Consider the following 57,671-nt stretch of genomic DNA (forward strand, 5'->3'; position numbering starts at 1 on the left):
CGCGGGCAGGACCGCGGCCTGGAACGGCGTCGCCGCGAAGTGGTCGCCCCGCACCCGGCGGTAGACCGCCGAGGACACGCAGCGCCAGCGCTCGGACGCCGTGCCGATCCGGCGCCCGTCGCGGAAGCACTCGAAGTCCAGCCGCATGCCGCTGACGTTCTTGCCCCGGAACTCGACCTCGTGCGCGGTGACCCGCAGGACCACGTCGACCGGCCGCCCCAGGGTGGCCAGCCCCGTGTGCTCGACCGTGTACTCCTTGTGGTCCGACAGGAAGCTGTGGCTGAGCGGAACGCCGTACGCCCGGTGCGCGATCAGCAGCGCGGCCTGACGGACGGTCTCCGCGTAGAGCATCGGATCGTGGAACACGGGCGTCCGCGGCCCGAAGAAGCTGTGCCGGCGCGGCCACTGCGCGCCGACTTCGAACCGGCCCTCGCCGAGGATGTGCAGGTCGGTGACGAAAACTTCCGAGACGGCCGCGCGGTGCACGAGGCTCCGCGGGATCGTCTGCTGGAAGTCGACCGAGCTCACCGACGGGATCGTGTCGATCTTGGTCTTCGGAATTTCACGCACGGACTCCTGAAACATGGTGCCGACCATGACGGTCCTCCTAGAATGTCCAACCCCAGTACCCCAGTAGTGCCCCCCACATCAGTTTTAGCGGAATCGGACACGTAAAACCATACCAACCGAGCGGTTTTTTTTAGTGGCTTTCCCGGCCGCCGGGACGTAGACTGTCCCTCTGACGCCGAAGGTACCGCCGAATGGTCTACTGTGGACTGAACGGCCAGAGTGAGAGGGGCTGCTGTGGCTCGCCAAGAGCGTGCGGAGCAGACACGGAACGCGATCCTCGAGGCGGCCGCCTCGCGGTTCGACGCCGTCGGCTTCCTCGGCGCGAGCCTATCGGACATCCTGACCGAAGCGGGTGTCACGAAGGGTGCGCTGTACTTCCACTTCAAGTCGAAGGAAGACCTGGCCGACGCACTGATCGACGAGCAGTTCACGGTCTGGGACCCGCTCGCGGAGATCGAGAACCCCGGGCTGCAGACGGTCATCGACCTGACCCAGGGGATGGCGGCCAGCCTGCAGTCCGACGTGCGCGTCCGGGCGAGCATCCGGCTGGTCATCGAGCAGGGTTCGTTCATAGCGCCGGCGGGCAACGCGTACAAGCGGTGGATCGACACGATCCACGGCTGCCTGCTCGCGGCGAAGGCCGCGGGCGACCTGCGCAAGGAGGTCAACGCCTACGACCTGGCGGTGTTCGTGCAGGCGTCGTTCACCGGGATCCAGCTGAGCTCCCAGGTGCTGACCGGCCGGCTGGACCTGCTCGACCGGGTGACGTTCATGTGGACCACGATCTTGAGCTCGGTGGTCCCGCCGCGGCGGTTGCACCGGTTCGTCCCGGAGGGGACGGCGCAGGTGACGGCCGCGGTCTGAGGGTTTCGGGGAACGGGCGACCGGGCTGGTGCCGGTCGCCCTTTTTCACGCCCGCACGCAGCGCCCCAAGGCCACATTGGTTGCGTCTGACGCACCCAAGGCGGCCTTCGGTGCTCCATCCATGCCCCCACCGCCACCCTCAACGGAGGCGCTCCGCGCCGCAGTGCCACCCCAACGCACCGAAGGCCACCTTGGGGCGCATCACCGGACCGCCGGCGCAAGCCAGATCGGTCGCGCGGGGACCGCACGTGCTTCCACACCCTCCTGCGGTCTCCCGATACCGGCGGCCAGCTCGGTGGGCGTCCTGAAGGAGTCATTCAGGGCTTGGGAAGTCCGGAATGACTCATTCAAGGCCTTGGCGACGTCGGCGACGCCGGCCCGAGCAGCGGCCGGGTCGAGGAGTCCGGCCGGCGAGGGCCGGTCGGCCGGGCCGTGACCTTCGCGCCGTGCGGGCCGCCGCCGGTCAGCAGCACACGCGTGGCCGGAAGCCGCCGTCGCGTCCGCGAACCGGCTGTGCCGGACCTCAGGTCCGTGCCGAGCGAGCCGCCGCCGGGTGGCGGGACAGCTCCAGCAGCCGCCACAACTTGCCCAGCGTCGCCGCCAGATCGCTGTCCGGGACCACGATCCGGCTCGACACCACCGACTCCAGGCCCACGCACGTCACCACCACCAGCAGCTCCGCGGTCTCGATCGGCACGTCCGCGCCCAGCTCGCCGCCGGCCAGTGCCTCCGCCACGTACTCGTGGACCTGCGCCAGCCACGCCCGGGAGAACACCACGAACCGCTCGTCCGCCGAGCCCATCTCGCGCGCCATGCGGAAGCTCGCGCCCACCTTGGGATCCTTGTCGAGCCAGCGCATCAACGCCCGGCTCAGATCCGCCAGCCGCGGCAGCGCCGACCGCGGCCCCGCCGGCTGGCGGGTCACGTGCTCGCGCAGCACCGCCGTCGCCGCGGCCTGGACCTCGTCGCAGATCTCGTCCTTGGACGAGAAGTGGAAGTACAGGCCGCCCTTGGTGACCCCCGCGGCCTGGGCGATGCCCACCATGCTGGTGGCCGCGTACCCGTCCCGGTGCAGCAGCTCGGCCGCGGCTTCCAGCAACAGGCGCCGCGTGTGTTCCGAGCGTGCCTGCTTGGTCACCGTCGGTCCCCTCGTCCCGGCGCAGGGGTCTGCGCGTCTCGATCATGATTACATACCAACCGCCCGGTTTACAACCAGGGGAACCCCTGAAATCGGCCCCTGACAACGAGATTGTCGACCGCTCACAGAACAAACCGACCGACCTCCCGGTTTTGTCTTGAAAACCGGGAGGTCGGTTTAGTACGCTGCCGGAGTGGGACCGGGCAGTTGGGCGCTGGAGGACAACACTGGGGGCGCCGGGCCGGGCAGATCCGATCGACGCGGACACCGGAGGGCACTGGAAATGGACTACGGAATACTGGGGCAGATCAGAGTCGAAGGGCGGCCCGGCGTGAGCGCCCCGCGGGCACGCAAGATCGAGACGCTGCTCGCGGTGCTGCTGGTCAAGCGCAACCAGGTCGCGACCACCGAGCACCTGATCGGCGAGCTCTGGGGAGAGCACCCGCCGGCCCGGGCGAGCGCCGCGCTGTACGTCTACGTCTCGCAGCTGCGGAAGCTGCTGCGGGGCACGGGCGACGACGCCGACGACAGCCCCGTCGTCACCAGCCCGCGCGGCTACTCGCTGCACGTGAAGGACGGCGAGCTCGACGCCGACCGCTTCACCCGCCGCTACGAGCGCGGCCGGGCCCTGTACTGGGACCGCAACTACAAGGAGGCCGCGGCCGTCCTGCGCGAAGCCGCGAATCTGTGGCGCGGTGAGGCGTTCGGCGGCTTCACCGACTCCCCCGACGTCCAGGCCTACGCCACGCTGCTGGAGGAAAGCCGGCTGGAGTGCCTGGAACTGCTGATGGAAACCGAGCTGCTGATCGGGCGCCACCGCGAGGTGGTCGGTCAGCTGTCCGCGCTGGCGAAGGAACACACGCTGCGCGAGACGTTCTACGAGTACCTGATGACCGCCCTGCTGCGCTCGAACCGCCGTGCCGAGGCCCTCGAGACCTTCGCCTCCGCCCGGCAGCACCTCGTCCAGCAACTGGGCATCGAACCCGGCAGTTCGCTGCGGAAGCTGCACCACAGCATCCTCGTCGGCGAGATGTCGGACGCGGTCTGACCCGGCCCGCGTCCGGCTCCCAGAAGCCCGGTCTCCGCCACCAGCGGAGACCGGGCTTCTTCAGGTTCAGCTTCGGTAGAGCGAGACGACCGGCGATCCGCACGCGGCGGCCTCGCCGTACCAGCCGCCCCAACGGCTGTCGAGCGCCAGCTCGGCCAGCTCGGCCATGAGGTCCAGCTCCGACGGCCACACGTAGCGCACCGGCACCCGGGCGTCGGCCAGGAACAGCGTCTGACGCGCGCAGTCGTGCCCGGTCACCAGCGGGTGCGCGGCCCAGCGGGCCGGGTCCGGGTGGTGGCCCTGCACGACGAAAGCACCGCCAGGCCGCAGCAGCGCCGCCACCCTGCGGACCGCGCGCACCTGCTCCCGCTGCACGAGCAGCCGGGAAAGAACGTCCGAACCGGCGTACACGACGTCGAAACGCTGCACGGGCAGGCTGTCGAAGCCCGCTTCCGTGACGGCGTACCCCAGTTCCCCGAGCTCGGCCGCCACCGGACCCGCGCCCAGGACGAGCACCCGCGGGCGGCTGGCGACGCGATCGGCGACCTCGGCGAGGAACGCCGCCGCGCCGGCCGGGTCGGCCGCCAGCGGGGCGGACCACGCGTCGAGGGTCACGGCCGGGTTCTCGGCGATGCGGGTCGGCATCGGAGCCACCTCACTTCACGGACTGGTCGGATGCTCTCTACGCAGAGTGCCCGACCGACCTAAAGTCGACCTTGCGCGCGCGAAGGCGGCCCGTGCGCGGGGCACGGGCCGCCTTCGGCAACGCGGGAGGAATCAGCCGCGGGAGCGCTGGTGGAACTTCCGGATCGCGAGGTACGCGGCACCGGCGGTGATGACGCCCCACCAGGCCAGCGCGAGCCAGCCGGTCGAGCCCAGGTCCGTGCCGTTCATCAGGCCGCGGACGGCGTCGATCAGCACCGTCACCGGCTGGTTGTCGACGACGGCCCGCAGCACCGACGGCATCGACGCCGTGGGCACCAGCGCGCTGGTGGCGTAGGGGACGAACACGAGGATCATGCCCAGGCCACCCGCGCCCTCGACGGTCTTGGCGATCGACCCCAGCAGCGTGGCGAGCCAGAAGACGCCGGAGGCGAACAGCACCAGCAGCCCGATCGCGCCGAGCCAGCCGAGCACGCCGCCCGCCGGGCGGAAGCCGATGGCCAGGCCCACGGCGACCATCACCACGAACGAAAGCATGCTGCGCAGCACGCCGGAGACGACGTGGCCGACCAGCACGGCCGGGCCGGCCATCGGCATCGAGCGGAACCGCTCGACCAGGCCCTGCGTGAGGTCCGCGGCCACGCCGACCACCGTGGTCGTCGAGTTGAACGCGATACTGATGGCCAGCAGGCCCGGCACCAGGTAGTCGATGTAGGCCAGGCCGCCGGACATGTTGATGGCGCCGCCGAACATGAAGCGGAACAGCAGCAGGAGCACGATCGGCAGCGAGACCGCCTGGAACAGCATCTCCGTGTTGCGGAGGATGTGCTTGACGTTGCGGCCGATCAGCACGCGGCAGTCCGACACCACCAGCGCGAACGACGAACGGCTCGGGGTGCCGGGGATCTGCGTCCCTTCGACCTCCCTGGACAGGGTCTGGGTCATCGCTTCTCTCCCGCGGTTCCGGTAAGGGTGTGGAAAACGTCGTCCAGGGTCGGCTCGGAGAGCTCCAGCCCGGTGGTCTCGAGGCCCGCGTCGGCGACCTGGTTGAGCACCCGCCGGACCTGGGCGGGCTGGTCGATCGCGACGCTGACCGTGTCGTCGGTGAGCACGCCGCCGGTGACGCCGTGCGCGCGCGCCGCCTCGGTGGCGGTGGCGAAGGTGAGCTTCAGCCGCTCGGTCCCGACCTTGCGCTTCAGCTCGGCCGCCGTGCCCTCGGCGACCACGCGGCCCTTGTCGATGACCGCGATCCGGTCGGCGAGCTGGTCGGCCTCCTCGAGGTACTGCGTGGTGAGCAGGATCGTGGTGCCGCCGTCGAGCAGCTCGCGGATCGCGTCCCACATCGCCGAGCGGCTGCGCGGGTCGAGACCGGTGGTCGGCTCGTCGAGGAACAGCACCGGCGGCGAGGTGATCAGGCTGATCGCCAGGTCGAGCCGGCGGCGCATGCCGCCGGAGTAGGTTTTGACCGGGCGGTCGCCGGCTTCGGTCAGGTCGAACTGCGCGAGCAGCTCGGTGGCCCGGGTCTTCGCCGCCGGGGTGGCCAGGTGGAACAGCCGGGCCATCATCTCCAGGTTCTCGCGGCCGGTGAGCAGCTCGTCGACCGCGGTGTTCTGGCCGGTGAGGCCGATCTGCTCGCGCACCTTGCGCTTGGGCCCGGCGAGGTCGTGGCCGTTGATCGTCACGGTGCCGCCGTCGGCGTCCAGGAGGGTGCTGAGGATCCGCACCGTCGTGGTCTTCCCCGCGCCGTTCGGGCCGAGCAGCGCGAACATCGTGCCGCGCCGCACGCTCAGGTCGACGCTTTCCAGGACGTCCACGTCGCCATAGGACTTGCGCAGCCCCCGTGCTTCGATTGCGTAGCCGGTGACCATGGGTTACCTCTCCTCGTTCGGGTCAAGATCGTGGTGAAGCACGGGAAACTCTCCCCACCAGTGGGCCATAGCCGCGTCCACGGCGGCAATAATGGCCGGGGCGGGCCGGAATAGGGGTCGACTAGTCGTCGTCACCACCGCCGATCGCCATGCTGATCAGCGCGTCGGTGTCGAGGTCGTCGATCGTGGCCTCTTCGACGGCGTCCGGCTCCGCGGTGTCGTCCTCCGGCAGGCGGACGCCCGCCAGCTCCAGCAGCCCGTCCAGGAGCCCGGCGGCCCGCAGCTTCTCCAGCGGGATGCCCGCCAGCGCCTCGCGAACCCCTTGTTCCGTAACGGCTTCCTCGACGACCTCGACCTCGGCCGGGGCCAGTTCGCCGACCAGGTGCTCGGCGAGGACCCGCGGGGTCGGGTAGTCGAAGATCAGGCTCACCGGCAGCTTGAGGCCGGTGACGAGGCTGAGCTTGTTGCGGAACCCGGTGGCGGACAGCGAATCGAAGCCGACCTCGTTGAACGAGCGGTCCGGTTCCACCGCCTCCGGCTCGGCGTGGCCCAGCAGCGTCGCCGCGTGGGTGCGCACCAGGGTCAGCACGGTCGGGACGCGCTTGGCCACCGGCAGCCCGGCCAGCTTCTTCGCCAGGGACTCGGTGTCCTCGGCCGCGTCCTGCGCCGCACGGCGGCCGGGAGTGCCGGCCAGGCCGCGCAGGACGGCGGGCAGGTCGTCGTCGCCCGACGACGCCAGCACGCGGGTGTCCAGCGCGATCGGCACCAGCAGCGCCTCCGCGCCGCCGGCGGCCGAGTCCAGCAGCGCCAACCCGTCCTCAGTGGACAGTGCGGTGATGCCGGTCTCGCCGATGCGGTGCGCGTCCGCGTCGTCCAGTGCCTCGCCCATGCCGCCGGCCCACAGGCCCCACGCCAGCGACGTGCCGGCGAGGCCGTCCGCCCGGCGCCGGGCGGCGAGGGCGTCGAGGAACGCGTTGGCCGCGGCGTAGCTGCCCTGGCCCGGGGCGCCGAGGACGCCGGCGGCCGAGGAGAACAGCACGAACGCGCCGAGGTCGAGGTCGCGGGTCAGTTCGTCGAGCACCGAAGCCGCGTCGGCCTTCGGCCGCAGCACCGTGTCCAGGCGATCCGGGGTCAGCGACGTCAGGACGCCGTCGTCGAGGACGCCGGCCGCGTGCACGACGGCCCGCAGCGGCGCCTCCGCCGGGATCGCGGCCAGCAGTGCCGACACGGCGTCGCGGTCGGCGACGTCGCAGGCGGCGATGGTGACGTCGGCGTCGAGTGCGGCCAGTTCGGCCGCTCCCGGTGCGTCGGCGCCCCGGCGGCTGACCAGCAGCAGGTGGCGCACGCCGTGCTCGGCGACCAGGTGCCGGGCGACGGCCGAGCCCAGCGCGCCGGTCGCGCCGGTGACGAGGACCGTGCCTTCCGGGTCCCACACCGGGGCCGCGACCGCGTCGGCCGCCTTGGCCAGCCGCGGCACCAGCACCGCGCCGGCCCGCAACGCGACCTGCGGCTCGTCGGACGCCGCCACCGCGGCGAGCGTCCGGCCCGCCGGGGTGCCCGCGCCGAGGTCGACGAGGGTGATCCGGCCCGGGTGCTCGGCCTGCGCCGAGCGGACCAGGCCGGCCACCGCGGCGCCGACCGGGTCGGGGTTCTCCTCCGCCTCGGTCGCCACCGCGCCGCGGGTCACGACGATCAGCGACTCCCCCGGTCCGGCCAGCCAGGACTGCAGCAGGCCGAGCACGCGGTGCAGTTCGGCGTGCAGGTCGTCGCCGGCCACCGGCAGCACGGCCGGGCCGGTCGCCTCCGCCTCAGCACCCAGCGCTTCGGTGAGGCCGAAGGCGTCGGTACCCAGCACGGACCAGTCGGTGACCTCGGCGACCGCGTCGAGCTCGGCGGGTTCCCAGGCGACGCGGAAGAGCGTGTCGCCGCCACCGGCCGGGGCGGCCTGCGGAACGGCGGACATCGGGCGCAGCAGCAGGGACTCCACCGACGCGACCGGAGCCCCGGCACCGTCGGCGACGTCCAGCGCGACCGCGCCGGTGCCCGCCGGGCGGACGTGGACCCGCAGCGTCGTCGCGCCGACGGCGTGCAGGCGCACGCCTTCCCACGCGAACGGCAGGGCGGGCTCGCTGCCCGCCGCGCCGGAGACGCCGATGGTGTGCAGCGCCGCATCGAGGACGGCCGGGTGGACGCCGTAACGGTCCACGTCGGACACGGAGGCCGGGAGCCGGATCTCGGCGAACGCCTCGCCGTCGCGCTTCCAGGCCGCGACGAGCCCGCGGAACGCGGGACCGTAGGCCAGCCCGTCGCCCGCCAACTCCTCGTACGTGCCATCGAGGTTGACCTGCTCGGCGCCGGCCGGCGGCCAGGCCGTCAGGTCGAAGTTCGCCTTTTGGGCCGCCTTGGCGAGCTTGCCGGTGGCGTGCCGCGTCCACGCGCCGCTCGCACCCTCGGGTCGCGAGTGGACGCTGAACGCGCGGGTGCCGTCGGCCCCGGGGGCGTCGAGGGCGAACTGGACGCGAACACCGGTCCGCTCCGGCACGACCAGCGGGTACTCCAGGGTCAGCTCGTCCAGCCGCGGACAGCCCGCCTCGTCGCCCGCGCGGATCGCCATCTCGACGAACCCGGTGCCGGGGAACAGGATCGAGCCGCCGACGACGTGGTCGGCCAGCCACGGGTGGGTGCCCACGGAAAGCCGTCCGGAGAACAGCAGCCCGTCGGCGCCGGCCAGTTCCAGGGCCGACCCGAGCAGCGGGTGGTCCTCCTGGCTCACCGAGCCGGTGGTGCTCTCGAGCCAGAAGCGCTGCCGCTGGAACGGGTAGGTCGGCACCGCGACCGGCCGGGCGCCGGTGGGCTCGTACACCGCGGCCCAGTCGACGTCGGCGCCGCTGACGTGCAGCTGCGCGACGCCGGTCAGGGCGGCGACGGCTTCGTCGTTTTCCTTGTGCAGCAGCGAAGCCACGACCTCCGGCCGTTCGTCGAAGCACGCGGCCGTCATCGCGGCGAGCGTCGTGTCCGGGCCCAGCTCCAGGAACCGGTTGACGCCCTCGGCCGCGGCGCGGGTGACCGCGTCGGCGAACCGGACGCCTTCGCGCACCTGCTGGACCCAGTACTCCGACGAGGTCAGGTCGGCGCCCTCGGCGACGGTCGAGACGACCGGGATCCGCGGCGACGCGTAGGTCAGCTCCGCGGCGATCGCGCGGAACTCCTCGAGCATCGGCTCCATCAGGCGGGAGTGGAACGCGTGCGACACCTTGAGCTGCTTGGTGCGCTCGAACTTCGCCGCCACCGCGGCTACGGCGTCGGCCGCTCCCGAGATCACGACGGAGTTCGGCCCGTTGACCGCGGCGATGTCGACGCTGTCGTCGCGAACTTCCTCCGGCGTCGCTTCGATCGCCACCATCGCGCCGCCGGTCGGCAGCGCCTGCATCAGCGCACCCCGGGCGACGACCAGCTTGGCCGCGTCCGCCAGGGAGAACACGCCCGCGCAGTGGGCCGCGGCGATCTCGCCGATCGAGTGGCCGATGAGGACGTCCGGCTTGACGCCCCACGACCGCACCAGGCGGAACAGCGCGACTTCCAGCGCGAACAGCGCGGGCTGGGTGTAGCGGGTCTCGTCCAGTTCCTCGGCGACCGAACGGATCGGGCGGTCGAGGTGCCGGTCGAGTTCCGTGCAGACCTCGTCGTACGCGGCGGCGAACGCCGGGAACTGCTCGGCCAGCCGCGAACCCATGCCAGCGCGCTGCGCACCCTGACCGGCGAACAGGAACGCCGTGCGCCCACCGGCGGTCGCGATCCCGCTGACGACGCCGCGTGCCTCCTCTTCGTCGACGAGAGCGGCGAGACCGCGCACGAACTGCGGCGACCGCTGACCGATGAGCACCGCACGGCGGTCGAACGCACCGCGGGTGGTGGCCAGCGAGAAACCGATGTCGGCGAGGCTGCCTTCCGGATCCTCGTCCACATAGGACATGAGCTGCTCGGCCTGGGCGCGCAACGCCGCCGCACCGCGACCGGACACCGGCCACGCGACCGGACCTTCGTAGTCCTGCCCGCCGGTGACCTCGCGGCGATCGCCCTCCTCCAGGATGACGTGCGCGTTGGTGCCGCTCACCCCGAACGACGAGACGCCGGCCCGGCGAGTGTGCCCATTGGGCAGCCACTTCACCGGCTCGACGAGCGGCCGGACGCCACCGGACGACCAGTCGATCTCACTCGACGGGCGGCCGACGTGCAGCGTCGCGGGCAGCTCGCCCTGGCGCATGGCCATCACCATCTTGATGACGCCCGCCGCGCCGGCCGCGGCCTGCGTGTGGCCGAGGTTCGACTTGACCGAGCCGATCCACAGTGGGCGGTCGGCCGAGGTCTCCTTGCCGTAGGTGGCCAGCAGCGCCTGGACCTCGATCGGGTCGCCCAGCTTCGTGCCGGTGCCGTGCGCCTCGACGGCGTCGACGTCGGCCGCGGTGATGCCCGCGTCGGCCAGCGCGGCGCGGATCACGCGCTGCTGCGCGGGGCCGTTGGGGGCGGTGAGGCCGTTGGACGTGCCGTCCTGGTTGACCGCGCTGCCCTTGAGCACCGCGAGCACCGGGTGGCCGAGGCGGCGGGCCTCGGACAGCCGCTCCAGCACCAGCACGCCGACGCCTTCGGACCAGGTGGTGCCGTCGGCGTCGTCGGAGAACACCTTGCAGCGGCCGTCGGCGGCCAGCCCCTTCTGGCGGCTGAACTCGACGAACGTCTCCGGCGTCGCCATCACGGTGACACCGCCGGCCAGGGCGAGGGAGCAGTCGCCGCCGCGCAGGGCCTGGGCCGCCATGTGCATCGCGACCAGCGACGACGAGCAGGCCGTGTCGACGCTGACCGCCGGGCCCTCCAGGCCGAGGGTGTAGGACACCCGGCCGGTGACGATCGAGCCGGCGCTGTTTGCGCCCACGTAGTCGTGGTACTGGACGCCCGCGTAGACGCCGGTCGGGCTGCCCTTGAGCGACGTCGGGTCGATGCCCGCGCGCTCCAGCGCCTCCCAGCAGGCCTCCAGCAGGAGCCGCTGCTGCGGGTCGATCGCCGGGGCTTCCTTCGGCGAGACGCCGAAGAAGGTGGCGTCGAAGTCGCCGGCGTCGTGGACGAACCCGCCGCGGGCCACATAAGTGGTCCCGGGGCGGCGGCCGGTCGGGTCGAGCAGGCCGTCGACGTCCCAGCCGCGGTCGGCCGGGAAGTCGCCGATGGCGTCGCGGCCGCCGGCGACGAGGTCCCACAGCTGCTCGGGCGAGGTGACCCCGCCCGGCAGGCGGCAGGCCATGCCGACGATCGCGATGGGCTCGTCGGACGCGGTTGAAGCGAACGTGACGGCTTGGTCGGTCCCGCCGGTCAGCTCGGCGAGCAGGTGCGCGGCCAGCGCGGACGGCGTCGGGTGGTCGAAGATCAGCGTCGCGGGCAGCCGCTGCCCGGTCGCCGCGGTGAGGCCGTTGCGCAGCTCGATCGCGGTGAGCGAGTCGAAGCCGAGCGACTGGAACTGCGCGGCGGGCTCGATCTCGTGCGCGCCGCCGTAGCCGAGGACGGTGGCCGCGTGCCCGCGGACCAGGTCCAGCACGGCGTCGGCCCGGTCGGCCTCCGGCAGGGCGCGGAGGCGGGCGGCGAAGGAGTCTTCGGCGGCCGCGGACGCGCTCGCCGCGACGCGCCGGGTGGGCCGTCCGGTCAGCCCCTCCAGGGTCTTCGGGATCCGGTCCAGCTTCCGCAACGCCGGCAGGTCGAGCTTGACCGGCACCACGGCGGCCTGGCGGGACGCCAGCGCGCGGTCGAAGAGCTCGAGGGCGTCCGAAGTGGACAGGGGCACGATGCCGCCCGACGCCAGGCGCGCGACCTCGGCCTCGGTCAGGGTGCCGCCCATGCCGCCGACTTCACCCCACAGGCCCCAGCCCAGCGACAGCGCGGGCAGGCCGTGCGCGACGCGGTGGGCGGCGAGGCCGTCGAGGAACGCGTTCGCGGCGGCGTACCCGCCCTGGCCCGGCGCGCCGAGCACGCCGGATACGGACGAGAACAGCACGAACGCCGAGAGCGCGGTGTCGCGGGTGAGCTCGTGCAGGTTCAGCGCGCCGTCGACCTTGGGCCGCAGCACCGTGTCGATGCGCTCGGGCGTCAGCGCGGTGACGACGCCGTCGTCGAGGACGCCGGCGGCGTGCACCACCGACGTGAGCGGGTGCTCGGCCGGGATTGCGGCCAGGACCTGGGCCAGCGCGGCGCGGTCGGCGACGTCGCAGAGCGCGATGTCGACGTGCACGCCCAGTTCGGCGCCCAGGCTTTCCAGCGCGGGCGTGCTGCGGCGGCTGACCAGCAGGAACCGCCGGACGTCGTGCTGTCCGGCCAGATGCCGGACGAGCGCGCCGCCGATCGCGCCGGACGCGCCGGTGACCAGGACGGTGCCGCCCGGGTGGAAGTACGCCGGTTCGGCGGCCGCCGCGGTGCGCACCAGCCGCGGGACGAGGACCGCGCCGAAGCGGACCGCGGCCTGGGCTTCGCCGGTGGCGAGGACCTGCGGGAGGACCTCGGCCGCGGTGCTTTCCGCGTCCAGGTCCAGGAGCACGAACGTGTCCGGGTTCTCCTCCTGCGCCGAGCGCACGAGTCCCCAGGCCGCGGCCGCGGCGAGGTCGGTGACGCCCCCGGCCGCCGCGACGGCACCCCGGGTGACGACGACCAGGCGCGCGTCCTCCGGGTGGTCGGTGGCGAGCCAGTTCTGCAGTGCGCCGAGCACGCGGTGGGTCAGCTCATGGGTGTCGGAACCCGAGGCGTCGAAGACCTCGGTGGCCGACGTGTCCACAGTGGACTCCGCGCCGATGCGCTGCCACTCGACCCGGTAGAGCGGGGCCTCCGTCGCGACCGGCGCGGTGAACGCGCGGAACACGGTCTCGGCGACGGTGGCGACCGGCGCCCCGGTGGAGTCGGCGAGCGCGACCGCGAAGCCGTCCTCGGTGGTCGGCGTGAACTTCACCCGCAGCGCCGAAGCGCCGGTGGCGTGCAGCTCGACGCCCGTCCAGCAGAACGGGACGCGGCCGACTCCGCCGTCTCCCCCGCCCGCGACGCGCAGGGCGTGCGTGCAGGCGTCGAGCGCGGCCGGGTGGAGGCCGAAGCGCTCGGCGTCGCTGTCCTCGGGCAGGGCGACCTCGGCGAAGACCTCGCGACCGCGGCTCCAGACCGCGCGCAGCGAGCGGAACAGCGGGCCGTAGGTGAGGCCGGTGCCGGCGAAGTCGTCGTAGAGGCCGTCGATCGCGACGGGCTCGGCGCCGGCCGGCGGCCATTCGGTCAGTTCGGTCCCGCGGTGCGCCTGCGGGGCGACGGTGCCGTCGGCGTGCGCCGTCCACGGGTCGTCGGAATCCTCGAGCCGTGAGTGGACGCTGACGGCGCGGACGCCGTTCTCCCCCGCGGCCCCGACCGTGACCTGCACCTGGACGCCACCGCGGTCCGGGACGACCAGGGGGCTGCCGAGCGTCAGTTCCTCGATGCGGCCGCAGCCGACCTGGTCGCCGGCGCGGATCGCCAGCTCCAGGAAGGCCGTGCCGGGCACGGTGGCGACGTCGCCGAGACGGTGCTCGTCGAGCCACGCGTGGGTTTCCAGCGAGAGGCGGCCGGTGAGGACGACGCCGTCGGTGTCGGCGAGCGCGACGGCCGCGCCGAGCAGCGGGTGCCCGGCGGAGGTGAGGCCGGCGGCGGACACCTCGTCGCGGTTGGCGCGGGCGTCGATCCAGTAGCGCTTGCGCTGGAACGCGTACGTCGGCAGCTCGACGCGCCGGACGCCGCGGCCTTCGAAGACCGCGGCCCAGTCCGGGTTCAGGCCGCTGACGTACAGCTCGGCCAGCGCGGTGAGCGCGGTGGCGGGCTCGGGCCGGTCCTTGCGCAGGACCGGCACGACGACCGCGTCCGTCGCTTGCCGGGTCAACGCGGACAGGACGCCGTCCGGCCCGACCTCGACGAACCGCGAGACGCCCTGGGTGCTGAGCGTGGTGAGGCCGTCGTGGAACCGGACAGCCGCGCGGACGTGCGAGACCCAGTACTCCGGCGTGGCGACCTCTCCCCCGGCCAGTGCCCCGGAGACGTTGGAGACCAGCGGGATCTCGGGCTGGGCGAAGGTGAGGGTGCCGGCGAGCGCGGCGAACTCGGCCAGCATCGGCTCCATCAGGGGCGAGTGGAAAGCGTGCGACACCTTGAGCTTCGACGACTTGCGGTCCTCGAACCGCGCGACCACGGCCGTGACGGCGTCCTCGGTGCCGGACAGCACGACGGAGTCCGGGCCGTTGATCGCGGCGATGCTGACGCCGTCGGTCAGATGCGGCGTGACCTCGTCCTCGGTCGCCTGCAGCGCGACCATCGCCCCGCCGGCCGGGAGCGCCTGCATCAGCTTTGCCCGGGCGGCGACGAGCTTGGCCGCGTCGGCCAGGGACAGGACCCCGGCGACGTGCGCGGCGGCCAGCTCGCCGACCGAGTGGCCGAGCAGGAAGTCGGGCTTGATGCCCCACGAGGACAGCAGCCGGAACAGCGCGACCTCGATCGCGAACAGCGCGGGCTGGGTGTAGCCGGTCTGGTTGATCAGGCGCGGCTTGTCGAAGACGACCGTCTTCAGTGGACGGTCGAGGTGCCGGTCCAGCTCCGCGCAGACCTCGTCCAGCGCGGCGGCGAACACCGGGAACGCGGCGGCCAGCTCGGCCCCCATGCCCGCGCGCTGGGCGCCCTGGCCGGAGAACAGGAAGGCGGTGAGCCCTTCGACGGACGTGCCGGTGACCAGCTCCCCGGCCGCCAGGGCGGTCAGCCCGGCCTTGCCGTCGAGCACCACCGCGCGGTGGCTCAGCGGCGACCGGGACGTCGCCAGCGAGAACCCGAGGTCGAGCGGCGACACATCGTCCACAACGGACAGCAGCCGACCGGCCTGTGCCTTGAGCGCGGTGGCGCCGTGCCCGGACAGGGGCCACGGGACCGGCACTTCCGAAGGCCAGCTCGGTGTGACTTCTTCGGTCTCGATGGCGGGCGCTTCTTCGACGATCACGTGGGCGTTGGTGCCGCTGACGCCGAACGAGGAAACACCGGCGCGGCGCGGCTTCTCCCCCGCCGGCCACGGACGCTCCTCGGTCAGCAGCGAGACGTTCCCGGCGGTCCAGTCGACCTCGGTGCTCGGCTCGGTGACGTGCAGGGTCTTCGGCAGCAGGCCGTTGCGCAGGGCCTGCACCATCTTGATCACGCCGCCGACGCCTGCCGCGCCCTGGGCGTGGCCGATGTTCGACTTGATCGACCCGAGCCACAGCGGGCGGTCGCGGTCCTGGCCGTAGGTGGCGAGCAGGGCCTGGGCCTCGATCGGGTCGCCGAGCGTGGTGCCGGTGCCGTGGCCCTCGACGGCGTCCACATCGGACGCCGACAGCTGCGCGTTGGCCAGTGCCTGGCGGATGACGCGCTGCTGGGACGGGCCGTTCGGGGCGGTGAGGCCGTTGGACGCGCCGTCGGAGTTGACCGCGGTGCCGCGCACGACGGCGAGGACCTGATGGCCGTTGCGGCGCGCGTCGGACAGCCGCTCCAGCAGGAGCGTGCCCGCGCCCTCGGCCCAGCCGGTGCCGTCGGCGCTGTCGGAGAAGGGCTTGCAGCGGCCGTCGGCGGCGAGGCCGCGCTGGCGGCTGAACGCGACGAACGGGCCCGGCCGCGACATCACCATGACGCCGCCGGCGAGCGCCAGCGCGCAGTCGCGCTGCCGCAGCGCCTGCACGGCCAGGTGCAGCGCGACCAGCGACGACGAGCAGGCCGTGTCGATCGTGATGGCCGGGCCTTCCAGGCCCAGCGCGTAGGCGATCCGGCCGGAGATGACCGAGCCGGCGTTGCCGGTGCTCAGGTAGTCCTGGACCTCGCCGGCGAGCACGGCTTGGGGCAGCTCGTCGTAGTAGTCCTGGTCGCCGCTGCCGAGGAAGACGCCGACCTGCTGCTTGGCCAGCGAGTGCGGCGCGATGCCGGCGCGTTCGAAGGTCTCCCAGGCCAGCTCCAGCGTGAGCCGCTGCTGCGGGTCCATGGCGAGCGCCTCGCGCGGCGAGATGCCGAAGAAGGGCGCGTCGAACTGGGCGACGTCGTGGAGGAAGCCACCCTCGCTCACGTAGCTCGTGCCCGGGCTGTCGGGATCGGCGTCGAACATCGTGTCCAGGCCCCAGCCACGGTCGGTCGGGAACGGCCCGATCGCGTCCCGGCCCTGCGCCACCAGTTCCCAGAGGTCCTCCGGGGACCGGACGTCGCCCGGGTACCGGCAGCCCATCGCGACGATGGCGATCGGCTCGGCGTCGGCGGCCTCGACCTCGCGCAGCCGCTCCCGCGTCTCCTGCAGGGTGGCGGTCACCCGCTTCAGGTAGTCGACCAGCTTGCTTTCGTCAGTCATCGTGGACATACCTCTCAGGCGCCGAGCTCGTTGTCGATGAGGGCGAACAGCTCATCCGTGGTCGCGGTCTCCAGCACGTCGGTGGTCTTCGCGCCGGACAGGGTCTTGTGCAGGGTGGTGACCATCGCCTGCAGCCGGGCGACGATCCGGGACCGGTCGATCTCGGCCGCGTCCAAAGTGGACGCGACGGCTTCCAGCCGGTCCAGCTCGACTTCCAGCGGGACCGCGGCCTCGCCGCCGCCCAGCTGGGTCCACAGGTGCTCGGCCAGCGCCTGCGGGTTGACGTGGTCGAAGGCGACGGTCGCCGGGAGCTTCAGGCCGGTGGCCACACCGAGCCGGTTGCGGAGGTCGACCGCGGTGACCGAGTCGAAGCCCAGCTCCTTGAACGCGCGCGCGGGTTCGACCGCCGAGCCGCCGTCGTAGCCGGCGACCACGGCGACCTCGCCGCGGACCAGCTCCAGCAACGTCCGCTTCTGTTCGGCGGGTGTGAGCGCGGCCAGCTTCGCCTTCAGATCGCCGTTGTCGGCCAGGGCTTCGGTCTTGTCCTCGGCGACCTCGGGCAGTGCGCGCAGCAGCGGCCGCGGGCGGGCGAGCTGGTACACCGGAGCGAACGCGGCCCAGTCGATGTCGGCGACGACCAGGTGGGTCTCGTCGTGGTCGAGCGCGTGGCCCAGTGCTTCGACGGCGAGCTCCGGCGCCATCTCGGCCAGGCCCATGCGGCGCAGCAGGTCACTCGCCTCGGCGTCGACCATGCCCCCGCCGCCCCAGGAACCCCAGGCGATCGCGGTCGCTTTCCGGCCGGCCGCCCGGCGGCGGCGGGCGAGCGCGTCGAGGTAGGCGTTGCCCGCGGCGTAGGCGGGCTGGCCGGAGGTGCCCCACACCGCGGCCCCGGAGGACATCAGCACGAACGCGTCCAGCTCGGTGTCGCCGAGCAGCTCGTCGAGCAGCGCGGCCCCGGTGACCTTGGCCCGGGTGGCCGCGGCGAACTCGGCGGGCGTGACGTCGGACAGCGGCGACTCGGCGGTGAGCACGCCCGCCGCGTGCACGACCGCCGTCGGCGGGTGCTCGGCCAGCAGCGCCTTCACCTGCTCCTTGTCGGAGACATCGCAGGCCACGACCGTGGCACCCAGCTCGCCGGCCAGCTCACGCGCGCCTTCGGCGTCGAGGCCGCGACGGCTGGTGAGCACGATCTTTTCGGCGCCCCGGCCGGCCAGCCAGCGGGCGACGTGCGCGCCGACCGCGCCGGTCCCGCCGGTGACCAGGACGGTTCCGCGTGGCTGCCACTCGTCCGCGGTGCCGGTCAGCGGGGCGTGGACCATGCGCCGGGCGAACACGCCGGACGACCGGATCGCGACCTGGTCCTCACCGTCCACCCCGGACACGACCGCGCCCAGGCGGGCGGCGTCGGCGGGGCCGTCGACGTCGACCAGGCCACCCCAGGTGGCGGGCTGGTCGAGCGCGGCGACCGTGCCGAGGCCCCAGACCGCCGCGGCGGCTGGGTCGGCGTCGGAGAAGGCGTCCACCGCGACCGCGCCGCGGGTGACGACCCAGGCGGGAGCGTCGACGCCGGTGTCGCGCAGCGCTTGCAGCAGCGCGATGGTGGCGGCGACCGCGGTGCTGAGCGCGGGGTGTTCCGGGTGTTCCCGGGTGTCGAGGGCAAGCAGCGACAGCACGCCGTCGAACGGCCGTAGCGCGGTGGCTTCGGTCAGCAGCTCCGTGAGGGCTCCGCGATCGGCCGTCGCGATGACCCGCACGACGTCGCCCTGCACGGCGAGCGCGTCGGCCAGCTCGGCCGCCGCGGGGACGTCCGCGGGCACGACGACCAGCCAGGTGCCGGTCAGGCTGCCCGTGACGCTCACCGGCGCCCAGTTCACGCGATAGCGCCAGGACTCCACTGTGGACAGGTCGGTGCGGCGGCCGTGCCACGCGGCCAGCGCCGGGACGATCTCGCCCAGTGGCGCGGTTTCGACGCCGAGCCGGGTGGCCAGCGCGTCGACGTCGCCGCTCGTGACGTCCTGCCAGAAGTCCTGGTCGGCGACCTGAGTGCTGGTGGCCGGTGCCGAGGTTTCCTCTTCGAGCCAGAAACGCTTGTGCTGGAACGGGTACGTCGGCAGGTCGGCGATCCGGCCGCCGGGCACCAGCGACGCCCAGTCCGCCGCGCCGCCGCGGACCGAGTGCTCGGCCAGCGACGTCGCGAACCGGGTCATGCCGCCTTCGTCGCGGCGCAGGGTGCCGGTGACGGACCCGCTGTGCCCGCCCTCGTCGAGGGTCTCCTGGATGCTCATCGCGAGCACCGGGTGCGGGCTGACCTCGACGAACCGGGTGTAGCCGGCCTCGGCGAGCTTGGCGACGACCGGGGCGAACCGGACCGTCGTGCGCAGGTTCGTGAACCAGTACCGGGCGTCCATGGTGGCGCCGGGCTCCTCGGTCACCGTGGACGTCATGGCGACGCTCCCGGCGCCGGGCTCGATCGGCCCGAGGTCGGCCAGCAGGCGGTCGGCGAGGTGCTCGACGTGCGCGGAGTGCGACGCGTAGTCCACCGGGACGCGCTTGGCGCGGAAACCCTCCGCGACGAGCTGGTCGCGCAGCTCGTCGAGGGCGTCGCCGTCGCCGGACAGCACGGCCGACGTGGCGCCGTTGTCGGCGGCCAGGGAAATCCGGCCGTCCCAGGCGTCGAGGCGGGTCAGCAGCTCGGCGGCGGGCAGGCCGGCGGCGAGCATACCGCCGCCGCGGCCGCCGAGGACGTCCCCGATCGCCTTGCTGCGCAACGCGACCACGCGAGCGCCGTCCTGAAGGGACAGTGCCCCGGACACGCTCGCCGCGGCGATCTCGCCCTGCGAGTGGCCGATCACCATGTCCGGCTCGACGCCGTGCGCGCGCCACAGCGCGGCCAGCGACACCATCACGGCCCACAGCATCGGCTGGACGACGTCGACCCGGTCGGCGGGCGGGGTGCCCGGCTCACCGTGCAGAACGTCGATCACCGACCAGCCGGTGAACTCGTGCAGCGCGGCGTCGCACTCGGCCATCCGGGCGGCGAACGCGGGCGACTGGGTCAGCAGCTCGGTCGCCATGCCGGTCCACTGGGAACCCTGGCCGGGGAAGACGAACACGGTCTTGCCGCGGACGTCGGCGGTCCCGGTGACGACGTCGGGACGCGAGCCGCCCGCGGCGAGCGTCTCCAGAGCCTGCTTCGGGTCGGTCGACAGCACCACCGCGCGGTGGTCGAGCCGCGCCCGGCCGGTGGCGAGGGTGTGCGCGACGTCGACCAGGTTGCCGTCCACATGGGACGCGAGCCGCCCGGCGGCCTCGGCGAGCGCGGCCGGGGTCTTGGCCGACAGGACCAGCGGGTGGACCGCGGGCCGCGGCGGCTCGACGGCGTCGCTCTCGGGTGCCTGCTCCAGGATGACGTGCGCGTTGGTGCCGCTGACGCCGAACGACGACACGGCGGCCCGGCGCGGCCGCCCGACCTCGGGCCAGTCGCGCGGCTCGGTGAGCAGCTCGACCGCGCCCGCCGTCCAGTCGACGTGCGTCGAGGGCGTGCCGACGTGCAGGGTGCGCGGCGCCTTGCCGTGCCGCAGCGCCTGCACCATCTTGATCACGCCGGCGACGCCGGCCGCGGCCTGCGGGTGGCCCATGTTGGACTTGATCGAGCCGAGCAGCAGCGGCTCGCCCGTGGTGCGCTGCCCGTAGGTCTCCATCAGCGACTGCGCTTCGATCGGGTCGCCGAGCGCGGTGCCGGTGCCGTGCGCCTCGACGAGGTCCACATCGGACCGCGACAACCCGGCGTCGGCGAGCGCGGCCTCGATCACCCGGACCTGCGACGGGCCGTTGGGCGCGGAGAAGCCGTTGCTGGCGCCGTCCTGGTTGATCGCGGACCCGCGCAGCAGCGCGAGAACGCGGTGACCGTTGCGCCGCGCGTCGGAAAGCTTCTCCAGCACGAGGACGCCGACGCCTTCGGCCCACGACGTCCCATCAGCGTCGTCCGAAAAGGACTTGCTGCGGCCGTCCGCGGAGAGCCCGCGCCGACCGCTGAAGTCGACGAACATCTCGGGGGTGCCCATGACGGCGACGCCGCTGGCGAGCGCGAGGGAGCAGTCGCCGTCCCGCAGGCCCTGGGCGGCCATGTGCAGCGCGACCAGCGACGACGAGCACGCGGTGTCGACCGAAACGGACGGTCCTTCGAGGCCGAGGGTGTAGGAGACCTGGCCGGAGACGAGGCTGCCGTCGGGGCTGCCGCCGCTGTAGTCGTGGTACATGACGCCGGCGTAGACCCCGGTCGGGCTGCCCTTGAGCGAGTGCGGGTCGAGCCCGGCGCGTTCGAAGGCCTCCCAGGAGGCTTCGAGCAGGATCCGCTGCTGCGGGTCGGACCGGCGGGCGTCCCGCGGGCTGATGCCGAAGAACTCGGCGTCGAAACCCGGGGCGTCGTAAAGGAAACCGCCGTGGCGCGTGTAGGTCTTGCCCGGCCGGTCGGGGGTGGGGTCGTAGATGCCCTCGAGGTCCCACCCGCGGTCGGCGGGGAACTCCCCGATGACGTCCCGCCCCTGGTCGACCAGGTCCCACAGGTCGTCCGGTGTCCGGACGCCCCCGGGGTAGCGGCAGCTCATGCCGATGATGGCGATGGGTTCGGTGTGCTGAGCTTCCAGTTCCTGCACGCGGCGGCGGGCCGCCTGCAGGTCCGCCGTCGCGCGCTTCAGGTAGTCGCGGAGCTTGTCCTCGTTGCTCATGGCTTTCCCGTTCATCGAAGCTCCCCTTGGCGGGCACCCCGGGTCTGACCCGCGGGAGAACGCCACTTCTGCTCGTCCGGCCGGCGCGACGGCCGGTTCTGTCGGTGGGACCCGCTACTTTGATCACGATGTCTCGTTACCGGTTGCTGTCTACGCCCGCCCAGGAGGCCGGGCTGCTGGAGCACGCCCGGCACGCTCGGTTCGTCTGGAATCTGGCAGTCGAGCAGCACGCCTGCTGGCGGCCGGGCCGAAGCGCGGCGCCTGGCTACGTCGAGCAGGCACGCCAGCTGACCGAAGCCCGGGCCGAATTCGCGTGGCTGCGAGCCGGATCCGTGACAGTGCAGCAGCAGGCTTTGCGGGACTTCGCCCAGGCTGTGCAGAACTTCTACACGGGTGTGCTCCGGCGACCTTCCTGGCGAAAAGCCGGGCGCGATGAAGGATTCCGCCAGGTTGCCCTCAAGCCTCACCACGTGCAGCGGCTCAACCGAAGGACCGGCCGGGTCTGGGTACCGAAGGTCGGCTGGGTGCGGTTTCGCTGGTCCCGCGCGGTGCCCGCGAACGTGAAATCCTATCGGATCACCCGAGATGCGGCGCATCGATGGCACGTCGCGTTCGCCTCCGTCCCCGATCCGATCCCAACCCCTGGAAACGGCGAAGTGGTCGGGGTGGATCGGGGCGTGGCGGTCTCGGCCGCGCTTTCCACCGGAGAACTTCTCACCGTACCCGGACTGACCGTTCACGAGACGCGGCGGCTTCGGCGTCTTCAGCGCCGGTTCGCGCGGTGTACGCCGGGTTCGAACCGGCGAAGCAAAGTCAAGGTCGCCATCGCGAAACTCAAGGTGCGTGAGCGGGATCGGCGCCGGGACTGGGTCGAGAAAACGAGTACCGACCTGGCTCGCCGGTTCGAGGTGATCCGGGTCGAAGACCTCGACGTCCGAGCGATGACCCGGTCGGCGAAAGGTACGCCGGACCGGCCCGGCACCCACGTGCGAGCCAAAGCCGGGTTGAACCGGGGCATCCTCGCCAGCGGCTGGGGGCTGCTCGTGTCCCGGCTGCAGTGCAAAGCAGCCGGCCGGGTGCAGAAAGTCAAGGCCGCGTATACGTCGCAGACCTGTTCGGCCTGCGGGCACCGCGCATCGGAGAACCGCAAGAGCCAAGCGGTGTTCCGGTGCGTTGCCTGCGATCACCGGGCTCATGCCGACGTCAATGCCGCACGGAACATCGCCGCCGGACGGGCGGTCACAGCACGTGGAGACCTCGGCAGCAGCCGGTCTGCGAAGCGTGAACCTCACCTTTCCACCTCCTCACGTAGGCGTTGGTCATGAGTGGAATCCCTGCCCTCAAGCGGGGAGGACGTCAAGAGATCCCCAGTTCTTCGTCGAGCACGGCGAAGAGCTCGTCGTCGGTGGCTTCGTCCAGGTCGGCGGACTCGGTGGCGGTCGAGTTCGCTTCGGTCCACTTGCGCAGCAGCGCGTCCAGGCGGGCCGTGACCTTCGCCGTCGAGCCGTTCAGCGAGCCCGCCCCCGTCAGGAGCGTCTCCAGGCGGTCGATCTCGGCCAGCAGGGAGTCCGCCGCGCCGCGGGCCGGGCCCAGCAGCGCGTGCAGCCGCTTGGCCAGCGCCGCCGGCGTCGGGTGGTCGAACACGATCGTCGCCGTCAGCTTCAGGCCGGTGAGGGCGCCCAGCTGGTTGCGCAGCTCCACCGACGTCAGCGAGTCGAAGCCCATCTCCTGGAACGCTCGTTCCGGCTCGACGAACCCGAGGCCCAGCACGGCTTTGACCTGCCCGGAGACGACCTCGAGGAGGTACGCCTCGCGCTCGGACTCCGGCAGTCCGGCCAGGCGGGCCGCGACCGCTCCGTCGGCCTTCGCGGCCGTGCGGCGGGGTGCCTGCCGGACCATGCCGCGCAGGACCGGCGGCAGCGAGTCCGCGCGGGACCGCAGGGCGGCGAGGTCCAGCTTCACCGGCGCCAGCACGGCGTCGTCGGCGACAAGGCACGCGTCGAACAGCGCGAGGGCGTCGGCGGTCGCCATCGGCGGGGTGCCGAGGCGGCGGAGACGGCGGAAGTCGGCCTCGGTCAGCTCGCCGGCCATGCCGCCGTCGTCGGCCCACGCGCCCCAGTCCAGCGACGTCGCCGGCAGGCCCTGGGCGTGGCGGTGCCGGGCCAGTTCGTCGAGGAACGCGTTGGCCGCGGCGTACCCGGCCTGCCCCGCGGCCAGCACGGTGCTCGCGGCCGAGGAGAACAGGACGAACGCGTCGAGGCCCTCGGTCAGCTCGTGCAGGTGCCAGGCGCCGTCGACCTTCGGGGCGAAGACGCGGTCGAGTTCGTCGTCGGTCAGGTTCTCGACGCGGCCGGCGGACGGGATGCCCGCGGCGTGCACGACGGCCGTCAGCGGAACGTCCTTGACCAGCTTGGCCACCGATGCGCGGTCGGTTACGTCGCAGCTCGCGATGGTGACCTCGGCGCCGAGCCTCGTCAGCTCGTCGTGCAGCTCGGTCGCTCCGGGCGCGTCGGCGCCGCGACGGCTGGAGAGCAGCAGGTGCCGGACGCCGTGGTTCGTCACCAGGTGCTTCGCGACGACGGCGCCGAGCCCGCCCGTGCCGCCGGTGATCAGGACCGTGCCACCCGCGTTCCAGCCCAGCTCGCCGGACGGCGTCGCCGCCACCAGCCGGGGGACGTAGGCCTTCCCCTCGCGGACGGCCACCTCGGGCTCGCCGGTCGCCAGGGCAGCTTCGACGTCGTCGCCGTCGATGAGCACGAACCGGCCGGGGTTCTCGGCTTCGGCCGCGCGGACCAGGCCCCAGACCGGGGCGAGGGCCGGGTCGACGTCCTCGCCGTCGACCGACACCGCGCCGCGTGTGACGACGGCCAAACGGTCTTCGGCGTTGCGGATGGCGTCGAGCACCTGGCGGGTGGCCGCGCGAGCCCGCTCCGGAGCCGTTCCGTCCACACTGGACACTTTCAGGATGGTTGCTTTGGCTTCTTCACTGCCGGTAGCGGGTTCCCAAGCGATGCGGAAGAGCGAGCTCGGGGCCAGCTTGTCGAGGGAGATCGGCCGCGCGGCCAGGGAATCGACCGTCAGCACCGGGAGCCCGGTGCTGTCCGCGATCCGCAGCGTGATGGTCTCCGGGCCGGTCGGCGACACGTGGACGCGGACCGCGCCGGTTCCGGCGGCGTGCCAGGTCGTGCCGCTGAACGCGAACGGCAGCATCGGCTTCGCGTCACCGTCCTCGGGCGCGGGGCCGAGCAGCTGGGCGTGCATCGCGGCGTCGAACAGCGCCGGGTGCAGGCCGTAGCCGCGAGCGTCTTCGGGGAGCGTGACCTCCGCGTAGACGTCGTCGCCGTGCCGCCACATCGCGCGCAGGCCCTGGAAGGCCGGGCCGTAGTCGTAACCCAGGTCCGCGAGCTGCGCGTACGGGTCTTCGAGGGGGACCTCGGCGGCTCCGGCGGGCGGCCATTCGGTGAGGTCGAACGCCGGCGCGGCCGCTTCGGCCGTGATGAACCCTTCCGCGTGGCGGATCCACGCGTCGTCGCCGTCGGGTCGCGAGTGGACGGTCAGCCGGCGGCGTCCGTCCTCTTCGGATTCGAGGGTGACCTGGAGTGCCGCACCCGTGGTCAGGGCGAGCGGAGCGTGCAGCGTCAGCTCGTCGAGCCCGGCGTAGCCGATCTCTTCGGCGGCGGCGCGGGCCAGCTCGACGAACGCCGTGCCGGGGACCAGGACCGTGCCGAGCACGACGTGGTCGGCCAGCCACGGCACGGTGTCCGCCGACAGGCGGCCGGTGAGGACGATCGTGTCGGTCTCCGGAACCCGGACGACCGCGCTGAGCATCGGGTGGGCGGCGGCCTGCTGGCCGTGGTCGCCGGCGTCGCCGGTCGCGGTGGTGGCGGGCAGCCAGTAGCGGGTGCGACGGAAGGCGTACGTCGGCACCTCGACGCGTCGCGCACCGGCGTAGAACGCTTGCCAGTCCACGGGAATCCCGCGGGCATGCAGGGCAGCGACCGCCGTCACGACGGTGTGGGTTTCGTCGCGGTCCGGGCGCACGGCCGGGATGAAGGCGAGCGAGTCGTCGTCGAGCGCGGTGCTCGCGGCGGCGGTCAGGACCGGGGCCGGGCCGATCTCGACGAACGTCCGGACGCCGTCCTCGGCGAGGGCGCGGACGCCGTCGTCGAACCGGACGGTCGCGCGGACCTGCTCCACCCAGTAGTCCGGCGAGGACAGGTCGGCGCTCGCGTCCACAGTGGACGTTATCGGAATCACCGGCTTGACATAGGTGAGCTTCTTCGCCACGGCTGCGAACTCGGCCAGCATCGGCTCCATGAGCGGCGAGTGGAAAGCGTGCGACACGCGCAGCTTCTTGGCGCGCTCGAAGTGCGCGGCGACGGCGGCGACGGCGTCCTCGGTACCCGAGACGACCAGCGAGGCCGGGCCGTTGATGGCGGCGATGCTCACGCCGTCGGTCAGCAGCGGCGTCACCTCGGCTTCGGTGGCCGGGATCGCGACCATCGCGCCACCCGCGGGCAGGGCCTGCATGAGCCGGGCGCGCGCGGCGACGAGCATGCAGGCGTCGTCGAGCGAGAGGACCCCGGCGACGTGCGCCGCGGCCAGCTCGCCGATCGAGTGGCCGAGCAGGTGGTCGGGCTTGAGGCCCCACGACTCGAGGAGCCGGTACAGCGCGACTTCGAACGCGAACAGCGCGGGCTGCGTGGAACCGGTCTGCGCCAAGGCATCGGCGTCGTCCAGGACGGCGCGGTCGAGGCCGAGCCGGGTGCACGCGGTGTCGAGGGCTTCGGCGAAGACCGGGTACTTCGTCAGCTCGCGGCCCATCCCGGCGCGCTGGGCGCCCTGGCCGGTGAAGAGGAAGGCCGTCCGGCCGGTGCCGCGGCGGTCGCGGACGACGTTCGGCGCGTCCTCGTCGTTCGCCAGCGCGGTCAGCCCGGCGCACAGTTCGTCGGGCCCGGCGCCGACGACGACGGCGCGGTAGTCCAGCGCCGAGCGGGTCGTCGCCAGCGAGAACCCGATGTCGGTCGGGTTCCCGTCGTGGTCCAGGAGCTGCCGCGCTTGCGCGGCGACGGCGTCCGCGGAATCCGCCGAGACCGGCCACGCGACCACGGGGACGCCCGCTTCGGCGGGCGCTTCTTCGACGGGCTCGGCCTGTTCGATGATGACGTGGGCGTTGGTGCCGCTGATGCCGAACGACGACACCGCGCCACGGCGGGGCCGGCCGGCCTCGGGCCAGTCGCGGGCCTCGGTGAGCAGCTCGACGGCGCCGGCCGACCAGTCGACGTGCGGCGACGGCGTGTCGACGTGCAGGGTCTTCGGCAGCACGCCGTGCCGGATGGCCTGGACGACCTTGATCACGCCGCCGACCCCGGCCGCGGCCTGGGTGTGCCCGATGTTGGACTTGAGGGAACCGAGCCACAGCGGCTCGTCCCGGCCTTGCCCGTAGGTCGCCAGCAGGGCCTGCGCTTCGATCGGGTCGCCGAGCTTGGTGCCGGTGCCGTGACCTTCGACGAGGTCGACGTCCGTCGTGGACAGTCCGGCGCCGGCGAGGGCCTGGCGGATCACGCGTTGCTGCGCGGGTCCATTGGGGACGGTCAGGCCGCTGGAGGCGCCGTCGGAGTTGACCGCGCTGCCGCGCACGACGGCGAGAACGTTGTGACCCAGGCGCTGGGCGTCGGACAGGCGCTCGGCGACGAGGACACCGACGCCTTCGCCCCAGCCCGTGCCGTCGGCACCGGCGGCGAAGGCCTTGCAGCGGCCGTCGTCGGACAGGCCGCGCTGTTCGGTGAAGTAGACGAAGGTCTCGGGCGTGGCCATGACGGTGACGCCGCCGACGAGAGCCAGCGAGCAGTCGCCGCGGCGCAGCGCCTGCGCGGCCCAGTGCAGGGCGACGAGGGAGGACGAGCACGCGGTGTCGACGCTGACGGCCGGGCCTTCCAGCCCGAGCGCGTAGGCGACCCGGCCGGACACGACGCTGCCGGCGGCCGCGTGGCCGAGGTAGTCGTGGTACATGACGCCGGCGAAGACCCCGGTGCTGCTGCCCCGCAAGGTTTCGGGCACGATACCGGCGCGCTCGAGCGCGGTCCAGGACGTCTGGAGCAGGAGTCGCTGCTGGGCGTCCATGGAGAGCGCCTCGCGGGGCGAGATCCCGAAGAACTCCGGGTCGAACTCCGCGGCGTCGTACAGGAAGCCGCCTTCGCGGGTGTTGGTGGTGCCGGGCTTCTCCCCCGCCGGGTCGTAGAGCCGGTCGAGCGGCCAGCCGCGGTCGGCGGGGAACGCGCCGATGCCGTCGGTCCCGGTGCGCACGAGCTCCCAGAGGTCTTCGGGGCTCTCGACGCCACCGGGATACCGGCAGTCCATGCCGACGATCGCGATGGGCTCGGTGTCCCGCCGCCGGACCTCCTGCAGGGCACCCTTGGCCTCCCGCAGGTCGGCGGTGGCGCGCTTGAGGTAGTCCAGCAGTTTCCGCTCGTTTTCGGCGCTCACGCCATTACCCCCGTTCCGGCGCGAGGCCGGGAAATGGCAGGAAAAACGGTACTCACGTAATCGACCACCTAACCGCGAAAGGGGTGGAAGGTGCCACGCCGAAAACGCTACCGACGGACTTTCGGCCGCCCCACCCCTAACGGCCCCACAATCAGCGGCCCCGCGGTCGCCCCTGCCCGGCTCCGGACGACGTGAATGACTCATTCATGTCGTCTGGCGACATGAATGAGTCATTCACGTCACTCGGCCGAGCTGACATCGCTGCGCGGGTCAGCTCCGCCACCACCTCGCGCGGCGCCGGCAGCGCCGCGATCTCGTCCCGCAGCGCCTCCGCCGCCCCGCGCAGCGATGTCAGCTCGGCAACGGCAGAAGCCGGACCCACCCGCCCGGCCCCCACCGCGGCGATGCGCGCGCCGATCGGCGTCTCCGTCAGCGACAGCTGCGGCAGCCCGTACGCCGCCGCCGCAAGAGCGAGCGAAGCGTCGCCGTCGTGGACGACCGCCGTGCACGTCGGCAGGACCGCCGCCGGTGGGGCCGCGTCGACCAGGCGCACGTTCGGCGGCATCGTCACGCCCGCCGGGATGCTCGCCGGGTCCGTGGCCCACACGACCTCCGCGTCCAGCCCAGCGACCGCGTCGAACACCGGCCCGGCCTGCGTCGCGTCCGTCAGCGACAGCAGCACCCGGCTGCGCCTGGCCTTGCGCCGCAACCAGCCCGGCACCTCGACCGGCCCGAAGTACGGCACGTGCCGCACCGGGCGGGCGTCGGCGACGGGATCCCGCAGCGACGGCGGCACCGTGTCGAAACCCGGACCGGATTCGTCCAGCGGACCCCGCAGCCGGACCGCCCCCGGCCCCGCCGGGACCGTCGCGTCGGACACCACCACCGCCGGCCGCCACAGTTCGGCGAACTCGGCCGGCTCGATGTCCGTTGCCACGCAGCCGGTCGTGAGGATCTCGTCGACGAACGACGGCTCGCCGGCGATCTTCACGTCGTGGCCCGCGGTCCGCAGCGCCCACGCCAGCGGGACCAGGTTGTGCAGCCGCGCGGGGGACGACGGGGCGGCCAGGAGTACGCGCATGGGATCCACTCCAGAATAGGAAACCGGGCCGGCCCGGTGCGGATAGTCGAATTCGACACTATCCACACCGGGCCGGCCCGCGAACCCCTAGAACATTCACTGCCCCGGTAAGGTCACCGCTTCGATCGGGCTCTTGCGCATCGCCAGCCGCGCGGACAGCGACGTCACCGGCCAAATGATCAGGAACACCGCGAGCACCACGGCGAGGAACACCCAGATCGGCCCCGACGGGATGATCTGGCCCGTGCTGATCGCCATCGGCAGCACCGTGAACAACGAGATGGCGATGCCGAGCACCAGACCCGCCACGGCCACGATGCCGCCCTCGATGAACAGCATCCGGCGGACCTGCCCGCGGTCCGCGCCCGCGAGCCGCTGCGCGCCGAACTCCCGGCGCCGGGCCAAAACGGCCACGGCAAGGGTGTTCACCGCCGCGATCGCCGCATACGCGATCGCCAGCACCGCCAGCAGGTAGTTGATCATCGCCTCGACGTCCGCGCCGGCCTGGAAGCTCTCCAGCAGCGCGTCGTCGCCGCCGACCGCGATGCCCGGCCAGTCCTTCAGCCGGTCGGTCAACCCCGACACCACGTCGCTGCCGTCGGCCGCCTTCACGAGCACCTGCGAAGCCATGCCGCTCGTCGTGTGCGCGGCGAGGAGATCCACCGGCAGGACCATGCTCGCGTAACTCGACGGGCTGTCGAGCAGCGCGACGACCGTGACCTGCGCCTGCGCCCCGTCGCCGAGCCGCATGGTGATCTTGTCGCCGATCTTGAGCTCGAGGTCGTCCGCGACGGCCTCCGGCAGCGCGACGGAGTCACCCCTGAGGTCCTTCAGGGACCCCTGCGTGACTTCGGTGGCGAGCACCGTGCCGCCCTGGTCCTCGGCGGAGACGCCGAGCAGGCGCAGCGGGTCGCTGCCGTTGCCGTCGTAGGGCTGCTCGATCCAGCCGGCGCTCGTCACCAGCGGCGACGCGGTCGCGACGCCCGGCGTGCTCCGGATCTGCGCGAGCGCTTCCGGCGCGATCCCGCCGGACGAGGTGCTGACCACGGCGTCGGCCTTCAGCTGGTCGGCGTAGGCGGCGATCTGCGCCTTCTGCGCCGTCGTCTCCGAGTACACGTTGCCGAGCGCGACGGCCGTGGCCAGCGTGATCGGCGTGAGCACCGCGGCGAAGGCCACCGCCCGCGCCCGCGAGTTGATCACCGCGAGCGTGGCGTCCCGGCCCGCGATCCGCCGGACGAACGGGCCGAAGCGGTCCGCCACGTACGCCATGATCTCCGGGCCCAGCAAGGCAACCGCGATGGCGCCGGTCAGCACCGCCGGGCCGCCGATCGCGCTGGCGGTGTCGGCCGGCATGAACAGCGTGGTGCCGGCGAGCAGCACCGTCGCGACCCCGAAGACCACGGCTCCCATGCGCCGCAACGGGTTCACCTTGGCGTTCGGGATCGACGCCTCGGCCAGCGCCTGGATCGGCCGGGCCCGCGACGCGGCCAGCGCGGCGAACCACGCGGCGGCGTAGACGATCACGAGCGTGGCGACGACCCCCGCGCCGAACGCGATGATGTCCTGCCGGAACACCAGCTCGTCGGGCACGATGCCGATCGACATGCTGGTGTCGAAGATCCGGTTGCCGAGCAGGCTGCCCGCGACCACGCCGCACAGCGCGGCGACCGCGCCGACGGCCATGGTCTCGGCGACCACCATCCGGTGCACCTGCTTCGGCGTCGCCCCGGTGGCCCGCAGCAGCGCGAGCTCCTGCTGGCGCTGGCGCACGGTGAGGCTGATCGTCGCGGAGACGACCAGCGCCATGACCACCAGCACCATGCCGCCGAACACCGCGGCCAGCAGGATGAGCGGGAGCCGGCTGCCGTCGACGCCGAGGAACTCCGCCGAACCGCGGTCGTCCCCGGTCAGCACGCTGACGCCGGGCACCTGCTCCGCGACGCGCGCCGCGAGCTCGCCCGCGTCCACGCCCTCGGCCGGGAACACCCCGGCCAGGTCGGCGCGGCCCTGGTGCGGCGAAAACTGCTGCGCGTCCGGAGCGGAGAAGAAGTACGCCGGCGCCTTGACGGTCTGGCCCGGTTCCGCGACACCAGAGACGGTGAAGGTCAGCTTCCGGCCGTCGATCGCGAGGTCGACGGGCGAGCCCGCCTTCAGCCCGGCCGCTTCCGCGGTGGCCGAGTCGACGACGACCTGGCCCGGCGCCTGCGGCTGGGTGCCGTCGCGCAGGACGTACCCGCCGAGCGACGCCGAGTCCCAGCCGTGTCCGGAAAGGACGGACGTGCCCTCGGGCGCGCCGTCCTTCAGCAGCACCGCCGGGAACGAGACGTCCGGGACGACGCGCTGGACCCCTTGCACCGCACCGATCTTGACGAGCTGGTCCGCGGCGAGCCCGGCGCGCTCGGCGTACGGGACGGTCTCGGACTCTTCGTCCGGCAGCTTGAACGCCGACGAACCGCCGACCACGACCGGCGTCGCGGCGAGCCGCTGCGGCTGCGCCTGCAGCACGATCGCCGTCTCGAACAGCCCGGCGCACGCGATGAGCAGGCCGCAGCCGATCAGGATCGCGACGAAGGACGCCAGGGACGCGGCCGCGCGGTAGCGCAGGCTCGCCAGCGCCAGGTTGAGCACCACCCGCCGCGAACTCACCGCTGCCCCTTTGCCTGCTTGGCCCGGGCGCCCAGCTGGGCCAGGGTCGACGCGACGGCCTCGACGCTGGGCGTCGCCATCTGCGTGACGATCTGGCCGTCGACGAGGAAGAGCACGTTGTCCGCGAAGGACGCGGCGACCGGGTCGTGGGTGACCATCACGATGGTCTGGCCCGCGCTGACCAGCTCGCGCATCAGGTTCAGCACCTCGAGCGCGGTGTTCGTGTCGAGCGCGCCGGTCGGCTCGTCGGCGAAGACCACCGAGGGCCGGCCGGCGAGCGCTCGGGCGATCGCGACGCGCTGCTGCTGGCCGCCGGACAGCTCGCCCGGGCGGTGCTTGACGCGCTGGGTCAGCCCGACGCGCGCGATCACCTCGTCGACCCGCTTCCGGTCCGGCTCGCGGCCGGCCAGCAGCGTCGGCAGGGTGACGTTCTGCTCGACGTTCAGCGCCGGCATCAGGTTGAAGGACTGGAAGATGAACGCGACGTGCTGACGGCGCAGCTCGGTCAGCTTCGTCTCGCTCTTGCCCTTGAGGTCGGTGCCGACGAGCGTCACGCGGCCGGAGCTCGGCTTGTCGAGGCCCGCCGCGCAGTGCAGCAGCGTGCTCTTGCCGGACCCCGACGGGCCCATCACCGCGGTGAAGGTGCCGGCCGGGAAGCTGACGGTGACCCCGGCCAGCGCTTCGACCGCGCTTTCGCCGGAACCGTAGGTCTTGTGCACCGCGTCCAGCTGGACCGGCGACTCGACGGAAGTCATCGTGGGCACGTCGTTCACTCCGATCCTTCCCGGGCGCGGCGCGCCGGGTCGAGGTACCACCACGCGGCCAGGACGATCCCGCCGCCGACGATCGTCCACAGCCAGAACGGCGCCTTGAACGACATGCTGATCAGGCTCATGAGCAGCCAGATCACGAACTGGATGCCGCCGACGACCGCCCACACGACCGTGACGACGCGGCGGGCGAGACCGCCGCTGAACCGGGTTCCTTCTGTGCTCTCGGGCATCCATCTCCCCCTGTCGACGTCCGGCCGCACGGTCGGATTAATCGTGTAAGGCTTACACAGTTTAGCGCAGTACCGCCGAACGGGGAAGCCGGGCCCCGGTTAGGGGGCGACGCGCATGCGGCGGTCCCAGTCCCGGATCCCCCACACGCCGACGGCCAGGACGCCGCCGCCGAGCACCACCCAGACCAGCCACAAGGGGTCCCACTGGCCGCCGATCAGCCCGATGAGCAGCCAGACGACGAAGTTGGCGAGGCTGACGAACGCCCACAGCGCGCCCGCGATCCGGGGTGCGGCGTCGAGGGCGGCCGGCGCGGCCGAGCCGGACGCGCCCGCGACCGCGGCCCGCAGCGCGGCCTGGGTGGTGGCCAGCCGGACGCGGGCGAGCCGCCGGGCGGCCTCCCCGCCGTCGTAGGCGCCGGTGGCCCGGCCGTGTTCGATCTCGGTGGCCGCCAGCTTCCGGTCCAGCTCGGTGACCCGGCCCAGCCCGAACCGGCTGCTCTCGCTCACAAGCACTCGCCCCCAGCTCCGATTAGTGTAAGACTTGCACAGTTTACTGATACGGACCGCGGAGCGATAGATGGTGATCCAACCCGAGCCGGACGACCGTCCGGACCTGCCGCCCGGGCTGGCCCCGGCGTGGGGTGCCGCGCCGCGGCCCCGCCGTGGCCCCAAGCCGTCGCACAGCCTGGACCGGATCGTCGCGGCCGCCGTCGAGCTCGCCGACGCCGACGGGCTGACGGCGGCGTCGCTGCCCAACATCGCCGCTTCGGTCGGGCTGACCACCAACGCCCTGTACCGGTACGTCGGGTCGAAGGACGAGCTGCTGGTGCTGCTGGGGGACGCGGGGTTCGGGCCACCGCCGCCGTTGTCGCCTGACGCGGACTGGCGCGGTGCGGCACGGGAGTGGGTCCACGCGGCGCTGGAGCGTTATCGGGGCCGGCCGTGGTTGTTGGACCTGCCGTCGCGGGGTAGTGCGGTGACGCCGCATCGGCTGCGGTGGGTCGAGCAGCTGCTGGCCGTCTTGGCCGAGGCCGGGTTGTCCGATGTGGACGCTCTCGGGTGTGCGTTGCTGGTGGGTGACTTCGCTCGTGCCACGGCTGATCGGTTGCGGGCGCGTGCTGATCCCGACTCGGCGGACTCGACGGCGCGGGTTTCGGATGTACGCGCGTTTTTGCGGCCGTTGCTTGTGGAGGGCGGTTATCCGTACTTGGCCGCGCTTGCTGCTCGGGGCGAGTACCCGGGGGTGGGTGCGGTGGGGTTCGGGTTGGAGCGGGTGCTCGACGGGATCGCCGGGCTGTTGAGCGCCTCCCGCGCTTGAGCGGTCGCGGCTTGAAGTGACGTGAATGACTCATTCATGTCGCCAGGCGACATGAATGAGTCATTCACGTCGTTTCGCCGGGCCGCCCGCCTATCCCGCGGCGCGAGAAGGGCGGCCCCCGCAAGGGAGGATGGACGGCGCCCCCGAGGGGGAGGGAGGAGGCGCCGCCCTGGTCTGTCTGCCGCCGGCCGTGAGTGTTCAGGGCAGTCAGAACTGCCCTGAACACTCACGACGGGGTCAGGCGAGGGTGGCCAGCCAGGTGTCGACCGCCTCGGCCGTTGTCTCGGCATCCGTGTCCACCAGGCTGAAGTGGTCGCCCGGCACCGTCACCTTCGCGTCCGCGCGACTCCACGTCGAGCGCCACGAATCGTCGGACGGCGCCGCACCAAGAGCCGCGAAGCGGTTTTCCGGGCGGACCAGCACCGTCGGGGCCGCCACCTCACCGAGCACCGCCGACTCCAGCAGCCCCAGGTAGTGGGCCATCGCCGTGAGCTTGTCGCGGTCGAACGGGCCGAACTGCTCCTCGCGCTCGATCATGCCCGACGCCATGTCCGCCACCGTGTCCGCCGTGGACTCGCCGCCGGCGTCCATCTCGTAGCTGTCGAGCAGGACCACTGCCGCCGGGGCGAAACCGGCCTTCTCCAGCCGCGCCGCCAGCGCGTACGCCAGCACCCCGCCGGACGAGTACCCCAGCAGCGCGAACGGCTGGTCGGCCGCCCCGAGCCGGGCGCTCTCCTCCAGGACCTCCAGCAGCGCGTCGACGTCGGCCGGCACCGGCTCGCCCGTGCGGAACCCGGGCGTCGGCAGCGCGGACACCCCGCGCCGGCCGCGGAACCGGGCCGCGAGCTTCGCGTACTGGTACTCCCCGCCCAGCGCCGCCGGCGACGGGACGGCCAGCAACCGCGGGCCGTCCGGCCCATCGGCGAGCGAAATCGGCCGGGGCACCGAGCCGAGCCCGGCGACGCCGGTGAACTTCGGCCGCAGATTCGCCGCGGCACCCAGCAGCGCGATGCCGTTTTCGACCTGGCCGCCGCGGACCGCCTCGACGAACAGCTCCTTCACCGGGTCTCCACCGGAAACGGCCGGTGCGTTGCTCAACAGCTCCAGCAGGTGCGCGGCCAGCGCCGCCGGAGTCCCGAGGTCGAACACCGCCGACCCCGCCAGGGTGACCCCGGTCGTCTCCGCGATCCGGTTCCGCAGCTTCAACGCCGTCAGCGAGTCGAAGCCGAACTCCAGGAAGTGCGCGTCCGGGTCGATCGCGTCCGCGCCGGCGTACCCCAGCAGCCCGGCCGCTTCGGCCAGGACGAACCGCTGCACGCCCTCTTCGGTCCGTTCGAAAGAGACGGGGGCCTCGGTGCGCGGCGCGGGCAGCTCGTGCTCCCCGATCGCGTGGCGCGCCTCCATGTCGACGGCCGGCCAGTAACGGTCGCGGTGGAACGCGTAGTCCGGCAGCGGCACCGTCTTCGCGGCGCGTCCGGCGAACATCCGCGTCACGTCGAGCCCGGCGCCCGTCACATGCAGCCGGCCGGCGGCCTGCAGCACCGAGCGCACCGTCGGGAGCCCACCCAGGTCCAGGGTGTGCGTCGCCTCGAACTCCGGGACCGCCGCGGCCCGCGCCCAGTGCTCCGGGTCGCGGAAGTCGACGGCGGACGCCAGCGGAACGCGCGGTTCGTCGTAGGTCAGCTCCCCCGCGATCTCCGCCAGCTCTTCGAGCAGGTCGTCTTCCAGGGGTCCCTCGGCCATCAGCTGTCCTCGGTTGGCGACGAGCTTGACGGCGTCCGCCAGGGACAGCACGCCGGCCAGGTGCGCGGCGGCGATTTCGCCGGCGCCGACGCCGGCCAGCAGGTCGGGCCGCTGGCCCCAGCTTTCGAAGAGACGGGCCAGCGCGACGCCGAAGGTGAACGCCGCAGCCTGCGCGAACTCGGTCCGCTCGAACAGCTGCGAGGCCGCCGTTCCCGCGGAAGCGAACACCACCTCGCGCAGTGAGCGCCCGAGATAGGTGTCGAAACCGCTCGCCACCCGGTCGAATTCCCGGGCGAACACGGGGAAGGCAGCGTGAAGTTCAGCAACCCCTGCTACCCCGTCGCCGGGGAGCAGGAAGGCCGTCGTGCCACCGGGACGCGCCCGGCCCGTGACGTCCAATGTGGACAGTGCACCGCGGATCTCGTCGAGGTCGGCGCCGACGACCGCGGCGCGGTGGGAGAACAGCGGCCGCCGCTGAGCCAGCGAGTAAGCGACATCCAGCAAGTTCGACGACGAATCCAGCTGCGCGAGCAGTGCCCGCGCCTGGTCCGGCAGCGCCGCGGGCGTCCGGGCCGAAAGGACCAGCGGCGGCAGCACGCCACCGGTGTCCGCGACCGGTTCGCTCGCGACGGTCTCGACGGCCGGAGCCTGCTCGAGGATCACGTGCGCGTTGGTCCCGCTGTACCCGAACGCCGACACCGCCGCGCGACGCGGCCGCGAGGCCTCGGGCCACGGCCGGGCCTCGTCGAGCAGCCGGACGGTCCCGGCGGACCAGTCGACGTCGGCCGTCGGCTCCGCAGCGTGCAGCGTGGCGGGCAGCAGGCCGTGCCGCATCGCCTGCACCATCTTGATCACGCCGGCGACGCCCGCCGCGGCCTGCGTGTGGCCGATGTTGGACTTCACCGAACCCAGCCACAGCGGCTCGCCCGCGCGGTTCTTGCCGTAGGTGGCCAGCAGCGCGCCGGTCTCGATCCGGTCGCCCAGCGGCGTGCTGGCGCCGTGCCCTTCGACGGCGTCCACTTCGGACGGTTCGAGCCCGGCGGTGGCCAGTGCCCGGCGGATCAGCCGTTCCTGGGCCGAGCCGCTCGGCGCGGTGAGGCCGTTGGACGCGCCGTCGGCGTTGACAGCGCTGGACTTGACGACGGCGAGGACGTCGTGGCCGTGGCGGCGCGCGTCGGACAGCCGCTCCACCACCAGGACGCCGACGCCTTCGCCCCAGCCGAAACCGTCGGCCGCGGCGGAGTAGGGCTTGCAGCGGCCGTCGCGGGCCACCGCGCCGTCCACGAACTGCGCGAACGGCGCCGGCGAGACCAGCGCGGACACGCCGGCGACCAGCGCCAGTGAGCAGTCCCCGCCCCGCAGCGCCTGTGTGGCCTGGTGCAGCGCGACCAGCGAGGACGAGCACGCGGTGTCGACCGACACGGCCGGGCCTTCGAGGCCGAACGCGTAGGCGACACGACCGGAGACCACGCTGCTCAGCGCGCCCGAGCCCCGGTAGAGCCCGCCGCCGTGGGCCAGCGCGTCACCCGGGTCGTAGTCGGACTGCATGACGCCGACGAAGACGCCGGTGGTGCTGCCCTTGAGCGACAAGGGGTCCACGCCGGCGTTCTCCAGCGCGACCCAGGAGGACTCGAGCAGCATCCGCTGCTGCGGGTCCATCATCACGGCCTCGTTGGGGCTGATGCCGAAGAACGCGGCGTCGAAGTCGGTGGCGTCGTGGACGAACCCGCCCTGTGGGGTGCCGCCGTCCGGCGCGACCTGGGGCAACCAGTGCTCCATGTCCCACGCGCGGTCTTCGGGGAAGGCGGTGATGCCGTCGCCGCCCGCGGCGACCAGCTGCCACAGCGCGTCGGGGCTGTCGGCGCCGCCGGGGAACCGGCAGGCCATGCCGACGATCGCGATCGGCTCGTCGGCCCCGGCAGCGGTCACGACCTCCTCGGGCTCCCCCGCGTCGGCGAGGTCGCCCAGCAGCGACTCGTGCAGGTGGGCGGCGAGCTCGCCCGCGGTCGGGTGGTCGAAGACGAGCGTCGCGGTCAGGCTGAGGCCGGTGGCCTCGTTGAGCGCGTTGCGCAGTTCGACCGCGGTCAGCGAGTCGAACCCGAGGTCCTTGAACGCGCGGTCGGCGTCGACCAGGTCGGCCGAGCCGTGGCCGAGCACCGCGGCCGCGTGCTTGACCACCAGGTCGCGCAGGTGATCGAGGCGCTTGTCCGCGGGCAGCCGGATCAGCTTGCCCAGCAGCGAATCCGCGCCCGCCTCGCGGTCGGACACCGTCCGCCGCGCCGCCGGGACGAGCCCGCGCAGCAGGTCGGGGACGCCGCCGGCGTCGCGCCACGCGGGCAGGTCGAGCTTGATCGGGACGTACAGGTCGCCCGCCGCCCCGACCGCGGCGTCGAACAGCGCCAGGCCCTCGTCGACGCCGAAGGCGCCGAGGCCGCGCTTGCCGTTCGTTTCGCCGGCCATGCCGGCCGCCGACTCCCACATGCCCCACGCCAGCGAGTGCGCCGGCTTGCCCTCGGCGCGGCGCACCGCGGCGAGCGCGTCCAGGAAGGCGTTGGCGGCGGCGTAGTTCGCCTGGCCGGGCGCGCCGAGCACGCCGGCGGCCGAGGAGAACGTGACGAACGCGGTCAGGTCGCCGGCCAGCTCGTGCAGGTGCCAGGCGGCCAGGGCCTTCGGGTCGAAGACGCCGTCGATGCGCTCCGGCGTCATCGAAGCGAGGACGCCGTCGTCGAGCACGCCGGCCGCGTGGACGACCGAGGTGATCGGGTGCTTCTTCAGCAGGGCACGGGCCTTGGCGCGGTTCGCGAGGTCGGCGGCCACGACGGTCGCCGACGCGCCCAGCTCCGCCAGCTCGGCGACCAGTTCGGCCGCACCCTCGGCGTCCGGGCCGCGGCGGCTGACGAGCACGAGGTCCTTGACACCGTGCTGCCGCACGAGGTGCTTCGCGACTACCTTGCCCAGCGCGCCGGTGCCGCCCGAGATGAGCACCGTGCCCCACTCGGGGGCTTCGCCGGCTTCGGGCGTCGCACGGGCGAGCCGCGGCACGGTCACTTCGCCGTCCACGACGCGGACCGACGTCTCGTCGGCGGTGGCGATCGCGGCCAGCTGCTCCGGCGTCGCGGTGCCTTCGACGAGCACGATCCGGCCCGGGTTCTCGACCTGTGCCGAGCGGACGAGCCCGGCGACGGCGGCGCCGGCCAGGTCGCCGTGGGTCACCACGACCAGCCGATCCGGCCCGGCCAAGCGGTCCTTGAGCTCGGACAGTGCACTGTGGACGGCCTTCTTCGCCGCGGCCGCCGTGGTCCCCGGGGCGACCTCGTACACCGCGACGTCCTCGGTGCTTCCGGGAAGCGTCGCCGGGGCCCAGTCGATCCGGTACAGGGAGTCGGTGCTCGCCGGCACCGCGCGGGCCGCGGCCAGCTGCTCCTCGCTGATCCGGCGCAGGCCCAGCGCGCCGACCCGGGCGACCGGGGCGCCCGCCGAGTCGGCCAGCCGCAGCTCGACCGTCTGGTCCCCGGTCGGGTGGACCTGCACCCGCAGCGAAGACGCGCCCGCGGCCAGCAGTTCGACGTCGGACCAGGAATAGGGCAGCGTGGTGCCCTCCCCCGCCGCGCCGCTGAGGCCGATGGCGTGCAGCGTCGCGTCGAAGACCGCCGGGTGCAGGCCGAACGCTTCGGCGCCGAGGCGCTCCTGCTCGGGCAGGGCGACTTCGGCGAAGACGTCGTCGCCGAGCCGCCAGGCCGCGCGCAGGCCCTGGAAGACCGGGCCGTACTCCATACCGGCTTCGGCCAGCAGCTCGTACATGCCCTCGATGTCGACGACCTCGGCGCCGGCCGGCGGCCACGCGCTCAGGTCGAACGTCGCTCCGGCCGTGGCGGGTTCCAGGGTGCCGTCGGCGTGCCGGGCCCAGCCGCCGGTCGCGGCGAGGTCGTCCGGTCGCGAATGGACACTGATCTTGCGGGACCCGTCGGCGGCGGGCGTGCCGATCCGCACCTGGATCCGCGCGGCGCCCTTCGCGGGCAGCACCAGCGGGGCGTGCAGGGTCAGGTCGCGGACGCGGCCGCAGCCGGCCTCGTCGCCCGCGCGGACGGCCAGCTCGACGAACGCCGTACCGGGCAACAGGATCGCGCCCCCGACGACGTGGTCGTCGAGCCACGGGTGGGTGGCCGCGGAGATCCGGCCGGACAGCACCACGCCGTCGGCGTCGGCCAGCAGCGTGGCCGCGCCGAGCAGGGGGTGGTCGACGGGGTCGAGGCCGAGCGAGGAGAGGTCGCCGGAGTCGGACGACACCTCCAGCCAGTAGCGCTGGTGCTGGAAGGCGTAGGTCGGCAGGTCCGCGCGGGTCGCGCCGCGGGCGGCGAAGTGCGCGGACCAGTCCGGCACGACGCCGCGGACGTGCAGGCCGGCCAGCGCGGTGGCGAGCGCGACGTCCTCGGGGACGTCCCGGCGCTGGGCCGCGACGGCGACGGCGGTGTCCGGGGTGGACTGCGGGACGACCGCGGTCAGCGGCGCGTCCGGGCCCAGCTCGAAGAACCGGTTGACGCCCTCGGCGGCCAGCGCGCGCACCGCGTCGGCGAACCGGACCGGCTGCCGGACGTTGCGCACCCAGTACTCGGGGTCGGTCAGCTCGGCCGAGACCTCCGCGCCGGTGACGCTGGAGACGACGGTCAGTTCGGGCTGCGTGTAGGTGAGCGTCTTCGCGACGGCGCGGAACTCGGCGAGCATCGGCTCCATCAGGCGCGAGTGGAACGCGTGCGAGACCTTCAGCCGCGTCGTCCGCCGGCCGGCTTCGACGAACTTGTCGCCGATCGCGATGACGGCGGCCTCGTCGCCGGACAGGACGACCGAGCGCGGGCCGTTGACGGCGGCGACGTCGACCGTCCCTTGTGGATCGTGGGCGGCGACCTCGTCGGGCGTCCCTTCGACGGCGACCATCGCCCCACCGCCGGGCAGGGCCTGCATCAGCCGCCCGCGGGCGGCGACGAGCTTGGCCGTGTCGGCGAGGGACAGCACACCGGCGCAGTGCGCGGCCGCGAGTTCGCCGATGGAGTGGCCGCACACGGCGTCCGGGACCAGGCCCCACGACTCGACGAGCCGGAACAGCGCGACCTCGAAGGCGAACAGCGCGGCCTGGGTGTTTCCGGTCTGCGCCAGGGCGTCGGCGTCGGTGTCGATCACTTCGCGGATCGGGCGGTCGAGGTGCTGGTCCAGCTCGGCGCAGGCTTCGGCGTACGCCTCGGCGAACCGCGGGTACGCGGCGGCCAGCTCGCGGCCCATGCCGGGCCGCTGGGAACCCTGGCCGGAGAACAGGAATCCGGCGCTCGTCTCACCCCGGGCGACGCCGGTCAGCGCGCCCGGCTCGCCGTCGGCGAACCCGCGCAGCGCGGCCAGCAGCTCCTCGCGGTCGCGGCCGACGACGGCGGCGCGGTGGTCGAGGTGCGTGCGCCCGGCGGCCAGCGTGCGGGCGACGTCGAGCGGCTCCGCCTGCGTGTCGGCGAGGTGCCCGGCGAGCCGCGCGGCCTGCGCCCGCAGCGCCTGCGGCGTCCGTCCGGAAAGGACGAACGGGATCGTGGCGGTGTCGCGCGGGGTCTCCTCGGCATCTTCCGGGTCCGGGGCTTCCTCGATGATGACGTGCGCGTTGGTGCCGCTCAGGCCGAAGCACGAAACGGCGCCGCGGCGCGGGTGGCCGTTGCGCTCCCACGACCGGCGCTCGGTGAGCAGCTCGACCTGGCCGGCGCTCCAGTCGACCTGCCGGGTCGGCTGGTCGACGTGCAGTGTCTGCGGCAGCACACCGTTGTTCAGGGACAGGACGATCTTCAGCACGCCGGCGACACCGGACGCGGCCTGCGTGTGGCCGACGTTCGACTTGACGGATCCCAGCCACAGCGGGGAGTTCTCGGGCCGGCCCTGGCCGTAGGTCGCCAGCAGTGCGCCGGCCTCGATCGGGTCGCCGAGCTTCGTCGCGGTTCCGTGCGCCTCGACGACGTCGACCTCGTCGGGGGTGACGCGGGCGTTGGCGAGCGCCTGGCGGATCACGCGCTGCTGGGCCGGACCGTTGGGCGCGGTCATGCCGTTGGACGCGCCGTCCTGGTTGATCGCGGTGCCGCGGACGATCGCGAGCACGGGGTGGCCGTTGCGGCGGGCGTCGGAAAGCTTTTCCACCAGCAGCATCCCGCAGCCCTCGGACCAGCCGGTGCCGTCGGCGGAGTCGGCGAAGGCGCGGCAGCGGGCGCTGCGGGCGAGCGTGCCGTCGAGGCTGAACTCGACGAAGGTGCGCGGCGTCGACATCACCGAGACACCGCCCGCCAGCGCGAGTGAGCACTCGCCGGAGCGCAGGGCCTGCACGGCCATGTGCAGCGCGACCAGCGACGACGAGCACGCCGTGTCGATGGTGACGGCGGGGCCTTCCAGGCCGAAGGTGTAGGCGAGCCTGCCGGAGATGACGCCGGAGGAGCCGTAGCTGCCCTGGTAGTTGTGGTACATCGTGCCGGCGAAGACGCCGGTGGGGCTGCCCTTCACCGAGTGCGGCGCGATGCCCGCGCGTTCGAAGGCCTCCCAGGAGGTTTCCAGCAGGAGCCGTTGCTGCGGGTCCATGAGCAGGGCCTCGCGCGGGCTGATGCCGAAGAGGTCGGCGTCGAAGTCCAGTGCGTCGTGCAGGAAACCGCCTTCGCGCACGTAGCTCGAACCGGGGCGCTCGCCGGCGGGGTCGTAGAGGCGTTCGAGGTCCCAGCCGCGGTTGGCGGGGAACTCGCCGATCGCGTCGACGCCTTCGTCGAGGATGCGCCAGAACTGTTCCGGGGTGGTGGCGCCGCCGGGGAACCGGCACGCCATGCCGATGATCGCGATCGGTTCCCGCGCGGCTTCGGTCAGCCGCCGGTTCTTCTCGCGCAGCCGTTCGCTCTCCTTGAGGGAGGCACGGAGCGCACCGACCAGCTTGTCTTCGGAGTTGCCCACGAGTCCTCTTTCCTTCCACGTCGCCTGCGCTGGAAAGGGGGATCGCGCACCCCCACAGCAATGCGACCGACGATACGAGCGCGCGGCGGCCGCACCCACCCCTAACGGCCCCGGTTGCGGCGGAAACCGCGCCCCTAAGCACGGGAGCGGAACCGTCCGCCGCGGCCGCGGGCCACCCCGCCAAGGTCCGCTTTAGACGGTCTTTAGGGGTTGTCGGTCGTGCCACGCGGATGTCAGATTTCCGGGAGACATTTCCGCTCGTGTTGCCGTGCGACGGCACTTCCATTCAGCACCAAGACTGGGGATCCGGTATGCACAGGAAAATTCGCAAACTGCTGGTCGTGGGAGCGCACGGCGACGACGAGACGCTCGGCGCGGGCGGCACCATCGCCCGGCTCGCCGACGAAGGCGTGTCGGTCTCGCTCTGCATCCTGACCAACGACGACGGCTCGCGGTCGCCGAACGGCGCCGGGGTCGTCAACCGCACCGCCGCGATCGAGCTGGCCGCCAAGACGCTCGGCATCGAACGCGTGCGCATCCACGAGTTCGGGGACAACCGCCTCGACACCGTCAGCCACCTCGAGCTCAACCGGATGGTGGAGAACGAGGTCCGCGACTTCGAGCCCGACACGATCCTCACCACCAGCATGTGCGACCTGAGCACCGACCACGCGCTGGTCAGCCGGGCCGCCCGGGTGGCGGGCCGGCCGGGCAAGGGCAGCGTGCAGGAGGTGCGGACCTTCGAGATCCGGTCCGCCACCGACGTCGGCGAGGCGTCCGGGCTGCCGGTCACCTTCCGCCCCAACTGCTGGCAACGCCTCGAGGACTCGCACGTCGACCGCAAGATCGAAGCCCTGCGCGCGTACGGCAAGGAACTCGAGCCGTGGCCGCACCCCCGCAGCGAGCGGGGCGTCCGCGCACTGGCCGAGTACCGCGGTTCGCAGATCTCCACCGGCCTCGCCGAAGCCTTCGAAATCGTCCGGGTCGTGCACTGACCTTCGTCCCATTCCACCGTGCAAGAGACGGGTGAACCGCAATGACGAGTACTGTCGCCGAATACGAAACCCTCGCCGAACTGAACGAGCTGACCTCGGTCGCGGTGATCGGGATGGGGTACGTCGGCCTCCCCACCGCGCTCGGCCTGCACGAGAGCGGCGTCGAGGTGATCGGCATCGACCTCTCGCAGAACCGCCTCGACGCGATCCGCTCCGGCGAGGTCGACCTGATCGAGGCCGACCACCGCCGGCTGGAGAAGGCCGTGCACCAGGAGGACTTCCGGCTCACCGCCGACTCGGCGCGGATGGCCGAGGCCGACGCCGTGCTGGTGTGCGTCCCGACCGGGCTCGACGAGTACCTGATGCCCGACCTCGGCCCGCTGGAGAGCGCCTGCGCGGCGCTCGTCAAGCACGCGCGGCCGGGCCAGACGCTGATCCTCACCTCCACCAGCTACGTCGGCACCTCCGGGCGGCTGCTGGTGAAACCGCTGGTGGCCAAGGGGTTCAGGATCGGCCGCGACATCTTCGTCGCGTCCAGCCCCGAGCGCATCGACCCCGGCAACGTGACGCACACGCAGCAGGAGACCCCGCGCGTGCTCGGCGGCGTGACGCCGACGTGCACCGCGATGGCGCAACGCGTGATCAACCTCCTGACGCCGGCGGTGCACTGCGTCAGCTCGGCCGAGGCCGCCGAGCTGACCAAGCTGTACGAGAACACCTTCCGCGCGGTGAACATCGCGCTGGCCAACGAGTTCGCGGAGATCAGCGACGGCTTCGCGATCGACCCGATCGAGGTGATCGACGCGGCGGCGAGCAAGCCGTACGGGTTCATGGCCTTCCACCCCGGCCCGGGCGTCGGCGGTCACTGCATCCCGTGCGACCCGCACTACCTGCTCTGGCAGCTGCGCGCGACGCAGCAGAACGCGCCGCTCGTCACGCAGGCCATGCACGCCATCGCCGAACGGCCGAAGCAGGTCGTCGACCGGATCAGCAGCACGTTGTCCCGCGACGGCAAGGGTTTGGGCGGCGCCCGCGTGCTGGTGGTCGGGGTCACGTACAAGCCCGGTGTCCAGGACGTCCGGTCTTCGTCCGCGTTGGACATCATCGACCTGCTGGCGGCGCGGGGCGCGAAGGTCGGTTACCACGACCCGCTCGTGCCGACCATCCGCGTCACCGGCGGGCAGCTGGACAGCGTCGCCGAGCCGGAGGGCGGCGACTGGGACGTCGCGCTGATCCACACCGTCCAGCCCGGCCACGGCTACGACTGGCTCGGGGACTGCCCGCTCGTCATCGACGCCACTTACCGTTTCGACCCCTCGCTTTTCGCGAACTGATTCTTTCGGGGGCTCCGGGTGGCGGAGCCCCCGGCCTGGGGCGGAGCCCCAGATGACACTGAGAGGACATCCGACGTGCGTTACCTCATCACCGGCGGTGCCGGCTTCATCGGCTCCCACCTGACCGAGCACCTCCTGGAGCGCGGCCACGAGGTCGTCGCGCTCGACAACCTCAGCACCGGCACGCTCGACAACCTCGCCGGCTTCCGGGACAACCCGGGCTTCCGCTTCGTGCGCGGCTCGGTCACCGACCCTTCGGCCGTCGAGGCGTGCATGGCGGGGATCGACGCGATCTTCCACCTCGCGGCCGCGGTCGGCGTCTTCACCATCCTCGACAAGACGATGGACAGCCTCCGCACCAACCTGCACGGCACCGAGACGATGCTGGACGCGGCGCTGCAGCACGACGTCCCGATCCTGGTCGCCTCGACCAGCGAGATCTACGGCAAGAACACGGCGGACGGCCTCACCGAGGACGCCGACCGGATCATCGGCTCGCCGCTGAAGAACCGCTGGTCATACGCCGAGGCGAAGGCGCTGGACGAGACGTTCGCGTACCTGTACGCGGTCGAGCACGGCCTGCGCACGGTGATCGTCCGGCCGTTCAACACGGTCGGCCCGCGCCAGACGGGCCGCTACGGCATGGTCATCCCGCGGTTCGTGAAGCAGGCCTTGGCGGGCGAGCCGATCACGGTGTTCGGCGACGGCCAGCAGACGCGCTGCTTCTGCCACGTCCACGACGTCGTGCCGGCGCTGGTGGCCCTGCTGTCCGACGAAACGGCGTACGGCAAGGTGTTCAACCTCGGCAGCACCGAGCAGACGACGATCGCCCAGCTCGCCGAGCGCGTGATCGCGGCGACGGGCTCGGCGAGCACGATCGCGAAGGTCCCGTACGAGGAGGCCTACGGCGACGGGTACGAGGACATGCAGCGCCGGATCCCGGACTGCACACGGGCGAACCAGCAGATCGGCTTCTCGCCCACGCGGACGCTGGACGACATCATCTCGGCCGTGGTCGCCGACCGCCGCGGTTCCTGATCCGGTCCCGATGTAGTGAATGACTCATTCCTGTCGCCTGGCGACAGGAATGAGTCATTCACGTCGTTTCAGCGGTGCTTCGCCGGGCCGAGCTTGCGGTACACCGTCTCCAGCAGCCCGGCCGCGTCCGCCGCCGCGATCCCCAGTTTCTCCGCGATCGCGTCGATCGCCGTCGCGTCCGCGGCCAGTTCCGCGACCTTGAGCTCGGTTTCGTTCAGCAGCACGGTCACTGCCCGCCGTCGGCGCCGTCGAACTCGCCCGCCAGCGCCGCGCGGCCGGCGACCCCCAGCTTGCGGTACACCCGCGTCAAGTGCTGCTCCACGGTGCTGACCGTGATGTACAGCGTCGCCGCGATCTGGCGGTTCGTGCGGCCGTCCACGGCCAGTTCCGCCACCCTCAGCTCCGCCTCGCTCAGCACCGACGCCGAGGCCGACGCCGCGGCTGCCTCCGGGCGTGGGACCGGCCGGGGAGCCGACGGCGGCCGGGCGCGGCCCTGGCGGGGCACGTGCACCGGCTTCACCAGGCTGCCGCCGCGTTCCGCGCGCTGGCTCAGCTGGTTGATCGTGCGCATCGTCTTCGCCAGCTCCAGCCGGTCGCCCGACGCCTTGAAGCTCTCCGCCGCCCGGTTGAGCAGCCCCGGCCGCGCCGCCGCGTCCCCGGCGAGCGCCAGGATCCGCAGGGCGAGGCCGCGGGAATACGCGTCGGCCGGGCCGGCGCCGGCCAGCTGCTGCTTGGCCAGTTCGACCGCCAGCGCCGTGTTGCCCAGGCCCAGGTTCGCTTCCGCGAGGTCGGCCTGCCACGGCAGGATCGTCGGCAGCTCCAGGTCCTGCTCGCGCAGGATCCGCCGGCACTGCTGCAGGTCGCTCACGGCCGCGAGGCCGCGGTTGGTCGCCAGGTGGAACTGGGCGCGGGCCCGCAGGTAGCGGACGCCGCCGAGGGTTCCCCAGACCGCGTCCGGCAGCGGGTGCCGCAGCACCGCCGCCGCGTCCTTGAACGCCCCGGCCGCGGTGTGCGCGATCAGCAGCGTGCCCAGCGGGTGGGCGATCGCGACGCCCCAGTTCGGCGCGTCCAGCATGCCCAGCGCCCGGGTCGCGAGCTCGACGGCGCCCGCGACGTCGCCCCGGCGCAGCCGCAGGCTCGCGAGGATCGCGTCGAGCATCGCCTTCCACGTGATCGCGCCGCGGTATTCGGCTTCCTCGCTCAGCGACGTGCACCAGCCTTCGGCGCGGTCGGCCTTGTCGTCGTGGGCCAGCGCGAGGATCGCCGTGGCGAGCGCTTCCAGCGAGGTGTCGGACAGCCGGCAGTTCTGCAGGATCCGTTCCGCGCACGCGGAAGTGGCCTCGGTGCCACCGGTCCGCCACATCGACGCCAGCGTGCTCGCCGTCTGCAGCCAGGGATCGGCCGCGTCGGCCGTCGTCGTCGAGACGCCGTAGTGCCAGTAGCCGGCCAGGACCAGCTCCGCGGAGGTGCGCGGGTCGAGCGGTTCGACGTCGTGCTCGAGCGCGGCGAACGCGTGCTCGAAGGTGTCCCGGTCGCCGAGCCACAGCGACTGCCGGGCGAGCCCGATGCGGTCGGATCGGTCCAGCGAACCGGCCTCGCGCAACGACTTCAGGTGCGGCGCCGCGGCGGCCGGGTTGACGCGCCAGGTGATCTTGGCCAGCAGCTGGGAGATGGTCTGCCGCTCCCAGGTCGCCGTCGAGACGGAGTCCGCGAGCTTCAGGCAGCGGGTGGCGAACTCGATGTCGTCGCCGAGCATCACCTGCTCCGCCGCCGCGACCAGCACGGGCAGCGCCCAGTCGGGCTGCGCCTCCCCGGCGGCGACGAGGTGCCGCGCGACGTCGGCGGGGCTCAGCCCGCGGGCGTGCTTCACCTCGGCGGCCCGCACGTGCAGCCGGACCTTCTCGGGTCCGCGCAGCCCGCCCAGCACCGCGGCGGCGGCGAGCGGCCGGAACCGGACGCCCGCGACGAGGCCCGCGTCGGCGAGCCGCCCGGTGGACGCCTCGGCCTCCAGGGGGTCGACGCCGGCGACGATGGCGACGGCCTCGGTCGTGACGTCGCTGTCCAGCACCGCGATCGCGGTCGCCACCTCACGCAGCGGCGAGCCGTAGCGGTGCAGCAGCCGTTGCACGGCTTCGGAGTACGCCGAGCCGGTGTCCGCGCTGCCGCGGTGGGCGTCGATCAGGGCCCGGACCAGCAGCGGGTTCCCGGCGCTCAGCTCGTGGATCCGTTCGGGCAGCCCGTCGCCCTGCACGAGTTCGGCGATGGCCTGGACCGACATCGGCGTCAGCTCGACGTGCCGGTGCGGCAGCGAGGTGAACGGCAGGTCGGCGTAGGACCCGTCGGCGTGGTTGAGGACCAGCAGCAGCGCGGCCGACGGGGTCCGGCGCTGCAGGCGCAGCAGGAGCCGCGCGGAGGTCTCGTCCACGTGGTGGAGGTCGTCGACGGCCACCAGCACCGCGCGTTCGCGGGCCAGCCGGTGCAGTGCGCCGCACAGCCCGGCGATCCGGTCGTCGACGCTGTCGGCGGCCGGCAGATCGGTCAGCGACGGCGGCAGCAGCGGGCTGGCCAGCAGCTGGTCGAGCACCCCGCCGTCCACGTCGCGTTCGTCGGCGGCGCCGGACGCGGTCAGCGTCACGATGCCGAGTTCCTTGGCCCGCACCACCAGCTGGTGCTGCAGGTGTGTCTTCCCGCTGGCCGGGCCTCCGCCGACCAGCACCGTTTCGCCGACGCCGGTGTCGCATTCGATCAGCAGGTCCTCGAGAAAAGCCAAGGCCCCATGCGGATTGTCTCGGCGGTTCTGCCCCCAGATCACGCCCATCGCAAGCTCCTCGAAGCAGGCGGTTGTCTTCCTGCCCTGACGACGTTCGCAGCAGGCGCCTAAGCAGGGCCAACAGCGATCTAAAGTCACCCAACGGAGTGAATCGGACACAGTTTCGCGGGGGGTGTGGTTGGTTGATCTCGGGACGCGTTTCGGATGAGGTGGGAGCCGGCCGCGTGCCGTCCGGCAGGCCCGGCGCGCGAACCGCTCGCCCGGCGAAAGGTGCGCGCCGGCGACCACCCGCCATAGGGGTTGCCACGGCGGGGAAAGCCCCGAAAACTTCGGGAACCATGACTGCCGTAAACGAACGAACGAGCCGGTGGATCCGGCGCTTCCACGCGGCCGACGCCGCCGCCGTGCGGCTCGTCTGCCTGCCGCACGCCGGGGGTTCCGCCACCGCCTACTTCGCCTTCTCGCGCGCGGCCGCCGCGGCCGCTCTCGACGCCGATGTCGTTGCCGTGCAGTACCCCGGGCGGCAGGACCGGCTCGGCGAACGGTGCTTCGACGACGTCGGGGCCATGGCCGACGCCATCGCCGATGACCTCGGGCCCTGGTTCGACCGGCCCGTCGCGCTCTTCGGCCACAGCATGGGCGCGACGCTCGGCTACGAGGTCGCGCGCCGGCTCGAGGCGCGTGGTGCCGAGCTGCTGGGGCTGTTCGCTTCCGCCTGCCGGGCGCCGTCCCAGCAGCGGATCGAGTACGTCCACCAGCGCGACGACGACGGCCTCATCGCCGCGTTGAAGGAGCTCAGCGGCACCGACAGCGCCGTGCTGGGCGACGACGAGCTGCTGCGCATGGTGCTGCCCGCGGTCCGCGGCGACTACACCGCCGTCGAGACCTACCGGCACCGGCCCGGCACCGAGCTGGCGTGCCCGATCCAGGTGCTGGTGGGCGACGACGACCCGGTCACCGAGCTCGCCGAGGCCGACGCCTGGCGCGCCCACACGACCGGTGGCTGCGGGGTCGAGGTGTACCCCGGCGGTCACTTCTACCTGAACGCCCAGCTCGACGGCGTCCTGGCGGTCGTCGCGGCCCGGCTGCGCGACTGGGGTGCCGGCGCAACCCCCTGATCCGGGCACGGGCAGGGGTGGGGAAACCCCAGCCGGTGTTCAGGTGCCGACCCCATGGTTCGGCGGGTCCCGATCCGCGAAACTGGGTACATCGAGGAAAACGACCCGCCCCCGGAGGTAGTCATGATGGCGATCCAGACCGTTCCCGGTGTCACCCAGCGGATGCTCCCCAACGGCCACCTGCGCCTGACCTGCCGCGGCACGAGCCGCCAGGTCGACTGCGAGCCCGTGGCGGCGGCGATGTGGATCGCGCTGAAGCAGCACAACGGCGACGTCGACCGCGCGAGCGCCGTCCTGGCGGCGCTGTGGGAGACCGACGTCGAGGACACCCGCTACGACATGGAGCTGCTGGCGGGTTCGCTGTGCTCGCTGGGGTTGCTCGCTGAAGTGTGACCCGCTCGGAGGCGGTGCGCGGTCAGGGTCGCCGTGCGCCGCCTTTCGTTGCGCCCAAGGCCCCTTCGGCTCGCGTCGAGCGCCCGGTCCCCGGAGTCGATCCGCGAGCCCTTCCGCCCCCGCCCACACGCCATGAACGACTCGTTCACCGCGTCCAGCGCGATGAACGACTCTTTCATGACATCCCGGCCGGCCGAGAGCGGAACCCGCGCACGAAAAGGGACCGCTTCCGGCGCCGTTGGCGGAAGCGGTCCCGATGTCCCGGCGGGGGAGGCAGCCGGGAAGCTCAGCCCTGCGACTCCAGTTCTTCGTCCAGCATCGCGAACAGCTCGTCCGCGCCCGCCTCCTCGAGCTCGCGGTCCGCCGGGGAGAACGTCGTCACCAGCTCGCGCAGCCGGGCCACCACCGATACGCGGGAAGACGCGTCCAGCGACCGCAGCTCGGCCTCCAGGTCCGTCAGCCGGACCTCCACCGCCGACGGCGGGTCGGCCAGTCCCGAGCCGAGGAACGAAGCCAGTGCCGAAGCCGACGGGTGGTCGAAGATCAACGTCGCCGGCAAGCGCTGCCCGGACACCGATTCCAGCCGGTTGCGCAGCTCGATCGCCGTCAAGGAGTCGAAGCCCAGCTCGATGAAGCCCTTGCGCGGGTCGACCGCGTCCCGGCGTTCGTGGCCCAGGACCACCGCCGCCGTGCCGCACACCAGGTCCAGCAGGGCACGCTCGCGGTCCGAAGCCGGCAGCGCCACGATCCGGGCCCACGAGTCGTCCGAAGCCTCCGCGCGACGGCGAACACCGCCGCGCACCAGGCCCCGCAGCATCGCCGGGACGCTGTGCGCGTCCGCCCGCAGACCCGACATGTCCAGCCGGACCGGCACCAGCGCCGGCTCCGACGTCCCGAAAGTGGCGTCGAACAACGAAAGCCCGTCGTCGAACGACAAGCCGAACACGCCCGAACGCGCCATCCGGATCAGGTCCGTCTCGGCCAGCTCGTTCGACATGCCGCCCTCGGACCACAGGCCCCACGCCAGCGACACCGCGTGCCGCCCGGTGGCCGCCCGGTGGTGGGCCAGCGCGTCCAGGAAGACGTTCGCCGCCGAGTAGTTCGCCTGGCCGGCCGCGCCGAGCGTGCCGCCCGCCGACGAGTACAGGACGAACGGGATGTCCAGGTCCGCGGTCAGCGAATGCAGGTTCCACGCCGCGTCGACCTTCGGCCGCAGCACCGCGTCCATCCGCTCCGGCGTCAGCGCCAGCAGGACGCCGTCGTCGACGACACCGGCCGTGTGCACGACCGCCGACAGCTCGACCCCGGCCAGCAGCTCGGCCGCGGCGTCCCGGTCGGCGAGGTCGCATGCCTCCAGGGACACCGCCGCTCCCAAGGAAGTCAGCGACGAAACCAGCTCTTCGGCCCCCGGCGCCGCGGCGCCGCGACGGCTCGTCAGCAGCAAGCTCTTGACGCCGTGGTCGGTCACCAGGTGCCGGGCGATCAGCTGCCCGAGCACGCCGGTGCCGCCGGTGACCAGCACCGTTCCGTCCGGGTCCAGGGCAACCTCGTCAACGGAAGGCACGAACTTCGCCAGCCGGTGCACCAGCACCGCGCCGTCGCGCACCGCGACCCCGGGCTCGTCGGCGTACATCGCGCCGAGCACCGCGTCCAGGGGCAGTTCGCCACCGTCGACGTCCACGACCATGAACCGGTCGGGGTACTCGAGCTGCGCCGTCCGGATCACCCCCCACAAAGCGGCGTGCGTCAGGTCCTCGACGCCCTCGTCGGGACGCGTCCCGATCGCCCGCTGGGCCACGACGACCAGCCGCGACGACCCCAAGGTCTCCGCGCCGACCCAAGCCTGGGCCAGCGCCAGCAACCGGTGCGTGGCTTCACGAGCCGCGGCAGGCGACGCGGTCGTGGGCGCCACGAACGGCGCGTACACCACATCGGGAGAAACGCCGTCGGCGACCAGAGTCGGAAGGTCCACATAGGACTTACCCGGCAGCCCGAACCCGGACCCGAGCACCGCGGACGAGACGCCCGAAACCGCGTCACCCGTGAACGGCTGCCACTCGACGCGGAAGAGCGAGTCGTCCACCGCCGAGCGCGTGGCGCGGAACGCGTCGGCCGCGATCGGCCGCAGCGACAGCGATTCGACACTCAGCACCGGCGCGCCGGCGGCGTCCGTCGCGGTCATCGACACGGTGTTCTCGACGTCCGACGAGATCAGCACCCGCAGCTCGGAGGCGCCCGCCGCGTGCAGCGACACGCCCGACCAAGCGAACGGCAGCACCGGCTTGTCCTCGGTCGGCCCGGCGAGGCCGATCGTGTGCAGCGCCGCGTCGAGCAACGCGGGATGGAGGCCGAACGCCGAAGCGTCGGTGTCCTCCGGCAGCGCCACCTCGGCGGCGAGCCGGTCGCCCGCCTGCCACACGCGGCGCAGCCCGGCGAACACCGGGCCGTAGTCGAAGCCCTGCGCGGCCAGCTCGTCGTAGCGGGCGGTCACGTCGATCTCGGTCGCCCCGGCGGGCAGCCACTCGGCCCCCACCGCCGGAGTGGAGACAGCGGCGGACAGCCGGCCGCTGCCGTGCTGCACCCACTCGGAGGCGTCCTCAGCCTGCGAATAGATCGCCAGAGAGCGCTGCTCCGATTCGAGAGCACCGACGACGACCTGCAGCCGGACCGCTCCCTCGGCGGGCACGATCAGCGGCGCGGCCAGGGTCAGCTCGTCGAGCCGTCCGCAGCCGACCTCGTCGCCGGCGCGGATCGCCAGCTCGACGAACGCCGTGCCGGGGAACAGCATCGAGCCCTGCACGACGTGGTCCGCCAGCCACGGCTGCGTGGCAGCCGACAGCCGGCCGGTCAGCACGGCACCGCCCGAATCGGCCGCGACGACGACGGCACCCAGCAGCGGGTGCTCGGCGTCGCGCTGCCCGACCTCGGCGACGCCGCGGACGCGGGCGCCGGTCGGGTTCTCCAGCCAGTAGCGCTTGCGCTGAAACGCGTAGGTAGGCAGTTCGACCGGCGCGCCGCCGGCGTAGAACGCCGGGAAGTCCACAGTGGACCCGGCGACGAACAGCGCGGCCACCGCGGCGGCCGCCGACTCGCCTTCGGGCCGGTCCTTGCGCAGCACCGGGACGAACGCCGCCCGGTCGTCCGCGCCCAGGCACGTCTGGCCCATCGCGGTGAGCACCGCCGACGGCCCGACCTCGACGAACGTCGTGACACCAGCGTCGAGCAGCGTGCGGATGCCGTCGGCGAACCGGACGGCGTCGCGCACCTGGCTCACCCAGTACTCCGGGGAGGTGAGGTCGGCGTCCGGCGAAACGGTCGACACGATCGGGATCGACGGCTCGGAGTAGGTCAGATTGCGGGCGATGAAGGCGAAGTCGGCCAGCATCGGCTCCATCAGAGCCGAGTGGAACGCGTGCGACACCTTCAGCCGCGAAGTCTTCTCGAACTTCGAGGCGACCGCGAGGACCGCCTCCTCGTCACCGGACAGCACGACCGACGCCGGCCCGTTGACGGCGGCGATCGACACGCCGTCGGTCAGCAACGGCAGCACGTCCGCCTCGGCCGCCGCCACGGCGACCATCGCGCCGCCGGTGGGCAGCGCCTGCATCAGCCGCGCCCGAGCTGTCACCAGCGTGCAGGCGTCTTCGAGCGAGAGCACTCCGGCGACGTGCGCCGCGGCCAGCTCGCCGATCGAGTGGCCCAGCAGATAGTCCGGCGTGACGCCCCACGACTCGAGCAGCCGGAACACCGCGACCTCGACGGCGAACAACGCGGGCTGGGTGTACCCGGTGTCGTCGGAGCCCAGCACGGTTCGCAGTGGCACGTCGAGGTGCTTGTCCAGCTCGGCGGCGACGATGTCGAAAGCCTCGCCGAACGCGGGGTACGCCGCCGCCAGCTCCACGCCCATCCCGGCGCGCTGCGCGCCTTGACCGGTGAACAGGAACGCCGTGCGCCCGGGGGAAGCCACCCCCTCGACTACGCCGGCGGGGGTGCGGCCGGCCGCGTACTCGGTCAGCGCGCGGATCGCGGCGACCCGGTCGGCGGCCACGACGCCGGCGCGGTGCTCGGCCTGGGTCCGGGTGGTCGCCAGCGAGAACCCGACGTCCACAGTGGACGCGTCGCCGACGGAGGAAGCGAGCTTGCCCGCCTGTGCCCGCAGCGCTTCCGGGTCGTTGGCGGACAGCAGCCAGGTCACCGGCCCGTCGGCCGAAGAGTGCGCCACCGGGTCGCCCTGCTCGACGATCACGTGCGCGTTGGTCCCGCTGATCCCGAACGACGACACGCCGGCGCGGCGCGGCCGCCCGGTCTCCGGCCACGTCTTCGGCTCGCTGAGCAGCGAAACGGTGTCCGTCCATTCGACGTGCGGCGAGGGCTCGTCGGCGTGCAGAGTGCGCGGGAGGACGCCGCGCCGCAGCGCCTCCACCATCTTGATCACGCCACCGACGCCGGCGGCCGCCTGCGTGTGGCCGACGTTCGACTTGAACGACCCGACGTGCAGCGGCTTCTCGGCCGTGGCCGCCTTGCCGTAGGTGGCGATCAGCGCCTGCGCCTCGATGGGGTCACCCAGCTTGGTGCCGGTGCCGTGCGCTTCGACGGCGTCCACATCGGACAGCTTCAGCCCGGCGTCGGCCAGTGCCGCGCGGATCACCCGCTGCTGCGCGGGTCCGTTCGGGACGGTGATGCCGCTGGACGCGCCGTCGGAGTTGACCGCGCTGCCACGCAGCACCGCGAGGACGTGGTGGCCGTTGCGACGCGCGTCGGAAAGCTTCTCCAGCAACAGCATTCCGGCGCCCTCGGAGCATCCGACGCCGTCGGCGCCACTGCCGAAGGCCTTGCACCGGCCGTCCGGCGCGAGGCCCTGCTGCTCGCTGAAGTAGACGAACATGTCCGGCGTCACCATGACCGTGACGCCGCCGGCCAAGGCCAGCGAGCACTCGCCGCGGCGCAGCGCCTGGGCCGCCCAGTGCAGGGCGACCAGCGACGACGAGCACGCCGTGTCGACCGACACCGACGGGCCTTCCAGCCCGAGGGTGTAGGAGATGCGGCCGGAGATGAGACTGCCGTCGCTGCTGCCGGCGCCGTAGTCGTGGTACATCACGCCGGCGAAGACGCCGGTCTTGCTGCCCCGCAACGTCGACGGCACGATCCCGGCGCGTTCCACGGCCTCCCACGCGGTTTCCAGCACGATCCGCTGCTGCGGGTCGAGCGTGCGGGCCTCCCGCGGGGAGATGCCGAAGAACTCCGGCTCGAAGTCGGCGGCGTCGTAGAGGAAGCCGCCTTCCTTCGAGTACGTCGTGCCGGGCCGGCCGGAGGGGTCGAAGAGCGCCGCTGTGTCCCAGCCGCGGTCCTCGGGGAACTCGCCGACGGCGTCGGTGCCGCCGGCGACGAGGTCCCAGAGCTGCGCCGGCGTGGTGACCCCGCCGGGGTACCGGCAGCCCATCCCGATGATGGCGATCGGCTCGCTCATCGCCGCGGTGAGCTTCTGGTTGTCCGCCTTGAGCCGCTCGTTGTCCATCATGGACTGGCGCAGCGCGGCGACGATCTGCTCGGTGGACGGCTGGCTCACTGGGACTCCTCGGTTTCGGTGCCCGCCATCGCGGACTTGACCAGGTCGGCCAAGTCCATGCCGGCGATGGCGGCCACTTCGTCGGTTCCGTTGGCCGCTGTTGGCACCCCGCCGACAACGGCACTTTCACGTGAAAGTGCGGCTTCGGGCTCGCCGAGCTCCGGCAGCAGCTCGGCCAGCAGGAACCGGGTCAGCGGCAGCGGGCTCGGGTAGTCGAAGATCAGCGTCGCCGGCAGGCGCAGCCCGCAGGCGGCCCCGAGCCGGTTGCGCAGTTCGAGCGCGGCCAGCGAGTCGATGCCGAGGTCGGTGAAGCCCTTCTCGACGCCGACCGCCGAAGCGTCGTCGTAGCCGAGGACGGCCGCCGCGTTCTCGCAAACCAGGTGCAGCAACGCGGTTTCCCGCTCGTCGGCCGACATCCCGGTCAGCTTGTCCGCGAAGCCCGCCGCGGGCGCCGCCGTCGCCGGGCCCGCCGCCGCGGCGGCCCGCCGCGGAGCGGCCGTGACCAGGCCGCGCAGGAGCGGTGCGATCCGGTCGGCTTCCTTCAGGTCGGCCAGTTTCACCGGCACCAGGGTCGGCTCACCGGCCGCCAGTGCGGCGTCGAAGAGCGCGAGACCGTCGGTGACGGCCAGCTCCGCGACCCCGTACCGGGCGACGTGGGTCAGGTCGACGGCGTCGCCGCTGCCCTCCCACGGCCCCCAGGCCAGCGACGTCGCCGGGAGGCCCAGCGCCGCGCGGTGCTCGGCCAGCGCGTCGAGGAAGACGTTGCCCGCCGCGTAGTTCGCCTGTCCGGCGGCGAGCAGCAGGCCGCCCGCCGAGGAGTAGAGGACGAACGCCTTGAGGTCCAGCGACGCGGTCAGCTCGTGCAGGTGCCAGGCGGCGTCGACCTTGGGCCGCAGGACATTCGTGACCTGCGGAGGGGTGAGCGCGGTCAGCACCGCGCTGTCCATCTGCCCGGCGGCGTGCACGACGGCGGTGAGGTCGGGCAGCGACCCGATCAGCTTGGCCAGTTCGTCCCGGTCGGTGACGTCGCAGGCCGCGACGGTCACCGAAGCACCCAGCTCGTCGACCAGCTCGCGAGCACCCGGTGCGTCGAGACCCCGACGGCTGGTGAGCACCAGTTTCCGAGCACCGCGGGCGACGAGGTGCCGGGCCAGGTGGCCGCCGAGCAGGCCGGCGCCACCGGTGATCAGCACCGTGCCGTCCGCGTCCCACTCGACCGGGTCGCCGACCGTGGTGACCTTGGCCAGCCGCGGCACGCGCACTTCACCGACCCGGACGATCGCTTCCGGCTCGCCGGAGGCGACCACCGCGGGCAGGGCTCGCAGCGACTGCGGCAGGTCGTCGACGTCGACCACCTGGACCCGGCCGGGGTTCTCCGCCTGCGCGGCCCGCACCAGGCCCCAGACCGGCGCCTGGGCGAGGTCCGGGGTGCCCGCCACGGCGCCCCGCGTGACGACCAGGAGCTTGCCGTCGGACGGGCCGTCGAGCCAAGACCGCAACTGCGCCAAGGTGTTCTGGACGGTCGCGTGGACCCGGGTGGGCACGTCTCCGTCGGCGGACACCACCGGCAGGACCAGCACATCGGCGGCCACCGGCTCGTCGTGCGTCGGGACGCCGAGGCCGAGGTCGTCGGCGCCGAGCACGGCCCAGCCCTCGAGGGACTTGACCAGGCGGACACCCGCCGCGGGCTGCCAGTCGATCCGGTGGAGTGAGTCGGGCACCTTGGCGCCCAGCTGGCCTTCCGACACCGGCCGCGTCACCAGCGACTCGATCCACGCGACCGGCGTACCGGCCGCGTCGGCGAGGGCCAGCGAAGCGTCCTTGCCCTCCTTGCGGACCCGCACCCGCAGCGTCGTGGCGCCGGAGGCGTGCAGCGAAACCTGGTTCCAGGCGAACGGGATCGTCGTCTCGGTCAGCGCCTTCGGCCCACCCGGAACGAGGAAGTCCGTCGCGCCCAGCGCCGA

General features: G+C 72.8%; 24 protein-coding genes and 3 pseudogenes (2 of these 27 running past the window's edge). 9 read left to right on the top strand and 18 right to left on the bottom strand.

Going from position 1 to position 57,671, the window contains the following annotated elements; translation table 11 throughout:
- Nucleotides 1–570: the 5' portion of a ScbA/BarX family gamma-butyrolactone biosynthesis protein gene (locus ABFJ78_RS31825; protein WP_436390278.1), read on the bottom strand. It extends 372 nt beyond the left edge of the window; only the first 570 of its 942 coding nucleotides appear in the window; its start codon is at nucleotides 568–570; its stop codon lies off the left edge, out of view.
- Between the two features lie 234 nt (nucleotides 571–804).
- Between ABFJ78_RS31825 and ABFJ78_RS31830 the strand changes: the two genes are divergently transcribed.
- Nucleotides 805–1,434: a ScbR family autoregulator-binding transcription factor gene (locus tag ABFJ78_RS31830; protein WP_436390280.1), complete on the top strand. Its 630-nt coding sequence runs from the start codon at nucleotides 805–807 to the stop codon at nucleotides 1,432–1,434.
- Nucleotides 1,435–1,957: 523 nt separating this feature from the next.
- Here ABFJ78_RS31830 and ABFJ78_RS31835 read toward each other — a convergent pair.
- Nucleotides 1,958–2,572, bottom strand: a complete 615-nt coding sequence (locus ABFJ78_RS31835) for a ScbR family autoregulator-binding transcription factor (protein WP_436390282.1) — start codon at nucleotides 2,570–2,572, stop codon at nucleotides 1,958–1,960.
- 331 nt (nucleotides 2,573–2,903) lie between these two features.
- On the opposite strand from ABFJ78_RS31835, the gene ABFJ78_RS31840 reads away from it, so the two are divergent.
- On the top strand, nucleotides 2,904–3,620 hold the full coding sequence (locus ABFJ78_RS31840; protein ID WP_436390284.1) for an AfsR/SARP family transcriptional regulator: 717 nt from the start codon (nucleotides 2,904–2,906) through the stop codon (nucleotides 3,618–3,620).
- A gap of 66 nt (nucleotides 3,621–3,686) precedes the next feature.
- Here ABFJ78_RS31840 and ABFJ78_RS31845 read toward each other — a convergent pair whose 3' ends face one another.
- The 5 genes and pseudogenes from ABFJ78_RS31845 to ABFJ78_RS31865 all read right to left on the bottom strand — a co-directional run.
- Entirely contained in the window at nucleotides 3,687–4,265 is a 579-nt protein-coding gene (locus ABFJ78_RS31845) for a hypothetical protein (protein ID WP_436390286.1), read from the bottom strand.
- A gap of 132 nt (nucleotides 4,266–4,397) precedes the next feature.
- On the bottom strand, nucleotides 4,398–5,228 hold the full coding sequence (locus ABFJ78_RS31850) for an ABC transporter permease (protein WP_436390288.1): 831 nt from the start codon (nucleotides 5,226–5,228) through the stop codon (nucleotides 4,398–4,400).
- Nucleotides 5,225–6,151 (bottom strand): ATP-binding cassette domain-containing protein, encoded by a 927-nt coding sequence (locus tag ABFJ78_RS31855; protein WP_436390290.1) that lies wholly within the window; start codon nucleotides 6,149–6,151, stop codon nucleotides 5,225–5,227. Before ABFJ78_RS31855 ends, ABFJ78_RS31850 begins: the two co-directional genes overlap by 4 nt.
- Nucleotides 6,152–6,272: 121 nt before the next feature.
- Complete coding sequence (locus ABFJ78_RS31860; protein WP_436390292.1) at nucleotides 6,273–16,538, bottom strand: SDR family NAD(P)-dependent oxidoreductase; 10,266 nt, start codon at nucleotides 16,536–16,538, stop codon at nucleotides 6,273–6,275.
- 14 nt (nucleotides 16,539–16,552) lie between these two features.
- Nucleotides 16,553–21,226: pseudogene (locus ABFJ78_RS31865) on the bottom strand (type I polyketide synthase); the annotation flags it as partial.
- Nucleotides 21,227–21,393: 167 nt separating this feature from the next.
- Between ABFJ78_RS31865 and ABFJ78_RS31870 the strand changes: the two are divergent.
- Nucleotides 21,394–22,590, top strand: a complete 1,197-nt coding sequence (locus tag ABFJ78_RS31870; RefSeq protein ID WP_436390293.1) for an RNA-guided endonuclease InsQ/TnpB family protein — start codon at nucleotides 21,394–21,396, stop codon at nucleotides 22,588–22,590.
- 31 nt (nucleotides 22,591–22,621) lie between these two features.
- Here ABFJ78_RS31870 and ABFJ78_RS31875 read toward each other — a convergent pair.
- The 6 genes and pseudogenes from ABFJ78_RS31875 to ABFJ78_RS31900 all read right to left on the bottom strand — a co-directional run.
- Nucleotides 22,622–27,727 (bottom strand): annotated as a pseudogene (locus ABFJ78_RS31875) (type I polyketide synthase); the annotation flags it as partial.
- A gap of 175 nt (nucleotides 27,728–27,902) precedes the next feature.
- Entirely contained in the window at nucleotides 27,903–28,832 is a 930-nt protein-coding gene (locus tag ABFJ78_RS31880) for a nucleotide disphospho-sugar-binding domain-containing protein (protein WP_436390295.1), read from the bottom strand.
- A gap of 96 nt (nucleotides 28,833–28,928) precedes the next feature.
- The gene (locus ABFJ78_RS31885; RefSeq protein WP_436390297.1) at nucleotides 28,929–31,478 is read right to left on the bottom strand and encodes an ABC transporter permease; all 2,550 of its coding nucleotides are present in this window, start codon (nucleotides 31,476–31,478) and stop codon (nucleotides 28,929–28,931) included.
- A complete protein-coding gene (locus tag ABFJ78_RS31890; protein ID WP_436390299.1) occupies nucleotides 31,475–32,233 on the bottom strand; it encodes an ABC transporter ATP-binding protein in 759 nt (252 codons plus the stop codon). Before ABFJ78_RS31890 ends, ABFJ78_RS31885 begins: the two co-directional genes overlap by 4 nt.
- A 14-nt stretch (nucleotides 32,234–32,247) precedes the next feature.
- The gene (locus ABFJ78_RS31895) at nucleotides 32,248–32,481 is read right to left on the bottom strand and encodes a hypothetical protein (protein WP_436390300.1); all 234 of its coding nucleotides are present in this window, start codon (nucleotides 32,479–32,481) and stop codon (nucleotides 32,248–32,250) included.
- A 99-nt stretch (nucleotides 32,482–32,580) separates the two neighbouring features.
- Nucleotides 32,581–32,988, bottom strand: coding sequence for a hypothetical protein (locus ABFJ78_RS31900; protein ID WP_436390302.1), 408 nt, complete (start codon nucleotides 32,986–32,988; stop codon nucleotides 32,581–32,583).
- Nucleotides 32,989–33,058: 70 nt separating this feature from the next.
- Here ABFJ78_RS31900 and ABFJ78_RS31905 point away from each other — a divergent pair, with 70 nt between their 5' ends.
- Nucleotides 33,059–33,799 (top strand): TetR/AcrR family transcriptional regulator, encoded by a 741-nt coding sequence (locus ABFJ78_RS31905; RefSeq protein ID WP_436390303.1) that lies wholly within the window; start codon nucleotides 33,059–33,061, stop codon nucleotides 33,797–33,799.
- A 237-nt stretch (nucleotides 33,800–34,036) separates the two neighbouring features.
- Here the strand turns inward: ABFJ78_RS31905 and ABFJ78_RS31910 are convergent.
- A pseudogene (locus ABFJ78_RS31910) lies at nucleotides 34,037–42,493 on the bottom strand (SDR family NAD(P)-dependent oxidoreductase); the annotation flags it as partial.
- A 311-nt stretch (nucleotides 42,494–42,804) separates the two neighbouring features.
- Between ABFJ78_RS31910 and ABFJ78_RS31915 the strand changes: the two are divergent.
- The 3 genes from ABFJ78_RS31915 (at nucleotide 42,805) to ABFJ78_RS31925 (ending at nucleotide 45,860) form a co-directional block, all read left to right on the top strand.
- Entirely contained in the window at nucleotides 42,805–43,488 is a 684-nt protein-coding gene (locus ABFJ78_RS31915; RefSeq protein WP_436390305.1) for a PIG-L deacetylase family protein, read from the top strand.
- Between the two features lie 41 nt (nucleotides 43,489–43,529).
- Nucleotides 43,530–44,822 carry a nucleotide sugar dehydrogenase gene (locus tag ABFJ78_RS31920; protein WP_436390307.1) on the top strand — a complete coding sequence of 431 codons (1,293 nt, stop codon included), beginning with the start codon at nucleotides 43,530–43,532 and terminating at the stop codon, nucleotides 44,820–44,822.
- A gap of 75 nt (nucleotides 44,823–44,897) precedes the next feature.
- On the top strand, nucleotides 44,898–45,860 hold the full coding sequence (locus ABFJ78_RS31925) for an NAD-dependent epimerase/dehydratase family protein (RefSeq protein ID WP_436390309.1): 963 nt from the start codon (nucleotides 44,898–44,900) through the stop codon (nucleotides 45,858–45,860).
- 68 nt (nucleotides 45,861–45,928) lie between these two features.
- Here ABFJ78_RS31925 and ABFJ78_RS31930 read toward each other — a convergent pair whose 3' ends face one another.
- Nucleotides 45,929–46,084 carry a hypothetical protein gene (locus tag ABFJ78_RS31930; RefSeq protein ID WP_436390311.1) on the bottom strand — a complete coding sequence of 52 codons (156 nt, stop codon included), beginning with the start codon at nucleotides 46,082–46,084 and terminating at the stop codon, nucleotides 45,929–45,931.
- A 2-nt stretch (nucleotides 46,085–46,086) separates the two neighbouring features.
- On the bottom strand, nucleotides 46,087–48,678 hold the full coding sequence (locus ABFJ78_RS31935) for a LuxR C-terminal-related transcriptional regulator (RefSeq protein WP_436390313.1): 2,592 nt from the start codon (nucleotides 48,676–48,678) through the stop codon (nucleotides 46,087–46,089).
- Between the two features lie 290 nt (nucleotides 48,679–48,968).
- Here ABFJ78_RS31935 and ABFJ78_RS31940 point away from each other — a divergent pair, with 290 nt between their 5' ends.
- A complete protein-coding gene (locus ABFJ78_RS31940) occupies nucleotides 48,969–49,748 on the top strand; it encodes a thioesterase II family protein (protein WP_436390314.1) in 780 nt (259 codons plus the stop codon).
- Between the two features lie 126 nt (nucleotides 49,749–49,874).
- On the top strand, nucleotides 49,875–50,141 hold the full coding sequence (locus ABFJ78_RS31945) for a hypothetical protein (protein WP_436390316.1): 267 nt from the start codon (nucleotides 49,875–49,877) through the stop codon (nucleotides 50,139–50,141).
- 286 nt (nucleotides 50,142–50,427) lie between these two features.
- Here ABFJ78_RS31945 and ABFJ78_RS31950 read toward each other — a convergent pair whose 3' ends face one another.
- Complete coding sequence (locus ABFJ78_RS31950) at nucleotides 50,428–55,707, bottom strand: type I polyketide synthase (protein ID WP_436390318.1); 5,280 nt, start codon at nucleotides 55,705–55,707, stop codon at nucleotides 50,428–50,430.
- Nucleotides 55,704–57,671, bottom strand: the end of a protein-coding gene (locus ABFJ78_RS31955; RefSeq protein ID WP_436390320.1) for an SDR family NAD(P)-dependent oxidoreductase. The gene runs 13,785 nt beyond the window's last position; 1,968 of the gene's 15,753 nt are visible here — the last part of the coding sequence; its start codon lies beyond the right edge, outside the window; its stop codon occupies nucleotides 55,704–55,706. Before ABFJ78_RS31955 ends, ABFJ78_RS31950 begins: the two co-directional genes overlap by 4 nt.

Source organism: Amycolatopsis sp. MEPSY49, from assembly GCF_051337345.1.
Lineage (GTDB): Bacteria > Actinomycetota > Actinomycetes > Mycobacteriales > Pseudonocardiaceae > Amycolatopsis.

Excerpts from the sequence above, each read along its gene's own strand:
- ABFJ78_RS31845 (WP_436390286.1), bottom strand. The coding sequence starts at position 4,265 with ATGCCGACCCGCATCGCCGAGAACCCGGCCGTGACCCTCGACGCGTGG.
- ABFJ78_RS31850 (WP_436390288.1), bottom strand. The coding sequence starts at position 5,228 with ATGACCCAGACCCTGTCCAGGGAGGTCGAAGGGACGCAGATCCCCGGC.
- ABFJ78_RS31855 (WP_436390290.1), bottom strand. The coding sequence starts at position 6,151 with ATGGTCACCGGCTACGCAATCGAAGCACGGGGGCTGCGCAAGTCCTAT.
- ABFJ78_RS31860 (WP_436390292.1), bottom strand. The coding sequence starts at position 16,538 with ATGACTGACGAAAGCAAGCTGGTCGACTACCTGAAGCGGGTGACCGCC.
- ABFJ78_RS31870 (WP_436390293.1), top strand. The coding sequence starts at position 21,394 with ATGTCTCGTTACCGGTTGCTGTCTACGCCCGCCCAGGAGGCCGGGCTG.
- ABFJ78_RS31880 (WP_436390295.1), bottom strand. The coding sequence starts at position 28,832 with ATGCGCGTACTCCTGGCCGCCCCGTCGTCCCCCGCGCGGCTGCACAAC.
- ABFJ78_RS31890 (WP_436390299.1), bottom strand. The coding sequence starts at position 32,233 with ATGACTTCCGTCGAGTCGCCGGTCCAGCTGGACGCGGTGCACAAGACC.
- ABFJ78_RS31895 (WP_436390300.1), bottom strand. The coding sequence starts at position 32,481 with ATGCCCGAGAGCACAGAAGGAACCCGGTTCAGCGGCGGTCTCGCCCGC.
- ABFJ78_RS31905 (WP_436390303.1), top strand. The coding sequence starts at position 33,059 with ATGGTGATCCAACCCGAGCCGGACGACCGTCCGGACCTGCCGCCCGGG.
- ABFJ78_RS31915 (WP_436390305.1), top strand. The coding sequence starts at position 42,805 with ATGCACAGGAAAATTCGCAAACTGCTGGTCGTGGGAGCGCACGGCGAC.
- ABFJ78_RS31920 (WP_436390307.1), top strand. The coding sequence starts at position 43,530 with ATGACGAGTACTGTCGCCGAATACGAAACCCTCGCCGAACTGAACGAG.
- ABFJ78_RS31935 (WP_436390313.1), bottom strand. The coding sequence starts at position 48,678 with ATGGGCGTGATCTGGGGGCAGAACCGCCGAGACAATCCGCATGGGGCC.
- ABFJ78_RS31940 (WP_436390314.1), top strand. The coding sequence starts at position 48,969 with ATGACTGCCGTAAACGAACGAACGAGCCGGTGGATCCGGCGCTTCCAC.
- ABFJ78_RS31945 (WP_436390316.1), top strand. The coding sequence starts at position 49,875 with ATGGCGATCCAGACCGTTCCCGGTGTCACCCAGCGGATGCTCCCCAAC.